Genomic DNA, 57,671 nt, shown 5'->3' with positions numbered 1-57,671 from the left:
TTGGTCCCGGTAGAGCTTTCGTGCGCCACATAGCCTTGCGGACCCGGCGCAGGCGCGCTTTGCCCGGCGAGCCTGCCGGCCACCGCAGGACCGACGCCGGTCGGCGAGGGAGCGCCCACGTTTATCTGCACGGCGTGCTTCGATCCCCTCGTCCGCGATCTTGCCACTCGCGGCGCGGCGCTGCTCGGAACGGCCCTTGGCCGAATCTTCTGTTGCGGCGCGTCCACCTTCACGGGCGGCAAAACCGACGACCCTGCTTCTTGCCCCATGGCCGCGCCTTCGGAGAGCGCGGTGGTGGCCAGCAACGAGGCGAAGCCCCAGAACGCGTGACGAAGTAGAACGGACATGACAGGGCCTCCGGCCAGATTGCGGGTCGCCCGGCCAAAACACGGCCGGTCAAGGGCAGTCATAGTTACGCTCTCGAACCTTACACCGATCTGCCGAGCCGAAGGCTTCGGAAAGTTTCCAGACAGAACGCTCTCGGGTGGCGGAAGAAAAGTCGACGCTCTAGTTTGGTGTTGCTGGCTGCGAGACCGCGCTCGCCGGCGGCCGGATGTCACTCGATGCGAATTCTCATCGTCGAAGACGAAGTGGATATGGCTCGCCTCATCTGTAAACGGCTCGGGAAGGCCGGCTATTCCTGCGACCATGTCGCTAATCTCGCAGATGCGCAGGAGGCGTTGAAACAATTTCCGTATCAATTGATGCTGCTCGACCGGCGATTGCCGGATGGCGATGGCGCGGAGGCGATTCCTGTGATGCGCGCGTTGCGGCCGGGCGTCCGCATCATGATCGTGACTGCGCTCGATGCGCCTCGGGAGCGAGTGGAAGGCCTCGACGCCGGCGCCGACGACTATCTTGTCAAGCCATTCGACGGAGAAGAGTTGATGGCGCGTGTGCGAGCGCGTTTGAGATCGTCGAGCGGCGCAAAGGCGCCGCCGATCACCGCGGGCGCGCTGTCCTTCGATCCCACCGGCCAGCAATTTTGCGTCGCGGACAAGCCCATAAAGCTTCACAAGCGCGAGTTCGCGTTGCTCGAATCGCTCGTGCGCCGCATCGACCGCGTGGTCGTGCGTTGCACTTTGATGGAGGACGTATACGGATTTGACGACATTGTGTCGCCAGGCGCTCTCGACACGCTCGTCTCGCGCTTGCGCAAGCGGCTCGAAAGCGCCGACGCCGGCGTCCAGATCCATCTCGTGCGCGGGCGCGGCTATCTCTTGAGCGAAGTCGAGACATGAGCGCATTTCGCTCGGTCGCCGCCCGGCTGTCCGTCTATGTCGTGATCGCGCAAGTCGCCGGCTATATAGTGACGCATGTCTTCGTTCATATTTTTAGCGCATTCGGAATCATTCCCGGCGGACCGGAACTCTGGAATGATCTCGCTTTTCCCAATATCCACTCTCTGACGGCCGCGTCGGTGACGCGATTTCCCGACGGAATCCTACGTCTCGATCCTACGCGCGAATTGCGCGCCCTTATCGAACGCACCCCGACGTTGCGCCTCGCCGTATTCGACCCGAAGACGATGTCGGAGTTGCCGGGGTCGTCACCCGATCTCGTGTCCCGCATCAAGAATAATGAGGGCATTAGGCCGATCAGCCTATCGTACCGGCTCAAGGCCGATTCGGGGAGCGATCTCAAAGGCGCTATGGTGCTGTCCAACACGCGCCACGGAAGATTGGAGATCGCGACCTATGGCTATGTGTCGTCCTGGAGCGATCTACCCTACTGGATGTATATGGCGGGAGTTGGGGACATTCAATATCATCTCTTCGAGATTCTCGTGGTCGCGATCATTGGATGGGTGACGCTGAAGCGGGGGCTCACGCCATTGGACTCGCTCGTCAGACAAGCGGAACTCATCGATTTGGTGTCGCTCGACCGGCGTTTGTCGGTTCGCGGGACGCCGTCAGAGATTCGGCCTCTCGTAGCATCGATGAACGACGCGCTCGAACGTCTCGATGAGGACTTCAAACGTCAGCGTCGCTTTTTCGCCAACGCCGCGCATGAATTGCGCACGCCCGTCGCGATTCTCACCGAGCGACTCGACCATCCTAAAGAGGTCGGCTTCGTCAGTGATCTGAAGCGCGACGCGCGGCGAGTTCGCGCGATCGTGGAACAGCTTCTCGCCTCGGCGCGGCTGCAGGGCCGCAGGGGCGTTTCCACGGCGATCGATCTTGCCGAAGTCGCGCAGGCGGCTATCGACGATCATGTGCTGCTGGCGCTCAAAAACAAGCGTAATCTCGCCGCGGAAGTGACCCGGAAGCCGGTTGTCATCGCGGGAGACAGGCAGGCGCTGGAAAGCATCATCGGCAACCTTATCGACAATGCGCTGCGCGCGGAACCGGAAGGGGGAACCGTGCTCGTGCGCGTCGGCGCCGACGCCACGGTCGCCGTGATCGATCATGGAGAGGGGGTCGCGGAATCGGATCGCGATCTGATCTTCGAACCATTCTGGCGCAAGACGGACGCGAAGTCCGGCGCCGGACTCGGCCTCGCCATCGTCAAAGAACTCATGGAGGCGCATGACGGCCGCATTTCGCTCGAGGAGACGCCTGGCGGCGGCGCCACATTCAAATTGTTGTTCCAAACAAATCGAGCGCCGCGTTGACGCCGTCCTCGGTCGCAAATCGATGGAGGCGGAGTGACGGGCTTCCGCTATGATCACGGCGCTGAGAGAGTGAGCCAGGGCGTTGCCTGCCAGCGTTCCTCCAATTCGACGCCATCGATCTCCGCGCGGTCCCCGGACGCCTCGAACAAATGCGGACTTCTCTCGCCCATTCCCGTTCAATAGACCTCGTCCGCCGTTGCGGCGTCGTCGCCTTCCGCGTCTTGGGAGGCGAATCGGAGCGCCTCCCGAATCGCCCACCCGATTTCGTCGGTCCGAATGGCGGTTATCGACAGCAGCGTGTCGCTGAGCCCATGCGTCGCTTCGCAACATCCTTGAAGAAAGATCGATGGCCGGAATTTCGGCGACTTGACGATGCAATAATGCCGGTCCACGGCGAAGGGCCCGAGATGAGCGACAAGAGGACGCAAGAGCGCATTGTGCGATTCCCGTAGATAGCCAGTTGCGAGAACGACCGCGTCATAAGTCTGGGTATCAATTTGGTTCGTATCGAGATTTGCGAGAGAGAGCCGAATGCCGTCCGCTTCGGCCGAGGCGCCCACGACGTCGTGTCGTCGCAGGAAGCGATGCTTGTCGCCCGCAGAGACCTTTTGTCGGTAGAAGACGCCGTAGATTTGCTCGATCAGCGCGAGGTCCGGCGCCGCGTAATTTGTGTTCATGAATTCGTCGATGAGCGCCGCGCGCTCGTCGTCCGGCTGATTGAACAGATGATCCGCATATTCTGGATTGAATATCTCGTTCACGAACGGGCTGTCGTCCGATGGCTTGATGGCGCGGGCCCGCATGATCAGGTCGACGCCGACGCCTCGATTGTGGAGATCCATGAAGACCTCGGCGGCGCTTTGGCCGGCGCCGATGACAGCGATCTTTCTCGCAGCCTTTTGGCGAGCGAGTTCGCCGAGGTAGTGGCTCGAATGAAACACACGCGGGTCTGCTCCGAGAGGCAGGAAGCGGTCGGGCACGTTCGGCGCGCCGCCGACGCCGACGACGAGGTTGCGCGTGAGGCGCTCGTGGAGCGCTCGATTCCGACCACGCGAGCGGACGCGGAGCAAAGAAACCGTCCCGTCTCGCAGTTCTGGTAGCACATCGATAACTTCTTCTCCGTATGTGGAAATGTTTTCGAAATGGGAGGCTGCCCAGGCGAGGTAGTCGTTGAACTCGAGCCTGCTGGGATAAAAAGTCTTCAGATTGATGAAGTCCTGCAGGCGCCTTTTTTCATGCAGATAGCGGAGGAAACTGAATGGGCTCGAAGGATTTCGCAGCGTCACGAGGTCTTTTAGGAAAGAAATCTGCATATGGGCATGGTCCAAGAGCATGTTGGAGTGCCAGGCGAATTCCTTTTGTCGCTCGATGAACAGCGTGTCCAGCTCCGCTTGCCCTGCGTTGCTCTGCTCCTGCAAGGCGATCGCGAGCGCCAGATTGGAGGGGCCAAAGCCGATGCCGATGAGATCGTAAATGCGCATGTGCATCCCCATGTGAGACAAAAAAACGAGAGCTCGCGACGCTCAAAGCTGTTCGCGGAAGAACGTGTCGCGCGTCAGAGTGGCGAGTGTCGCGCGCTTGTGCGGAAAATCGAATTCCTTGACGATCGCGTAGCCGCCCTTCACGAGATTTCCGATCATCTTGTGATTGTCGGAGCGCGGTTCGATGACGATGCGCTGCGTTCTGCGATCGTCCAGAAAGAGATAATGGGAGATCGACGGAAGCCAGGCCGTCACAAAGGGCTTGCCGCGGAATGACGGCTCGCCGATCAGCACATGCCAGCCGCGATCGAAATCGTCGGCGTCGCAAAATGGTGCGATGCGGTCTTCTTTCGCCCAATAGATTTCGAAGTAGCCAAAGGGGTCGTCATCGAAGCAGCCGATGACCCCGATGACATGCGGATCAGACGATATGGCGGCAAGATAGGCGCGGTGCTTGCCGATGTCGCCCGCCTCCTGCCAGAAGGCGTCGATGGTCGGGTCGTTCATCCATCGATGGAAGCGAGCGATGTCGCCCTCCGGATCGATGACTCTGAATGACAGCGTCGCTCTCAGCCATGGAATGGAGCGCGTATAGAGCAATCCATTCGGCTTCGGCTCGCGCTGCGGATGGCGCCGACCCTGCGTGAACGCGTAACGTAATGGACGCGTCGGACTGCACGCATTCGCTCGCCAATACTCCGAGCGTTGCCAGAACATGTCGCGGACAACGCAGATGCGCTCGGAATCGTCGCACGCTGCGAGGCCGGATTGGAGCAGGGCGTCGAAACTGCCCGCAGCGGCTTGCAAATCGAGACGACGCGCGTCCGGGAAGTGGACAAACGACGCCTCGAAAGCCACGGTCATATCGTCGGTCCCGAGCGTTTCGACAGCTTTTCCCCGACATTCGAGCGTTGCGCTGTCGCCGCTCCGCCGGAGCGACCAATGCGTCGTGCTTCCCGTCGAAAGATCACGGATCAGGAGATCTTCCGCGTCGCAAATCCAGTCGAAGCGACGGCCGCCGGGCCGCTGCAAGGGGACGGCCGCCCCTCGCTCCAACTCGCGCTCCAGTGTCGCCATGCCGCTCATGGCCATCTACGCTCCCAAGTGATGCCTGTCTTTGACATGACGAACGAGAGCGGGAGTTGTTTAGCCGGCAATTTATTCGGTCGATAAAAAAGGCGACGCCCTCTAAATCGGCGAGCCGCATGTGCGTCTATCATAGCGACCTCTATCGCTTTCCGACCATCGTGTTGGAACGTCAACGGCAAAGGACGACGACCTATGAATTGCTTCGATCGAGAGGACACGATTTTTCGCGTCGTATTAAATCACGAAGAACAATATTCGATTTGGCCCGACTACAAGCCGATTCCAGATGGATGGCGTGATGCAGGCGTGTCGGGCGACAAGAAGACTTGCCTTGCGTATATCGAGAGCGTCTGGACCGACATGCGTCCACTTTCCCTGCGCCGGTTCATGGAAGAACAGGCCGTATCCCGAACGGAGCAATAGGCGCCGTGCCGGAACCTCTGACGCTTCTGTGTCTTCCCTGCGCAGGAGCGAGCGCCACTATGTATCTTCGCTGGCGGCGCAGCTTGCCGCCGTGGATCGTCTTGCACCCGGTCGAACTGCCGGGCCGCGGCTATCGGATCGCGGAGCCGGCCGCAGAACATTTCGAGCGATTGGTCGAGCAGCTCTGCGAAGAGCACTCGGCTTCCATGAGCGGGCGATATGCTTTGTTCGGCCATAGTATGGGCGCGCTCCTCGCCTACGGCATGGCGGTCCGTTTGTCGGCCCTTTCGAGGGCCCTGCCGCTCGCCCTTATCTTGTCGGCGACGGCGGCGCCGTCTCGACGGAACTTCGCGTGCTTCGCCGATGGACAAGACGATGCCTCGCTGATCGCCATTTTGCGCAAGCAGGGCGGGACGCCCGAAGAGGTTTTCGCTAATCCAGAACTTTTGCGGATGGTCTTGGACGTGCTCGGCAGCGACTATCTCCTATGCAGCAGCTTTCAGGACAAGAACTCACCGCCGCTGTCGGCGCCGATCTATGTCTTTGCCGGCCATGAGGACGACATCGCGGCCGATCAGCTGGAGGCTTGGCGGCTGGAGACGAGGGGAGATTTTTCGCTGCAATGGTTCGACGGAGGACACTTCTTCATTCAGCGCCAAGAGGCGCAGGTCCTGTCGCGGATCCCCCAGCTTCTGCTCGAGGCTTCCCGTGCCTCTCCATCGCTCACCTGACTTCTTGCAAAGGGCAATAGGATGAACTCGCGAGAATGCGCGGTCGCTGTCGATTCATCTCCCGCCGTCCTGATCGAGCCTCGGCACGCGGGCGAAACCCTGCTCGCGGCTTGGCCGTGGCTGCGCGGTGAGATCGATTCCCTCCTGCCGACGGCAGGCGGGGTGCTGCTACGCGGATTCCAAGTGGAGTCGATCGACGTTTTTCGGCAATTCGCCGCCGCGTTCGGGCATCCACTCTTGACCTATGAATTCGCCTCGACGCCGCGCGCCGCCGTGTCGTCCGGCATATATACGTCGACCGAATATCCACCGCATCAGCACATCCCGCTCCATAACGAACAGGCCTATACGCGTGAATGGCCCATGAAGATATGGTTCCACTGCGTGACGGCGGCTCTTGCCGGAGGCGAAACGCCCGTCGCCGATAGTCGGGCGATCTATCGACGCGTGCCGGCTTCCATTCGCGAACGCTTCGCCGATGGCGTCGTTTATGTGCGTAATTTCGGCCAATTCGACGTGCCGTGGCAAAAAGTCTTCAATACGAGCGCGCCTTCCGAAGTCGAGCGCTATTGCGCCAGAGCCAGGATTGTCTGCGAGTGGCTCGACGACGGCGGCCTGAGGACGCGGCAACTCTGCCAAGCCTTCGAGCGTCATCCGGTGACCGGCGAATTCGTATGGTTCAATCAAGCACATTTGTTTCACATTTCCAATTTGCAGACGGAGATTCGCGAGTCGCTGGTGGATCTGCTCGGTATCGAAAATGTGCCGCGCAATGCGTATTTCGCCGATGGCGGGGAGATCGAAGACCAGCTGTTGGATGACGTGCGCGCGATTCTCGCGGAACAGACGCATAGTTTTCCCTGGCGCAAAGGCGACGTGATGATGCTCGATAATATGTTGACAGCGCACGGACGAACGCCGTTCGAAGGTCCGCGCAAAGTCGTCGTCGCAATGGCTGAACATCATGACAACTACGCGAGATTCTGAACGTGTCGGCGGATATTCCGCCCGACTCCATGATCGCCGCCAGCTTCTGCCCGGCTCGAAACGGAAGCTTCTGACCAGTCTCCACCCGACATCCGCAGCGCTCGAAAATCCAAAGGGCCCATCATCGTGGCTCCCGTTGAGAATTGTTCCTTTTTGAAAATTAGGAAAGGCTATTTTGTCCGTTCCAACTCGCAGCTATGCTCGTTCGTCGCTTGCGTAGATCGTTCGCCTTTGGATCTTCGAGGTCGAGAAGACGGGCAGCGGAACACCAAGGGCTTCCGTTATCAATGCCTATTTCGGCGATCCTCGCGCGTTTCAAGGAGTCTTTCAGTGCCGGAGAACGTAGCTGCGCAGCGGGCCCTTCTGCTGAAGATCGTCATCAGCAAGCGTAATGGATTGGTGGAGCACGCCGCCAGAATTTTGCGCAATCGGCAGCATGCCGAGGACGTCGTGCAGGATGCGATCGTGAAGATTTGCGAAAATACCTGCAACGATGTCAGGTCGCCATACAGCTATCTTTTTCGGATGGTGCGTAATATGGCGATCGACAACATGCGCCAAACAATGCGGGAACGTCGCGTCATTGGGGAGGAAGATGAGATGTGCGACGTAGCGGCCGCGGGCGTTTGTCCTCTCGAAAGACTGCTCGAAAGCGAGGCGTTGGAAGCGATCATCGAGGCGTTGCACAAAACGCCGCGTAGGACCCGCGAAGTCTTTTTGGAGCATCGCGTCGAAGGCGCGACACAAAAAATGATCGCACAGCGAATTGGCGTTTCGCCGACGCTTGTCAATTTTATGATTCGCGATGCCGAGACGATTTGCCGAGAAGCCATAGAGATCGAGCGGCCGAGGTCGCCTTGTAAGAAGCGGGGACGCCGACGTGGAGAATGCGCGACATGCAAGGGCGATACGGTAGGCGCGTGTTCAACGCTTTCGTCGGCGGCGGCGCCGAGCCTTCCCGGGGCGCGTGGCAGAGCCCCGGCAGCCCTCTGCTGATGAAGGCGGCGACGATGCGCCGAAGTACAGACCGGCGAAGTCAAGGCCCTGGGCTTGGCTCCGAAGCGCACGATTTTGCAAGCGACACCTATTGCCGTTGACGGGGGCTCCTCGCGGACCTGATTACAGTAGATCGAATCCGACGGACCGAAGCTCCGCCGGCTTTGTCGCTCTGCGCGAAACGATCGGCGCGCCTCGAGCTCGGCGTCGCCGGCCTTGTCCGGCGCTGCTTGCAGCAGCTCGGAGCCTGGCTGTGGGCGCAAGGAATTTCGTCGAGGCGTTAAATTGTTGCGGCGCCGGTGCGTCCTATTCGATGTAGAGGAACGTGGAAGCCGCATCATGCTTTGGAGATTGGTCGGAGAGTTCCGCCTGCTTTTGATTGCTTCGGTCATCGCGAGCATTATCGCAGGTCTTGGGAATGTCGTTTTGATTGCATCGATCAACGCCGCGCTGACAAGGAGCGTGACGCATTCGACGATCCTGATCGAATTCGCGCTCGCTGCGATGACGGCGGTCGCGGGACGCACTGCATCCGGCGTTTTATTTCACCGCTTGAGCCAAGGCGTTCTCGCGAAGCTGCGTCTTCATATCGCCACTCATATTCTCGCGGCCGATTATCGCGACATAGAGGAGACGGGAGCGGCGAAGATCAATTCTGCGTTGACGGACGACAGCAACCAGATATCCGTGCTCTTTGTCAGTCTCCCGGCGTTGCTGACCAATATGGTGATCGTCGCCGGATGTCTCGCTTATCTCGCATTTCTGTCGTGGCCCATTTTTCTGTTGGCCTTGATGGCGATCGCCATCGGCGCATTCGGGTATCACGGCCTTCATCTGCGCGCCCTGAAGGAGCTCCGAGCGGCGTCGGAATCGCAAGTTCGACTGTTCGATCATTTCGGCGCGATCGTTGAGGGCGCGAAGGAGCTCAAGCTCAACGCCGCCAAGCGCGGCATTCTCGTGAATGATCTTCTCGGTCGGGCAATCGGCGATGTCCGTCGGAAGCGGGTCGCGGGCCTTTCCTGGTTCTGTTTGTCGGGCGGCTTCGGAAGTTTTCTCATTTTCGCATTCATCGGCGTCGTGCTGTTCGCGGTGACTGGGGACGCGCCCCAGCAGGTCGGCATAGCCACGAGCTTCACGCTGTTGTTTCTCTATATGGTGACGCCGCTCGAAGTGCTGCTCAACAATATTCCGCAGATCAATCTCGCCCGTATCGCCGCTCGGCGCGTCGAGCAGCTCTTGTCGCTCTTGCCCGTCGTCCAAACCGACTCGGAGGCGAGAATGCCGATCGACTATGCGGACGGCGTCCAGACGCTCGTTCTACGCGACGTCGCCTACGCCTATAGTGATCGCGACAGCGGCGAGGGATTTACCGTAGGCCCGTTCGATCTCTCTTTCGCGCGCGGCGAGCTCGTCTTTCTGGTGGGAGGCAATGGCAGCGGAAAGACCACTTTGGCGAAGATTCTCACCGGCCTTTATGTTCCGACCAAAGGCGATATCCTTTTGAACGGCGTGCCGGTCGACCACGGCAATCGCGAAGATTATCGACGCTTCTTTGCGGCGATATTCTTCGATTTCTATCTGTTCGAGTCGCTGATCGGCGTCGAGGGACGGAACGTCGACGAGCGCGGCAACAGGCTGGTCGTGCAGTTCGACCTCCAGCAGAAGGTCTTCGTCTCCGCAGGAGCGTTTTCGACGCGCTGCTTGTCGCAAGGCCAGCGCAAGCGCTTGGCGCTCATCGCGATGCTTCTCGAGGACCGGCCCTTCCTCGTCTTCGACGAATGGGCTGCCGATCAGGACCCGCTTCATCGGGACATTTTCTATCGCGAGATTTTGCCGGATCTAAAACGCCTAGGCAAGATCGTCCTCGTTATCTCACATGACGACCGGTACTTCCATCTTGCCGATCGCGTGCTGACGATGCGCGACGGACGGATCGAGGCGGACGGCGTCGACAGGCGGGGACCAGAGTCGTCGGCGGCGACCGTTTCGAGGGAGCTCGGTCGGCCCGTCGCGGAACCCGTTTTCGATTGAACCAAAAGATCAGCGACGGGTCTGTTCGCGGAACGCCGCACAGACGATCGGTCGGGAGTATGTCGATGCAGGCGCCATGGGATTCGCAGGACACGATCGCCGCGATATTGCACAGACGCGCGGAGCAGTCTCCCGAGCAGATCGCCTTGCGCTTTCTCGCCGACCGGGACGGCTCCGAGGAGGTCTTCACCTATCGGACGCTGCATGAGCGCGCGCTGTCGATTGCTGCGGCCCTGCAGGCGAAGGCCGCGCCCGGCGAGCGGGCGCTGCTGCTGCTGCCGAGCGGGCTCGACTATGTGGCGGCCTTTTTCGGCTGTCTCTACGCGGGCGTCATCGCGACGCCGGCCTATCCGCCGCAGTCTCTGGGCGCGCGCCATCTGAGCCGGCTTCTCGCCATCGCGAAAGACGCGCGGCCTCGCCTACTGCTGACGCAAGAGTTCGCGCGCGAAGCGGCTGCGGCGTTGAGAGCGGCGCTGCCGGAGCCGGGCCGCGTGGAGGTGATGGCGGTGGACAGGCTCGAAGGAGACGTCGGGCGATGGATCGCGCCGCCGCTCGGGCGGGACGACATCGCCTTCCTGCAATATACGTCGGGGTCGACGGCAGCGCCGAAGGGCGTGATGGTCAGCCACGGCAATATATTGGCCAATGAGGCGGCGATCTCGCGTGGCTTCGGACTGCAGCCGACCGACGTCTGCGTCAGCTGGCTGCCGCTGTTTCACGATATGGGATTGATCGGCTGTCTTCTACAGCCGATCTACAGCGGCGCGGGGCTCGTGCTGATGTCGCCGCGCAGCTTCATCGAGCGGCCTCTGCGCTGGCTCGAGGCGATCTCCTCATTCGGCGGAACCGTCAGCGGCGGACCTGATTTCGCGTTCCGGCTCTGCGTCGAAAGAATTGCCGCGCCATTGCCGGCGACGCTCGATTTGAGCCGATGGCGCGTCGCGTTCTGCGGGTCGGAGCCGATACGACCCGGCACCTTCCACGCCTTCGCCGAGACGTTTTCGGCGGCGGGCTTTTCTGCGCATTCGTTTCATCCCTGCTACGGCCTCGCCGAGTCGACTCTGTTCGTGACGGCGAAACGGCCGGGCGCAAAAGTGATATCCGCAACCTTCGACACGGGCGACGCAAGCGGCGAGGAAGCGGCGCCGCCGCCCATCACGCTGATCTCCTGCGGCGACGCTTTCGAGGAAAACGATATTCAGCTCATCGATCCGGCGACCGGAACCGAGGCGGGCCCGGATTCGATGGGTGAGGTCTGGATCGCCGGTACCAGCGTCGCGCAGGGCTATTGGCAAAATCCGCAAGCGACCGAGGAGACCTTTGTCGAGAGAGCCGGCAGGCGATACCTGCGCACCGGAGATCTCGCTTTTCGTAGGGATGGACAATTTTTCATCGCCGGCAGGCTCAAGGATCTCATCATCATCCGCGGTCAAAACCTCCATCCGCAGGACGTCGAGCTGACGATCGAAGAGGAGCTCGAAGCCGCTCGCCGAGGCCGGGTCGCCGCCTTTCCGGTCGAGGTGAATGGGACGGAGGGAATAGGCGTCGCCGTCGAAATCGGCAAACGCACGCAAAAGCTCATCGATCCGGAAAAGGTGGCGCAGGCGATCCACGCGCTCCTGACCGAGGTCTATCAGGAAGGCGCATCGCTGATACTTCTCGTAAATCCGGGCGCGCTTCCTATGACGTCGAGCGGCAAGCTGCAGCGCTCTGCTTGTCTGCCGCTCTTCGAGAATGGATCGTTCGACGTTTTTTTCGTCTGGCGGCGAGGCGAGCCCGAAGGCGCCGAGCGGCTGGGACGTAGCGTCTCTTCTGTCGGGCAAACGACGACGGAGACGGAAACGGCGGAATGGCTGGCTACGGTCTGGAGTGAGTTGTTCGGTCGCGGAATCGATGCACGAGACGCGCATTTCTTCGAGCTCGGCGGCAATTCGCTGCTCGTCGCGCAAATGACGGCGCGCATCGCCGGCCAATGGCGCCTCACCGTCGAGCCGAGTCTTCTCTTCGAAAAGCCGAGCTTTGCGGCATTCGCCTCCGCCATCGCGCGCCTTCGTGATGAAATGGCCGCCCGCGACATCGAAAGCGCGGGGGAGGATGCGGACGCATTTCATATCGTCGCCGTCCACGATCACAGTCCCCCTCTGTCGTTCGCACAGAGCCGCCTCTGGTTCCTCTGGCGGCTGGAGCCGGACAGCGCCGCCTATAATCTTCCCCTGACGATGAGATTGCGGGGCCGTTTACGGATCGGGCCGCTGTCCCAGGCCTTCGGCGCGCTCCGCCAAAGACACGAGATTTTGCGGACGCGCTTCAGGGAATGCGACGGTGCGACGATCCAAGTGATCGACGAGGGCGGTGAGATCGATATCGCGGTGGAAGACATAAGCGATACGGCGTCAAGCGACGGCGAGGCGCGGGCGCTGGCGATCGCGGCGGCGGAGGCCGGTCGGCCGTTCGATTTGGAGAATGGTCCGTCGTTCCGCGTCAAATTGGTTCGGCTGAGGGACGACGATCATCTGCTGTTGTTGACCGCGCACCACATCGTCGCCGACGGCTGGTCGCTGACGATCTGTCTGCGGGAGCTCGCCGCGCTCTATGGAGGCTTCAACCGTGGAGAGGAGGCCGCGCTGCCGCCGCTGCGCATCCAATATGGCGATTACGCGCTATGGCAGAGGCGTTGGCTCGGGGCCGGCGAAGCGGACCGGCAACTGGCCTATTGGCGCGAACGCCTCGGCGACGCGCATCCGCCGCTGATGTCTGCTTTCGATCGGCCGCGGCCCGCCGTGCGGAGCGGGCGCGGCGCGACCGTCGACATCCGCGTGCATGCCGCTCTCGCGACGCGGCTCAGGGAATTGGCGATGGCGCATGACGCTACGCTGTTCATGGTCCTGCTGGCCACGTTTTACATTCTGTTCCGCCGCCGCAGCGGCGAGAGCGATCTGCGCGTCGGCGCGCCCTTCGCAAATCGCCGCCGCATCGAGACCGAGGGGCTGATCGGCTTTTTCGTCAATACGCTGGTGCTGCGCACTCATGTCGATGACCGAAGCCCCTTCGCGGCGCTGCTGGCCGAGGTGAAGGACGCGGTCTTGGGCGCTCATGCCAATCAAGATCTGCCGTTCGAAAGGCTGGTCGAGATTTTGCAGCCCGAGCGCACGCTCGCGCATAATCCGCTGTTCCAGGTGAAGTTCAATTATGGCTTCGCGGCTCCCGCACTCGGCGATTTCGGCGGCTTGCGCATCGAGAGCCTCGCCCTGGCGCCGGCCGGCGCGCATTTCGATCTGGCTCTCGACGTGATGGATGCGGGAGACGAAATCGAGGGCTTCTTCACTTACGCGACGGATGTGTTCGACGCGGACGCCATCCTCGAATGGAAGCATGAATTCCTCGACCTGCTCGAGTCCATCGTCCAGGCGCCGGAAGCGAGGCTGCACGATCTGTCGCCGCGTCCGGCGACCCGCAGATCGGGAGCGACGCAGGCGTTCGAATCGCGCGACGTCCTCGCTTTGCGCCGGCGCAGCCTCCCTGCCGACGTCGACGGCCTCGCTCTGCGCGGCGGCTCGCGCGATTACTCCCATCGCCAGTTGGAAGAAGCGTCGAATCGGCTCGCCCATTGTCTCGCCTCGCATGGCGTCGGCCGCGAGGATCGCGTGGCGCTGGTCGTCGAACGCTCCCCGGAATGGGTCGTCGGCCTGCTCGGAATTCTTAAATCGGGCGCGGCCTATGTTCCGCTCGATCCGGCTGCCCCCGACGCGCGTCTTCGCGCGCTCGTCGCGGAGTGCGGCGCATCGGCCATCGTCAGCCGCGGCGCGGCGCTGCCCCGCCTCGCGGCCGATCCCGGCCGCGAGGCGCAGGTCGAACTCATCGCTTTGGAAGACGATTCTTTGGCGCTCTTCAACGCCGAGCCGCCGCACGTCGACATCCTGCCGGGGCAGGCCGCCTATGTGATCTACACATCCGGCTCCACCGGTCGCCCCAAGGGCGTCGTCGTCAGCCATGGCGCGCTCGCCGATTATGTCCAGGGCCTGTTGCAGCAAGTGCGAATCCCGCCCGATGCGAGCATGGCGATGGTGTCGAGCGTCGCGGCCGATCTCGGCCATACGGCGCTGTTCGGCGCGCTGTGCTCCGGCCGGCCGCTCGATCTGCCGGGGCCGGACGTCGTCGCCGACGCGGATCTTTGCGCGGCGCATCTGGCGGGCCGCCGGATCGGCGTTCTGAAGATCGTGCCCGGCCATCTGCGGGCGCTGCTGCAGGCCGCCGAGCCGCGCGGGGCGCTGCCGGAGCATGTCCTGATCCTCGGCGGCGAGACCGCCGACCGGGAGCTGGCGGAAATCGTGCGCGAATTGAAGCCCGGCTGCCGCATCGTCAATCATTACGGCCCGACCGAGACGACTGTCGGCGTGCTGACGCATGAGCTCGAGGCGCCGCTCGCCGGCAGCGGCGCCATTCCCGTCGGGCGCCCTTTGCCCAACGCCTATGTCGTCATCCTCGACGATGAACTCGCAGATGCGCCCCGCAACGCGCCGGGCGATCTCTATGTCGGCGGCGAGGGATTGGCGCGCGGCTATCTGGGGCGGCCGGGACTGACGGCGGAGCGCTTTATTCCAGATCCCACCGGACGCGGCGAGCGTCTCTATCGCACAGGCGATCGCGTCAAATACGACCGCATGGGGCAAATCGAGTTTCTCGGCCGTGCAGACGAGCAGATCAAGATTCGCGGCTATCGCGTCGAGCCGGCGGAGGTCGCCGAGGCCCTGAGAGCGCTCGACGGCGTCGCGGACGCCGCGGTCGTCGCCGATGGCGATGGCTCAGACAGGCGCCTCGTCGCCTATTACGTGCCGACGGAACGAAGCGCGATCGATGGCGGCGCATTGCGCTCGGCGCTCGAACGCGTCCTGCCGAACCATCTGATTCCCGCCTCTTTCACGCCGCTCGCGAGCTTGCCGCTGACGGCCAATGGCAAGCTCGACCGCCGTGCGCTTCCCGCGCCGCAGGCCGGCGGCCGAAACGTCGTCGCGCCCGCGAACGAAACGGAAGAGTTGCTCGCGCGGATCTGGCAGGAGGTTCTTCGGTCGGAGGCGGTCGGCGTCACGGATAATTTCTTCGAGATCGGCGGCGACTCCATCCGCAGCCTGCAGGTCATCGCGCGCGCGCGCAAACATGGATTGCAGGTGACGCCTAAGGCCATGTTCGAGCGCCAGACGATCAGGGCGTTGGCCTCGGCGCTGCGGCCGGCCGCGCCATCGCATTTGGAGCCTGCGTTGCCGCGCGCCGATCGAACCCGGCCGCTGCCGCTCTCGCATGCGCAAAGGCGCCTGCGCTTCCTCTGGGAGATGGAGCCGGACAATCCGGTTTATAATGTTGTCGGCGCCCTGCGGCTCGACGGCGAACTGGATATCGACGCTCTGAACCGGGCCTTCAGCGCGCTCGTCGCCCGGCACGAGACGCTCCGCACCTCGTTTCCGGCGCTGGGCGGCGACTATGTCCAGAACATCGCGTCCAATCCCTTGCCGCCGATCGCGGCCGCAAAACTGAGCGCATCGTCGTCTCGCGAACGGCGTCTCGAGGCGCAGACGCTGATCGCCCGCGAGGCGCGCCGGCCCTTCGATCTCGAACATGGTCCCGTGCTGCGCGTCGCGTTGCTGCAAATCGACGAGCGCGAACATGCGCTGCTCGTCGCCATGCATCATATCGTTTCTGACGGCTGGTCGCTGAACGTACTGATGAACGAGTTCGCGACGCTCTATACGAGCCATGTGCGCGGATCGGAGCCGCACCTGCCGGTGCTGCCCATTCAATATGCGGACTACGCCATCTGGCAGCGCGAATGGCTCGCCGACGGAGCTGGCGCCCGCCAGCTCGACTATTGGAGAGAGCGGCTCGCCGCGGAGCAGGCGCCGCTTCCGCTCCCCCTCGATCGCCCGCGTCCGCAAAAGCAGAGCTACCGCGGCGCCAATCTCGACTTCCCCATGCCGCATGCGCTGGCCGCCGAGCTCCGGCGCTTCGCGCAGGTGCGCTCGGTGACCTTGTCCACATTGCTGCTGACCGCATTTGCGACGCTGCTCTGTCGCTATAGCGGCGCGAGCGACCTCTGCGTCGGTCTGCCGGTCGCGAACCGCCGCTGGACCGAAACCGAAGGATTGATCGGCTTTTTCGTCAACATGCTGGTGATCCGCGTCGACCTCGAAGGCGCGCCGAGCTTCGATGATCTGCTGCAGCGCGTTTCGGCCCGCGTCGTCGAGGCGCAGACCAATCAGGACGTGCCGTTCGAGCAGGTGGTCGAGGCGCTCAATCCAGAACGCACGCTCGCGCATAATCCGCTGTTTCAGGTGACCTACAATCATCGCCGGCGCGATTACGGCCCGTTGCGCGATCTCGCCGGCCTCGACGCGCATGAGCCGCGCTCTGACGCTCCGATTACGCAATTCGATCTGACGCTCGACGTGGAGGAAAGCGACGACGCGCTGCGCACCTCCTTCACCTATGGCGCCGATTTGTTCGATCCGCCGACGATCGCCCGCATGGCCGAGCATTTCCTCGCACTGCTGCGCGCCGCGCTCGCCGACCCGGCGCAATCGATCGGCGCCATGAGCCTCGGCATAGTGAGTCTCGGCATGAGCGCGGCGGCGGCGTCCGACGCGGCGCATGCGCTCGCCGCAGGCGGACGCCGCCTTCACCAGCTGATCGAGGAGCAGGTCGCGGCGACGCCCACCGCCGTCGCCGTCGAGGGCGACGGCTGCGCGTGGAGCTATGCCGAATTGAACGCGCGGGCCAATCGCCTCGCGCGGCGGCTGCGAGATTTCGGCGTCGGCCCGGATGTGCTGGTCGGCGTCTATCTCGACCGCACGCCCATCATGACGGCCGCTCTGCTCGCCGTGCTCAAGGCCGGCGGCGCCTATCTGCCTCTCGCCCCCGATTACCCGCCAAAACGCATTCGCTTCATGCTCGAGGACGCCAAGCCACGCGTCCTGCTGACCGAAACGCGCCTCCTCGCCGAACTCGGGGCGTGCGACGCGAGGATCTGGTGTTGCGACCGCGACGAGGGCGAGCTCGACGCTTACGCGGACGAAAATCTTTCCGTCGGCGTCAGGCCCGACAATATCGCCTATAGCATCTACACCTCGGGGTCGACGGGCCGCCCGAAGGGCGTCGCTGTCAGTCATGCGGCCATCGTCAACCACATGGAGTGGATGCGCCGGACCTTCGCCATCGACGCCGACGATCGCGTTCTGCAGAAGACGCCGTTCAGTTTCGACGCGTCGGTCTGGGAGTTCTGGCTGCCGCTGATGGTCGGGGCCAGATGCGTATCGGCCTCGGCGGAAGCCGGCCGCGATCCGGCCGAGCTGTGGCGGCAGGTGGCCAAGCATCGCATTACGGTTCTGCAATGCGTGCCGTCGTTCCTGCGGGCTCTGATGGAGCATGCAGACGCGCCGGCGCTGCGCTGTTTGCGCTATCTGTTCTGCGGCGGCGAGGCCTTGCCGCCGGCGCTCGTCGATACGGTGCTGCGGAACTGGGACGGCGAATTCTGGAACCTCTACGGTCCGACCGAAGCCGCCATCGACTCGACCTCGTGGCGATGCCGTGTGGGCGCGGGACCCACGGCGCCGATCGGCGCGCCGATCGCCAACGCCGCCATTCATATTCTCGACGACGAGCTCAATCCGGTTCCGGCCGGAGTGGTCGGCGAAATTCATATCGGCGGAGCGGGCCTGGCGCGCGGCTATCTGCATCGCCCGCAATTGACGGCCGAACGTTTCGTGCCAGACGCCGCGGCGGGCGGCGGCGCCCGTCTCTATCGCACCGGCGATCTCGCCCGGCTGCGGCACGATGGGCTCATCGAATATGTGGGGCGGGCCGACCAGCAGGTGAAGCTGCGCGGGTTCCGGATCGAATTGGAGGAGATCTCCGCCGCTCTTGGCGCGCTGGACGGCGTGCGCGACGCCGTCGTAACGGTGCGCGACGACGCGGCCGGCGACCGGCGGCTCGTCGGCTATGTCGTCGCCGACATGGACAAATTGAAGGAGCTGCATCGCCGCGATCAAGCCGGCGAGGCGATCCGGCAATGGGAGAGTGTGTTCGAGACGGCCTATGAGGCCTCCGGGCGCGGCCCGAATTTCACCGGCTGGAACAGCAGCTATGACGACCAGCCCATTCCAGAGGCGCACATGCAGGAGTGGCTCGACGCGACAGTCGCGCGCATCGCCGCCCTGCGGCCGCGCAGAATGCTCGAGATCGGCTGCGGCGTCGGGCTGTTGACGCAGCATCTCGCTCCATCCTGCGAGGCCTATGTCGGAACGGACCTGTCGGCGCGCGCCATCGCCGAAGTCGCCGCATGGATCGAGCAGCGGCCTGATCTGGCGCATGTGAGGCTCATGCAAGGCGAGGCGCTGCAATTCGACGCTATGGCTCGAGAATCCTTCGACACCGTGGTTCTGAATTCCGTCGTCCAGTATTTTCCCGACGGCGATTATCTGATGAATGTGCTTTACGCCGCATCCGCCGTCATCGGCGAGGGCGCCATTTTCATCGGCGACGTGCGTCATCTCGCGCTCCTGCCGACCTTCCATGCGTCCGTGCAATTCGCGCGAGCGCCGGGCAAGCTCGACGTTCGTCAATTGCGCGGACGGATCGACAAGGCGATCGCCCAGGACAAGGAGCTCATCCTCGATCCGGCGTTCTTCCATGCGGCCGCCGGCCTGCTCGGCCTAAGAGCGAGGATCGACGTCAAGCGGGCGCGAAGCGACAACGAGCTCACTCGTTATCGCTATGACGTCGTCTTGCGCCGCGATCTCGCCGCCGTGCCGGCGGCGCGCATGGAATGGCCCGATGAAGACGGCGCGCTAGCGGCGCTGGACGCGCGGCTCGCTGCCGAGCGTGCGCATGGCCTGACCGTGAGCAACGTCCCCAATCGCCGTCTCGCCCGCGATGTCGCCTTGGTCGATCTGCTGCAGGCGAGCGACGGCGCTGCCACCGTCGCGGATATTCATGCGTCGCTCGACGGGCGGCCCGAGACCGGCGAAGACCCGGAGAGCTTCTGGCGGCTCGCCGCCGCGCATGGGCTGGACGTTTCTATCGGCTGGACGCCTGGCGCGCGGCGCGGCGCCTTCGACGTCGAATTCAGAAATCCCGCCGCCGCGACCTGCGAGTCGGGCGCGCGGCCGGCGCCCGCCGACTGGCGGCCCTATGCGACCGATCCGCTCGGCGCGACGCTGCGCCGGCGCCTCGGCGCGAGGCTGCGCGACGAACTCGGCGCCGTCCTGCCCGACTATATGACGCCGGCCCATATCATCGCGCTCGACGCCATGCCGCTCGCCGCCAATGGCAAGTTGGACCGCAGGGCGCTGCCGGCGCCCGATGTCGCCGACATGCAGAAGCGCTTTGTCGCGCCGCGTAACGATCATGAAGCGAGGCTCGCCGCCATTTGGCAGGACGTGCTGCAGATCGCGCGGATCGGCGTTCACGACAATTTCTTCGAACTCGGCGGCCATTCGCTGCTCGCCACGCAGGTCGTCTCGCGCGTGCGCGCCCATTGCAACATCATCGTGCCGCTGCGCAGCCTGTTCGAAAGCCCGACCGTCGCCGAACTGGCGGAGGCGATCGAGCGACTGTCGACGAATTCGCCCGCGTCCGAAAGCATCGATCGGTTCGAAGCCTTGTTTGACCAGCTGGGGGTATGATGACCACGGAAGACAGAATGCTCGCGCTGGCGCGACGCTTCGCCCAGGCCGAGCCCGACATGCGGCGCGAGCTGCTGCGGAAGATGGCGGCGAGCGGGATCGATTTTTCGCTCCTGCCCATTCCGCCGCTCTCGATCGGCGATCGTCCCGCGCTCGCCTCCTACGCGCAGCGCCGGCTGTTCTTTCTCTGGCGGCTCGAGCCGGAGAGCAGCGCTTATAATCTGCACGCCGCCCTGCATCTCGAGGGCGCGATCGACGACGACGCCTTGCGCGGCGCCTGCGACGGGCTGCTGCGGCGCCACGCCGCCTTGCGTACGACATTCCGCTACGCCGGGGAAGAGGTCTATCAAAACGTCGAGTCCGGCGCGGCTCTTTACGTTGCGACCGAGGATCTGCGCGCGCTCGCGGCCGAAGCGCCTGAGACGCGGGCGCAAAGCATCGCCGAGACCGAAGCGCGCCGGCCTTTCGATCTCGAACAGGGCCCTTTGCTGCGCGTCGTCTTGCTGCGGCTGGGCGACGCCGACCATCGCCTTTTGTTCACGCTTCATCATATCGTCTGCGACGGTTGGTCGATGGACCTCGTCATTCGCGATTTCGCCACGCTCTACGCGGCCGTTCACAGGAAAGAGGAGCCGCGGCTCGTCGCATCGCCCGTTCGATACGCCGATTACGCTCTGTGGCAGCGCAATTGGCTGGAGGCCGGCGGGCTCGAGCCGCAGCTGCATTATTGGACGCAAAAGCTCGGCGGCGATCGTCCGCCGCTCGAGCTTCCCTATGATCGGCGGCGCCCCAAGACACAGAGCTTTCGCGGCGCGCGCCATACGTTCGATCTCGACGCCGCCATCAGCGCGGATATTCGCGAGGCTGCGCAGCGCCATAATGCGACGCCTTTCATGTTTCTTCTAGCCGTCTTCTACGCGCTGCTCTACCGCGTGACCGGCCAGGGCGACGTGGCGGTCGGCGTGCCGATCGCCAATCGCAATAGGGCGGAGGTAGAGAATGTCGTCGGCTTTTTCGTCAACACGCAGGTGCTGCGTCCGACGGCGGACAGCGATCTTACCTTCGCGGAGCTCGTGCGGCGCGTCCGCGCGACGGCGCTCGAGGCGCAGACCAATCAGGACCTGCCGTTCGACAAGCTCGTCGAGAGGATCAATCCGACGCGCAGCCTCGCCGATAATCCGCTGTTCCAGGTCAAATACAACTTCCAGAACTGGACTTACGACGCGCTGCACGAACTGCCCGGTTTGCGGCTGAACGCGGTCGTTCCGGGCGACAGCGGCGCGCATTTCGATCTCAGCCTCGACATTCTCGACAAGGGATCGACATTCGGCGTCAGCGTCGCCTATGCGACCGATCTCTTCGACCTCGCCACGATCGAAAGACTGATGAAGGGATGGCGGAGCCTGCTGCGTAGCGCGATCGCCGATCCGACGCGCGCCGTCGGCCGGTTGCCGTGGATCGATGCAGACGAGCGCGCGGAGCTTCAAAGCTGGAGCGCCAATCCGGACCCGTTTCCGGCGACATCGGTGCTCTCGCTCTTTCGCCTCGCCGCCGCCGCGCAGGCCGATGCGACGGCGCTACGCAGCGAAGATGAAGCGCTGAGCTACGGGGAGCTGGACGCGCGCTCCAATCGGCTCGCGCGGTGGCTCGCGGAGCAGGGCGCGGCGCGCGAGACGCCGATCGCCCTCTGCATGGAGCGTAAGGCAAAGATGGTCGTGGCGCTGCTCGCCATACTGAAAGCGGGAGCGACCTATGTGCCGCTCGATCCGAAAGCCCCGGCGGAGCGCTCGAACAAAATCGTGGCGGACTGCAACCCGTTGATGATCCTGTGCGAGAACAGCTCGGGGGAAACGCTGCAGGGCGCGCGGCGCGCACCGCTCGATGCGCTCGACCTTTCCGCGTACAGCGCCGAGACCCTGCCGATCGACATCGAGCCTGCCCAGGCGGCCTATATCATCTATACGTCGGGCACGACCGGCTCACCGAAGGGCGTCGTCATCGACCACGCCGCGCTGGCGAATTATGTTCAAGGCGTGCTGCGCGAATTGCGGCTGCCGCCGCGCGCCAGCATGGCGATGGTCTCCACCATCGCCGCCGACCTCGGCCATACGGTTCTGTTCGGCGCTCTTTGCTCCGGCGGCGCATTGCATCTTGTCGACGAGGCGCGATGCTTCGACCCCGACGCCTTCGCCGATTATGTCGCGCAACATGAAATCGACGTCCTGAAAATCGTGCCGAGCCATTTCGCCGCGCTTCTCCATGCCTCCGAGCCGATGCGCGCATTGCCGCGACGAGCCTTGATTCTCGGCGGCGAGGCGACGCCCTGGTCTCTCATCGAGACGTTGCGGCGCCTTGATCCTCCCTGCCGCATCGTCAATCATTACGGGCCGAGCGAAACGACCGTCGGCGCCCTCGCCGGGGTGGTCGCGCCGCGCGGCGATTGCCGCACGGCGCCGCTCGGGCGTCCGCTCCCCAACTACCGCGCCTATGTTCTGGACGAATGGATGGCGTCGGCGCCGGCGGGCGTCGCGGGCGAAATATATCTGGGCGGCTCCGGGCTGGCGCGCGGCTATTGGCGGCAGGCCGCGCTGACCGCCGAACGCTTCGTTCCGGACCCGTTCGGCGGCGATGGCGGACGCTTGTACCGGACCGGCGACCGCGCCCGTTATCTTGCGGACGGCGTCGTCGAATTCCTGGGGCGCGCCGATCAACAGATCAAGATACGCGGCTATCGCGTGGAGCCGGGAGAGATCGAGCAGGCGCTGCGCGCGCAGCCGGATGTCGACAGTGCTGTCGTCGTCGTCCATCGCGCCGAGAGCGCAGACGAAGAAGCGCATGCGCAACTGATCGCCTATTGCACGCCGCGCGCCGGCGCGACTCTTGCGATCGACGACATTCGCGCCGATTTGGCGAGGAGCCTGCCGGACTACATGTTGCCGGCGGCGGTGATCGAGCTCGCCTCTCTGCCGCTCACGCCGAATGGCAAGCTTGATCGGCGGGCTCTGCCGACGCCCGTCGCGGCGCCGAGCCGCGTCCACACGGCGCCGCGCACGCCGCTGGAGACGAGCATCGCCGACATTTGGCGGTCCGTTTTGAGGTGCGAGCGCGTGAGCGTCCACGACAATTTCTTCGAGCTCGGCGGCGATTCCATTCTCAGCCTGCAAATCATCGCGCGCGCGAAGAAGCAGGGAATCCGCATCAAGCCGAAAGATATTTTCGAGTATCAGACGATCGCCGAACTCGGCCGCGTCGCCGAGCGGATCGAACCGGCCGGCGCCGCGAACGGTCACTTAGCGTCCGCCCGCGCTCCGCTCGGCGATCTTTCGCCGCTCGAGATCGATCGGCTTCCGGCGCGCCCGGACGAGATCGCCGACGTCTATCCGCTGACGCCCATGCAGCAGGGCATGCTGTTTCATAGTTTGATGGATCCTGCGGGCGGCGTGCATATCAACCAGAGAACCTGCACGATCGAAGGCCCCTTCGATGTCTCCGCGTTCCGCGGGGCCTGGAACCGGGCGATCGCCGCGCACGACATTCTCCGCACGCTGTTCGTGTTCGAAGGGTTCGATACGCCCCTTCAGGTCGTGATGCGCGAAGCGCAAATGCCGTTCGAGCAGCATGACTGGCGATCCGTTCCGCCGAGCGACGCGGAAAACAGGCTCCTCGAATTTCTGCGGCGCGACCGTGCGCGTGGGTTCGATCTGCGACATGCGCCGCTGATGCGCGTCGCGCTGATCGACATTGCGGGCGAGCGCCGATATGTGGTGTGGACGCTGCATCATCTGCTGCTCGACGGCTGGAGTTCGGCGCGCCTGCTCGACGAGGCGTTCGCGGACTATCTCGCGCAAACGCAAGGTTTGCCGGCGCCGGCTGTTCGGTCGCAGAGCTTCGGCCGCTATGTCGAATGGCTCGGCCGCCAGGACCGCCGGGAAGCGGAGAGCTTCTGGCGCGAGGGCCTCAGCGGCGTGGAGGGGCCGACGCTGCTTGCCGAGCAGGTCGCGCCCGCGCAGCGAAGGGACGGCCATGGGAGTCTCATTCGCGAACTGCCGAGCGATTTCGGCGCGCTCTTACGCGGCTTCGCGCAGACGCAGCATGTGACGTTGAATACTGTGCTGCAGGGCGCTCTCGCCTTGGAGCTCGCTCGCTACGCGCGAACCGACGACGTCGTCTTCGGCGCCGTGGTGTCCGGCCGCAACGCGCCTGTCGACGGCGTCGAAACGATGATCGGCATGATGATCAACGCGCTTCCGGTCCGGGTGCGGGTCCAGCCGACGAGCGCGCTCGGCCCCTGGCTGCGCAAAATTCAGGATCACAATCTCGTGCTGCGCAACTATGAATATTCACCGCTGAGCGACGTGCAGGCGTGCAGCGGGTTCCCCCATGGAGCCCCGCTCTTCGACGTCTTGCTCATCACGCAGAACTATCCGGTCGACCCCGGCCTCTGGGACCGGATCGGCGCCGCCGGAATCAGCGCTTTCCAATCCTACGAGCAGACGAACTATCCGTTGACGATCATGGCGGTTCCGCGCGGCGACGGTCTTCGCCTGCGCTTCGACTACGACCAGCGCCATTATGATGCGCCGCTCATCGAGGCGTTCGTCGACGAGCTCCTTGAAATATTGCGCGCATTGGCGCGGCGGCCGGACGGCCGGCTGTGCGAGATCGCGGCGGCGGCGCGGCGCGAGGAGACGGCCGAGCCCGCGAGCGCGGCGGCTCCCGCCGTGCGGGATCGGAGCCTGACGCGAGCGATCGAGGAACAGGTCCGGCGCACGCCCGACGCCGTTGCGCTGATGTTTCGCGATCAGACCTACGTCTATGCGGAAGTGAACGCGCGCGCCAATCGGCTGGCGCGGTGCCTGCGCGCCATGGGCGTCGGGCCGGACGATCGGGTCGCGCTGTGCGTCGAGCGCACGCCAGCGCTGCTCATCGGCCTGCTCGCCATACTGAAGTCCGGCGGCGCCTATGTGCCGCTCGAGCCGACACTCCCGCCTGCGCGCCTCGCCTCCATGCTCGCCCGTTCGGGCGCGCGCGTCCTGCTGACAGAAGCGCGATGGCTCGAGACGCTGAGGAGCGACATGGATCGCGAAGTCTGCGTCTGGTGTTTCGATCGCGACGCCGCGACGCTCGCCGATCTCGAGGATGACGATCCAGGCGACGTCGCACGTCCGGATCATCTCGCTTATTGCATCTATACATCGGGTTCGACCGGCGAGCCCAAGGGCGTCTCGATCAGCCGCGGCAGTCTGTTCGAGTTCCTGTCGAGCGTTCAGCGGGACATTGCCTTGCGCGCCGACGACGGCATGCTGGCGCTGACCGCGCCGAGCTTCGACATTTCGACGCTAGAGCTTTTTCTTCCGCTCATGAGCGGCGCGAGCATTGCGCTGGCGGAGCGAATGGCGACGAGCGATCCGCAGACGCTGCTGAAATGGGTGGTGAATTGCGGCGTCACGGCCATTCAGGCGACGCCTTCGGCTTGGCGCATTCTCCTTCAGGCGCCGGAGATCGACGCGCTGGGCCTGCGCCTCGCGCTGTGCGGCGGCGAGGCTCTTTCCGACGATCTCGCCGCCCGTCTCGTCCGGTCGGCCGGCGAGGCTTGGAATCTCTATGGCCCGACCGAGACCTGCGTGTGGTCGCTGCGGCACCGGCTGCAGGCCGACGATCCGCGGCCGCTGCTCGGATCGCCGTTCGACAATACGCGCGCGCATGTCCTCGACGCCGAACTGAACGCGATGCCGGCCGGCGTCGCGGGCGAGCTCTATATCGGCGGCGGCGGATTGGCGCGCGGTTATCTCGGCCGCGCCGATCTCACCGCCGAACGCTTCGCGCCCGATCCGTTTCGCGCCGACGGCGCGCGTCTCTACCGCACCGGCGATCTCGTCCGCCGGCGCGCGGATGGACGCATCGAATTCATCGGCCGCGTGGACCATCAGATCAAGATTCGCGGATTTCGGATCGAGCCGGCCGAAATCGAAGCCTGTTTGCTTGGCCATGAGGGCGTGCAGGCGGCGGCGGTCGCGCCGAGGCCGGGGCCGGGCGGATCGCTGCTCGTCGGCTATGTGGTCGTCAGGGCGCCGGCGCCGGATTGGCCGGCGCGGCTCGAGGCGCATCTTCGGCGGCTCTTGCCGGACCATATGGTCCCGGCGCAAATCATGGTCCTGGACGAGATGCCGCTGACCGTGAGCGGCAAGCTCGACCGTTCCGCCCTGCCGGATCCCGAGCGACGGAGCAGCGCCTACCTCCCGCCTCGATCGGAGCTCGAACAGAAGCTCGCCGCGATCTGGCAGGAGATTTTGTGCGTCGAACGCGTCGGCTCGACCGACAACTTCTTCGATCTCGGCGGCCATTCGCTGCTGGCGGCGCAGGCGACGGCGAAAATCCGCAACCGGCTGGGCGTCGACATGCCCTTCGACCGTCTGTTCGAGACGGCGACGCTCGGCGCTTTGGCCGACAGTCTGGCGCATGAAGAAACGACGCCGGATGAGATCGCGTTCATGTCGGAATTGTTGAGCGGATTCGAAGAGAGCGGAGCGGGCGAGCGATGAACGAGACGAATGACCCGCGTTCCTCGCAGCTGCGCGCGATCGCGCAACGTTTCGCGGCTCTCGCGCGCGACGATCAGCGCGTCTTCTTGCGCCGTCTGGCGGACAGGGGCGTCGACTTTCATCGACTGCCGATTGTGAGATCGGGGCGCGATCAAGCCCCTTTGTCTTCCGCGCAGAGAGGCTTGTGGTTTGCCCGCCAGGGCGCGGCCTATAATCTCCCGGCGGCGATCCGTCTGAAGGGCGCGTTGCGCGAGGCGGCGCTCGAGAAAAGCTTCGACGAGCTGATCCGCCGGCACGAATCGCTGCGCACGACCTTTCGTCAGGAGGGCGAGCGCATTTTGCAGATCGTTCACGAGCCGGGCCGTTTCGAGCTGCGCCGGGAGCGCCTCGGCGCGCCGCCCGAAGTCATGGAGACGGAGCTGCGGCGACGCATCGAGGAGGAGGCGCGAAGACCGTTCGACCTCGAGACCGGCCCGCCGCTGCGCGTCGCGCTGGTCGAACTGGGGCCGGACGATCATCTGCTTTTGGTCACCATCCATCACATCGTCGCCGATGCGGCTTCGATGCAGATTCTCATCGGCGAATTCGCATCGCTCTACGCCCGCTCATGCCGAGGCGAGACGGCGTCGCTGCGGGACCTGCCGATCCGATATGTAGATTACGCGCATTGGCAGCAGAGCTGGCTCGACGCCGGCGGCGGCGAGCCGCATCTTGCCTATTGGCGCGCGCAGCTCGGCGCCGAGCGTCCGGTCCTCGCGCTGCCGTCGCGGCGCGGACAGCCAGCGCCGGGCGACCGGCGCGGTGAAAGACTCGTCGTTCGTTTCGACGATCTTCTGACGAAGAGGCTGAGGACGCTGGCGCGCGCCTGCGACGCCACTTTGTTCATGACGCTGCTCGCGGCGTTCGACGTGGTCCTCTATCGCAGCACCGGACAGGAGGACATTCGCATCGGCGTGCCCCTCGCCAATCGCAATCGCGAGGAGACAAAAGGGGTCATCGGCCTGTTCGTCGATGTGCAGCTCATCCGCGCGCGGATCGACGGCCGACTCCGTTTTACCGATGTTGTCGCGCGCGTGAAGGCGGCCGCCGCCGGCGCGCAGGCCCATCAGGACCTGCCGTTCGAGCTTGTGGTCGAGGCTTTGCCTGCGGAAGGCGGCGAGCGGCGCCCCCTCTTCCAAATTCTATTCAACCATCTGCGCCACGATCTTGGCGCCTTGCGCGAACTGCCGGAGCTCCAAGCCGAATTTTTGCGCGGCGACGCCTGCTCGGTCAAATTCGATCTCGCGCTGGATACGACGGAAGACGCGTCGGGCGGCCTCGCGGCGACCTTCACCTATGCATCCGACATGTTCGATTCAGCCGACATCGCCGGCCTGCGCGACCATTTCGAGAATGTGCTGCGGCATGTCGTCGAGGACCGCTTCGCCACGGTCGACGCGATCCAACTTCTTGGCCGCGACGAAACGGCCCGGTTGCGCGGTTGGAGCGATCCTCTGGCGGGGACGGGCTCTTCGCCGTCGCTGTCGCTTGCGGAGCTTTTGTCGTCGGCGGCGTTGGCGCAAGCGGAGCGCGAGGCGGTGTGGTGCGCGGGCGAGGCGCTGACCTATGGCGCGCTGGAGCGGCGCGCCGTTCGTCTTTGCGCGCTGCTGCGTCGGCGCGGCGTCGGCCGCGAGACGCGCGTCGGCTTGGCGCTGGAGCGCTCCGCCGACTTCGTCGTCGCGCTGCTCGCCGTCATCAAGGCCGGCGGCGCCTATGTCCCGCTCGACATCGACTATCCGCCGGAGCGTCTCGCCTTTCTCATGCGCGACGCCGGCCTCGCGCTGCTGCTCACCCAGAGCCATGTCGCGCCGCGCCTGCCCATTCCCGACGGCGTTCCTTACATCGCCCTCGACGCGCTCGACGACGCGGACCTCGCCGACAACGCGGCGCCCTCGATCGCCACGCATGAAGATCAGCTCGCCTATGTGATCTACACATCCGGCTCGACGGGGACGCCCAAAGGCGTCGCCGTGCCGCAGGGCGCGCTGTCGCGCCATTGCCGCGCCATCGCCGCCGCCTATGGCATGGACAAAGGCGGCGCGCTCGATCGCGATGGACGCCAGCTGAACGAGCTGCTGTTCATGTCCTTCGCCTTCGACGGCGCGCAGGAGCGTCTGTTGACCGGTCTGTTGTGCGGCGCGCGGCTGGTTCTGCGCGACGCGACGCTGTGGACGCCGGCCGAGACCTATGCTGCGCTGCGCCGCCACGACATCGACATCGCCTGCTTCCCGCCCGCCTATCTGCAGCATTTGTCGGATCACGCGCGAACGCGCGCGGCGGCCGGCGAGGAGCCGCCGAATGTGTCGATCTACACCTTCGGCGGCGATGCGGTGACGAGGGCCAATTACGATCTGGCGCGGCAGGCGCTGCGGCCGCGCTGGCTGATCAACGGCTATGGCCCGACCGAGACGGTGGTGACGCCTTTGCTGTGGAAAGCCGATACGCAGGAGCCCTGCGACAGCGCGAGTGCGCCGATCGGCCGGCCGGTCGGTGCGCGCCGCGCCTTCATCCTCGACGGCGACATGAATCTCGCGCCGATCGGCGCGGTGGGCGAGCTCTATATCGGAGGCGACGGGGCGGGACGCTCCTATCTGGCGCGCGGCTATCTCGGCCGCCCCGGGCTGACGGCGGAGCGCTTCACGCCGGACCCGTTCGGCGCGGCGGGCGCGCGGCTCTATCGCAGCGGCGATCTCGCGCGCTATCGCGAGGACGGCGTCGTGGAATGCCTCGGGCGATCGGACGAACAGGTGAAGCTGCGCGGGTTCCGCATCGAGCTCGGCGAGATCGAGGCGTTGCTGACGGGCGAGGACGGGGTCGCGGCGGCGACGGCGGCGGTGTTCGAGGGCGCTTCCGGCAAGCGGCTCATCGGCTATGTGACGTCCCGCGACGGCGCGGCGCTCGATGTCGAGGCGCTGCGCGCGAACATCAAGCGCAAGGCTCCGGACTATCTGATTCCGGCGCAGATCGTGCAGCTCGACGAGTTGCCGCTGACGCCCAATGGCAAGATCGACCGCCGCCGCCTGCCGGAGCCGCAATGGACCGCGGCCGGCTACATCGCCCCTCGCGACGACCTCGAACGACGCATCGCCGAAATCTGGCGGAATGTCCTCGGCGTCGAAAAAATCGGCCTGACAGACGAATTCTTTCAATTGGGCGGGCATTCGCTGCTGGCGATGCAGATTGTTCTGCGCGTGCGCAACGCATTCGACGTCGACGTTCCTCTGCCGGCTCTGTTCGAGGCGCGCGATTTCGGCGATTTCGCCCAACGCGTGCGGGATTTGCGCGATCAGGCGAAAGGCGTCGCGCGCATAGCTCTGCGGCGGGCGGATCGCAACGTTCCGCCGCCCTTGTCGCCGGCGCAGAGCCGCTTGTGGTTTTTGTGGCGGCTCGAGCCGTCGAGCGCCGCTTATAATATTCCCGCCGCCGCGCGGCTGAAAGGACGGCTCGACCGATCGGCGCTGACGAGGACATTTCAATCGCTGATCGAACGCCATGAGACGCTGCGCACCACATTCCGGAGTGATGGCGGCGAACCGGTCCAGATCATCCATGATTCGCTTCCCCTCGATTTGACGCTCGAGGATATGAGCGGCCTGCCGATCGACGACCGCGAGAAGAGCGCCCACGACCTCGCCGTTCGCATCGCGCATCTGCCCTTCGATCTCGAAACAGGTCCGCTGCTGCGCGTCTGCCTGGTCCGCTTGGCGGAGGAGGAGCATGTGCTGCTTCTCGCCATGCACCATATCGTTTCCGACGGCTGGTCGCTGAATGTCTTCATCGACGAATTCGCGGCGCTCTATGCGGGCCATCGCGATGGGCGCGCGCCGCATTTGCCGCCGCTGCCGATACAATATGCCGACTTCGCCGTATGGAGCCGCGACTGGCTGGCGGCCGGCGCGGGCGCCCGGCAGCTGGCCTATTGGCGCGAGCGGCTCGGCGGCGAGGACGTCGTGCTGCAATTGCCGACCGACCGGCCGCGCCCTGCGGAGCAGAGTTATCGCGGCGCCAATCTGCGTTTCGACATCGACCCGGCCTTGACGGAGCGTCTGCGCGCGCTGGCGGCGGAACGCAGCGTCACCCTTCCTATGCTGCTGCTGGCGGTCTTCGACGTCCTCGTCCATCGTTATACGCAACAGACGGATGTGCGCGTCGGCATCACCATCGCCAACCGCAATCATGTCGAGACCGAGGGCCTGATCGGCTTTTTCGTGAATATGCTCGTGCTGCGCGCCGATCTCAGCGGCGATCCGACCTTCGACGACGTGCTGAACCGCGTGAAGGAAGCGGCGCTGGGCGCGCAGGCGCATCAGGATCTGCCGTTCGAGCAATTGGTGGAGGAGCTGCGCCCCAAACGCAGCCTCGGATATAATCCGCTGTTTCAGATCGCCTACGATCATCAGTGGAAGCGCTTCGACCGGCTCGACGATCTGTCCGGCTTGGCGATCGAGCCGTTCGAACATGAAATGTGCGCGACGCAGTTCGATCTTCTGCTGCACACATTCGAGACCGCCGGGCGCCTTTCCGCCACCTTCACCTATAGCGTCGATTTGTTCGAGCGCGCCGCCATCGAACGAATGGCGGATCATTGGCGTAATCTGCTCCAGGGCGTCGTCGAGCATCCGGGCCGGCGTATCGCCGACCTGCCGCTGCTCGGCGTAGCGGAACGCACCATCCTCGTCGAGCAGTGGAACGACACCGACGCCGCCTATTCGAGCGAGCGCTGCCTGCACCAATTGATCGAGGCGCAGGCCGCAAGGAGCCCGGATGCGATCGCTGTCGTGTTCGAAGAAAGCTCGATCGCCTATGGCGCGCTCGACGCGCGGGCCAATCGCCTGGCGCGCAAGCTGCGCGAAAGGGGCGTGGGTCCCGACGTCTTGGTCGGCGTCGCGGCCGAACGCTCGCTCGAATTGGTGGTCGCGCTGCTCGCCGTGCTGAAGGCTGGCGGCGCCTATGTGCCGTTCGATCCAGATTATCCGGCCGCACGCCTTTCCTATATGATCGAGGACAGCGGCGTCTCGCTGCTGCTCACGCAGGAACGGTTGCTCGATTCGCTGCCGCTCGACGCGACCGGAGCGCCTCTCGAGGTCTGGCGCCTCGACGCCATGGACGCGGAGCTCGAAGTCTATAGCGACGCCGGTCTCGACACGCTCACGCAGTCGCAAAACCTCGCCTATTGCATTTACACCTCCGGCTCGACGGGACGGCCGAAGGGCGCCGGCAACACGCATCGCGGCTTGGTCAATCGCCTGCAATGGATGCAGTCGGCCTATGGCCTGACCGTGAACGACAGGGTGCTCCAGAAGACGCCGTTCAGTTTCGACGTCTCGGTGTGGGAGTTTTTCTGGCCGCTGACGACGGGCGCGACGCTGGTCGTCGCGCCGCCGGGCGCGCACAAAGACCCGTTCAAACTCGGCGAACTCATTCGGCGCCACGATATCACGACGCTGCATTTCGTCCCGTCGATGCTGCAGGCATTCGTCGATTCCGATCAGCTTGCGTCGTGCCGCTCGCTGCGGCGCGTGATCTGCAGCGGCGAGGCTTTGCCGTATGAACTCCAGCGGCAGTTCCTCCGCTCGAGTTCGGCGGCGTTGCACAATCTCTACGGACCGACCGAAGCCGCCATCGACGTGAGCTATTGGGAGTGCCGGGAGGAGTCGGGAGCATCGGTCGTGCCGATCGGCAGGCCGATTTGGAACACGCAGCTTTACATCCTCTCCGGATTCGATCCGGTTCCGGCCGGCGTCGTCGGCGAGCTCTATATCGGCGGAACGGGCCTCGCGCGCGCCTATCACCAGCGGCCGGCCCTGACGGCGGAGCGTTTCGTTCCCGATCCCTTCGCGCGGCGGCCCGGCGAGAGGCTGTATCGCACCGGCGATCTGGCGCGACGCCGTGCGGACGGCGTCATCGAATATGTCGGACGCATCGACCATCAAGTGAAAATTCGCGGGTTCCGCATCGAGCTCGGCGAGATCGAGGCGCGGCTCTGCGAGCATGAAGCCGTGCGCGAGGCCGTCGTGCTGGCGCGAGACGCCGCGAACGGCAAGCAACTGGTCGGCTATGTCGTTGCCGACGAAGTGGGCCTGAAGGCGATGCAGCGACGCGACGCCGATGCGTCCGGCGCGCGCGTCGAAGAGTGGGAGACGGTGTTCGACGGCGCCTACAGCCTGGCGGACGTCGGACGAGGGCCGAGTTTCGCCGGCTGGAACAGCAGCTATGACGACAGCCCCATTCCCCTGGCGGAAATGCAGGAGTGGCTCGACGTCACGCTCGCGCGTATCGTTGCACTGAAGCCGGACAGGACATTGGAGATCGGCTGCGGCGTCGGCCTTCTGTTGCAGCATCTCGCGCCGCGCTGCTCGGTCTATGAGGGCGCCGATGTTTCCGGTCGGGCGATCGCCGATCTTCGCGCCTGGCTGGGCAAGCGCGACGAATTCGCCCATGTGCGCCTGAGTCGGCGCGCCGCCACGCAGTTCGAGGGATTGGCGCCGCACGGCTTCGACGTGGTGCTGCTGAATTCCGTGGCGCAATATTTTCCCGACGTCGCCTATCTCGTCGCCGTGCTGCGAGGGGCGCTCGACGTTCTGGCGCCGGGCGGCGCGATCTTCGTCGGCGATCTGCGGACTCTGGCGCTGCAGCGGCTGTTCCACGCCTCGGTGCAGACCGCCCGCGCGCCCGAGGGGCTCGGCCTGCGGCAATTGAAGGGCCGCATCGCCCGGGCGATCGCGCATGACGGCGAGCTCCTCGTCGCTCCCGAAATATTCTCCGAACTCGCTTCTGTCCTGCCGCGCATCGGCGCGGTGGAGATCGAGCTGCGGCGGGGCCGCAGCGACAATGAGCTGACCCGCTATCGTTACGACGCGATTTTGCGTTCGGACGTCGAGACCGCGCGCGAGCCCTGCGAGCGCGTCTCGTGGAATAGCGGGCCGGACATGATGGCGGCGCTCGACGCCCGTCTCGCTGCCGGCGGCGAGCGGCCGATCCGGATCGAGAGTATTCCCAACCGCCGCCTCGCCGTCGATCTGGCGCTGTGGCGGGCGATCGAGGCGAGCCCGGACGAGACGAGCGTCGAGACGCTGCGCGGCCGGATGATCGGCATCGAGCCGGAAGGGGCCGATCCGGAAAGCTTCTGGACGCTGGCCGAGGCGCATGGCTATCGCGCCAAGATCGCCTGGACGCCGGATCGCGACGACGGCTGTTTCGATGTCGAATTCGCCAAGCCGCAGGCCGATGCGCAGCCGCGCGGAATGAGCGAACGGAAGCAGCCACCAGAGTTTTCGCCTCGCTGGGACCGCTACGCCAATGATCCGATGCTCGCCAGATCCGTTCAGTCGCTCGGCGCGACATTGCGCGAGAGTCTGTCGGCGTCCTTGCCCGACTATATGACGCCGGCGCAGATTCTGGTGCTCGACAAATTTCCGCTGACGGCCAACGGCAAGCTCGACAGGCGAGCCTTGGCGGCTCCGGAGCCGGAGATCGGGCGAGCGGCCCATGCCGCGCCGGCGACCGAGCGGGAGCGCCAACTGGCGGAGATCTGGCAGGACATCTTGCAGATTCCCCGCGTCGGGCTGCACGACAATTTCTTCGACCTCGGCGGCGACTCGATCATTTCGATCCAGGTCGTCAATCGCGCCCGGCGGATCGGCATTCGCATCACGCCGCGCGATTTGTTCCAGCATCAGACGATCCAGGCTCTGGCGCGCGTCGCCACGATCGAGAACGAGGCGAAGGAGCCGGAGCCGCCGGCGGCCGGCCTCGTGCATCTGACCCCTGTGCAGCATTGGTTCTTCGAGCAGGACGTCCCCGAGCGCCATCATTGGAACCAGTCGGTCCTCTTGCGGGCGAGGGCGCCGCTCGACGGCGCTGTCCTCGCGGCGGCGCTGCGCGTCGTCGTCGAGCGTCACGACGCTCTGCGCCTGCGCTATCGACGCGACGATCTCGGCCGCTGGGCGCAGGAGCACGCCGAGACGGAGGATGCGTTCCGTCTGCTCACCTTTCATAGGCTCGCCGGCGCCGAAGAGATCGAGACCGTTGCAAACGAGGTCCAGGCGAGCCTCGATCTGCGGGACGGCCCGTTGATGCGCGTCGCCTCGATGGAGCTGCAGGACGGGAGCGCGCGTCTGCTGCTGGTCATCCATCATCTCGTCGCCGACGGCGTGTCCTGGCGCGTGCTGCTCGAAGACCTTCAGGCCGCATACCGGTCTCTCGAAAAGGGAGAATCCGTCCGTTTGCCGCCGAAGTCGAGCTCCTTCCAGCGCTGGTCGGGGCATCTCGCCCAAGCCGCCCGCGATGAGGCGCTGACGGCGGAGCTCGACTATTGGAAAGCGCAGCTCGGCAGAGCGGAAGGCGATTTGCCGCGCGATTTTCCCGCCGGCGACAATCGCGTCGCGCAGGCGCGCCAGATCGGCCTGCGGTTCGATCGCGAGCGCACGCGCCGGCTGCTGAAGGAGGCGCCGGCCGTCTATCGCACGCAGATCAACGATCTTCTGCTCACGGCGCTGGCGCGCGCGCTCTGCGCCTGGACGGAGAGGGATGCGGCGCTCGTGCTGCTGGAGGGACATGGCCGCGAGGAGGTTTTCGGCGGCGTCGACGTGAGCCGCACGCTCGGCTGGTTCACGACGATGTATCCTGTCTGTCTCGCCCCCGGCGGGGAGGGCGATCTCGGCGCCGCGATCAAGTCGGTGAAGGAGCAATTGCGGGCCGTGCCGAACAAGGGGCTCGGCTATGGACTGCTGCGCTATCTCGCCGCTCCGGAAATCGGAGATGAACTGAAGAAACTGCCGCAGGCGCGCGTCACCTTCAATTATCTCGGCCAGTTCGATCAGAGCTTCGAGGGCGAGGCGCTGTTCGAGCCGGCCTCCGAAAGCGGCGGCGGCACGCGCGGCGCCGGGGCGCCGCTCGACAATTGGCTCTTGGTCAATTGCCAGATTTATGACGGCGAGCTCGGCGTCGCCTGGCACTTCAGTGAGGGACAATATCGTCCGCGCACGATCGAGCGCCTCGCGAGCGCCTATTGCGCCGAACTCGAGGCGATCATCGATCATTGCGTCGCCGATGCGCAAGGCGGGGTCACGCCTTCCGATTTTCCGCTCGTGCGGCTGACGCAGGAGCAGCTCGATCGCCTGCCGGCGACGGCGCGGCAGATCGAGGACGTCTATCCGCTCTCGCCCGTGCAGAAAGGCATATTGTTCCATGCGCTACGCGATCCGCGGTCGCAGGCCTATGCAAACCGGGTGAGCGTCGCCGTCGACGGCCTCGACGTTCCGCGCTTCGAGCGCGCCTGGGCGGACGTGCTCGCGCGCCACGCCATTCTACGCACCGCTTTTGCGTGGCAAGGCCTGCCGGAGCCGGTGCAGATCGTCCATCGCAGCGCGCGCCTGCCGTTTCGGATCATCGACTGGCGCAATCGCGATGCTGGGCCTAGCGACCTCGCGGCTCTGGAACGCGAGCTCGGCGCCGAGGAGATCGACTTCCTGCGACCGCCGCTTCAGAGCCTCGTGCTGGCGCGGCTCGGCGAGAGCCGCTGTCAACTGATCTGGAGCCATCATCACATTCTGATGGACGGCTGGAGCACCGCGCAGCTGATCGGCGAAGTGCTGCAATCCTATCACGGCGGGACTACGCCGCCGCAGATCGGACGCTATCGCGACTACATCGCCTGGTTGCAAGGCCGCGACGCAGCGGCGAGCGAAGCCTTCTGGAAGGAGCAATTGCGGCTCCTCGACGAGCCCTGCCTGCTCGCCGACGTCATGAGCCGGACCGGCGCGGACGAGGAGGCGGGATATGGCGTCCTCCATGCACGGCTCGACCCGGCGCGAACGCGCGCGCTCAAGGCCTTCGCGCAACGCGAGCGCGTGACGCTCAATACTCTGGTCCAGGGCGCGTGGCTGCTGCTGCTGCTGCGCTACACGGGGAAGTCCGCGGTCTCCTTCGGCGCGACCGTCGCCGGGCGCCCGGCCGAGCTGGCCGGCGTCGAGAGTCTGCTCGGCCTGTTCATCAACACCTTGCCGATCATGCGCGACATGCGTTCCGAACAACGTGTCGGCGATTTTTTGCGCGAGCTGCAGGCGCATAATCTCGCCGTGCGCGACCACGAATCGACGCCGCTCTATGAGATCCAGCGCTGGGCGGGCCGCAGCGGCGAGGCGCTGTTCGACAGCATCATCGTCTTCGAGAACTATCCCGTCGACCGGGTGCTGCGCGAACGCGCCGACGACGACCTCGTCTTCGGCAAGGTCGACAGCTGCGAGACGACGCATTATCCGCTGACGCTGACCGTCACTGTCGCCGACCGGCTCAAGATCGCCTTCGGATATCGCACGGCATGTTTTGCGCCGCAGCAGATCGACGCTCTGCGATCCAGCTTCGCGCGGCTCCTCGAGCGCCTGGGGGAGGACGCCGATCGCGCGCTCGGCGCCTTTTCTCTTACCGACGCATCGACGCTCACTTCGCTCCAGCCGGAGCGGGCAGGGGAACGCGTCTATCCCGCGACCTGCGTTCACCGGCTCATCGAGCGGCAGGCGGGCAGGACGCCGCAGGCGACCGCGGTTATTTGCGGCAATGAGCAGATGAGCTATGCGGAGCTCGACGCCCGGGCGAACCGATTGGCGCATAGGCTATGCGACCTCGGGATAGGGCCCGACGCGCTCGTCGCCATCGCCGTCGAACGGTCTTTCGACATGATCATCGGCCTGCTCGCCATATGGAAGGCGGGGGGCGCCTATGCGCCGCTCGATCCCGACTATCCGCGAGAGCGGCTCGCCTTCATGCTGCAAGACAGCGGCGCGGCGCTGCTGCTCACGCAAAAGAGCCTCGCGCCGCTCCTGCCGCCGACCGTGGCGACGCTCCTGTTTCTGGACGAAACGCGCAGCGAACCGGACGGCGAGCCGCAAGGCGCGCCCGCTGTCGAGACGCATCCCGAAAACATCGCCTATTGCATCTATACGTCCGGCTCGACCGGAAGGCCGAAAGGCGCCGCCAATTCGCACGCGGCTCTGTGCAACCGGCTTTTGTGGATGCAGGACGTCTACGGGCTGACCGCCGATGATCGCGTCTTGCAGAAGACGCCCTTCAGCTTCGACGTCTCAGTGTGGGAGCTATTCTGGCCACTGATCGCCGGGGCGGCGCTCGTCATGGCGCCGCCGGGCGCGCATCGTCGGCCGGCGGAATTGCGCGAGACGATCGATCGTCACGCCGTCACGACGCTGCATTTCGTCCCCTCCATGCTGCAAGCCTTCCTGGAGACGGAAAACATCGGGCGGCGCGCCAGTCTGCGGCGGGTTCTCTGCAGCGGCGAGGCGCTGTCGAAGGATTTGCAGGATCGCTTCCTGCGGCAAGCCGGCGCATCGCCCGGCGCGCCCGAACTGCACAACCTCTACGGCCCGACCGAAGCGGCGATCGATGTGACCTACTGGCGGTGCCGCGCCGAAGACGGCTCGGCGGCCGTGCCGATCGGCCACGCCATCGCCAATGTGACGATCCATGTTCTCGATGGCGAGCTACATCCGCTGCCGGAAGGAGTCGCCGGCGAGCTCTATATCGGCGGCGCGGCTCCGGCGCGCGGCTATCATGCGCGCGCCGCGCTGACGGCGGAGCGCTTCCTGCCAGATCCCTTCGCTCCCGGCGGGCGGCTCTATCGCACCGGCGATCTGGCGCGCCGGCGCGCGGACGGCGCGATCGACTATGTCGGCCGCGTCGATCAGCAGGTGAAGATCCGCGGTCTGCGCATCGAACTCGGCGAAATCGAAAGCCGTCTGCGAGAGCATGGCGCCGTGGGCGATGCGGCGGTCGTCGCGCAGGAGGCGCCGGCCGGAATGAGGCTGGTCGGCTATGTCACGGCGCAGGCGGAGGCGCCCCCGGAGCTCGAGGAGACGCTGCGCGCGCATCTTTCGGCCTCGCTGCCCGATTACATGGTTCCGGCCCGCATCGTCCTTCTGGAGCGCATGCCGTCGACGCCGAGCGGCAAGCTCGACCGCAAGGCGCTGCCCAATCCCGATTGGACCGGCGACGTCTATGTAGCCCCGCGAACCGAGCTCGAGGAGACGCTGGCCGGCGTCTGGCGTTCCGTTCTCCGCCTCGAGCGGGTCGGCGTCGAAGATAATTTCTTCCGGCTCGGCGGCGATTCTATCATTTCGATCCAGGTCGTGAGCCGCGCGCTGGCGGCGGGGCTGCGGATGACGCCGAAGGACGTCTTCGAGCATCAGACCATCGCCGCGCTGGCGCGCGCCGTGCGACGGGACGAGAGCGAAGACGCGCCAGCCCCTCCGACAGACCTGCCGCTGGTCCTATTGACGCCCGAGCAATCGCGCCTGCTGCCGCTGCCGGCGGCGGAGATCGAAGATATCTACCCGCTCTCGCCGATGCAGCAGGGCATGCTGTTCCACTCCGTCGAAACGCCCGGCGCCGGCCTCTATGTCAGTCAGATGAGCGTTTCGGTCGAGGGCCTCGACGTCGCGCGTTTCGAGCGCGCCTGGGCGAGCGCGCTCGAACGTCACGCAATCCTTCGGACGGGCTTCGCTTGGCAGGGGCTGCCCGAGCCGGTGCAGATCGTCCACCGCAGCGCACAGGCGGCGTTTCGTCGGCTCGACTGGCGCGACCGCGTCGTCGGCGAAACGGAGCTCGCCGCCCTCGCGGCGGACGAGCGCCGCGCTGGCTTCGATTTCACGCGGCCGCCGCTGCAGCGCATCGTGCTGGCGCGCCTCGACGACGACCGGCATCGACTGATCTGGAGCAGCCATCACATTCTGCTCGACGGATGGAGTATTTCGCAGCTGGTCGGCGAAGTCTTCACCCTCTACCGAGACGGCGTCGCTTTGCCGGCGGCGGGGCGCTACCGCGATTATATCGCCTGGCTGCAGGGACGGGACGCGGCGGCGAGCGAAGCCTTCTGGAAGGAGCAGATGCGGCTCCTCGGCGAGCCCTGCCTGCTCGCCGAGGCTGCGGGCCGCGTCGCCGGCGATGCGGGCGGCGGCCATGGCGCGGTCTATACGCGGCTCGATGCGGAGCGAACGCGCGCGCTGAAGACTTTCGCGCAGCGTCAGCGCGTCACGCTCAACACTCTGGTGCAAGGCGCCTGGCTGGTGCTGCTGCAGCGCTATATGGGACGCTCGACGGTCGCCTTCGGCGCGACGGTGGCCGGCCGCCCCGCCGAGCTGCCCGGCGTAGAGCGTCTGCTCGGGCTGTTCATCAACACTTTGCCGATCGTCCGGCAGTTGCGCGCCGAGCAGCGAGTCGGCGATTTCCTGCGTGAGTTGCAGGCGCATAATCTCGCCGCGCGCGACCATGAATATACGCCGCTCAACGATATCCAGCGCTGGGCGGGGCGCAGCGGCCAGGCGCTGTTCGACAGCATCATCGTCTTCGAAAATTATCCGGTCGACCGCGCGCTACAGGAGCGCGGCGACCGTGACTTGCGCTTCGGGCCCGTCGCCAGCACCAGCGTCACCAGCCTGCCCATGGATCTGATGGTGACCGTCGGAGATACGCTCGCAGTGGAATATCTCTATCTGCGCGACTGCTTCGAGGCGGCGGCAGTCGAGCGGCTGAAAGCGCATTTCGAGCGCCTGCTGTCGACTATCGCCGAAGACGGCGATGCGCGGCTCGGCGAGCTCGACGCCATGCCGGCGGACGAAACGGCCCGGTTGCGCGGTTGGAGCGATCCTCTGGCGGGGACGGGCTCTTCGCCGTCGCTGTCGCTTGCGGAGCTTTTGTCGTCGGCGGCGTTGGCGCAAGCGGAGCGCGAGGCGGTGTGGTGCGCGGGCGAGGCGCTGACCTATGGCGCGCTGGAGCGGCGCGCCGTTCGTCTTTGCGCGCTGCTGCGTCGGCGCGGCGTCGGCCGCGAGACGCGCGTCGGCTTGGCGCTGGAGCGCTCCGCCGACTTCGTCGTCGCGCTGCTCGCCGTCATCAAGGCCGGCGGCGCCTATGTCCCGCTCGACATCGACTATCCGCCGGAGCGTCTCGCCTTTCTCATGCGCGACGCCGGCCTCGCGCTGCTGCTCACCCAGAGCCATGTCGCGCCGCGCCTGCCCATTCCCGACGGCGTTCCTTACATCGCCCTCGACGCGCTCGACGACGCGGACCTCGCCGACAACGCGGCGCCCTCGATCGCCGCGCATGAAGATCAGCTCGCCTATGTGATCTACACATCCGGCTCGACGGGGACGCCCAAAGGCGTCGCCGTGCCGCAGGGCGCGCTGTCGCGCCATTGCCGCGCCATCGCCGCCGCCTATGGCATGGACAAAGGCGGCGCGCTCGATCGCGATGGACGCCAGCTGAACGAGCTGCTGTTCATGTCCTTCGCCTTCGACGGCGCGCAGGAGCGTCTGTTGACCGGTCTGTTGTGCGGCGCGCGGCTGGTTCTGCGCGACGCGACGCTGTGGACGCCGGCCGAGACCTATGCTGCGCTGCGCCGCCACGACATCGACATCGCCTGCTTCCCGCCCGCCTATCTGCAGCATTTGTCGGATCACGCGCGAACGCGCGCGGCGGCCGGCGAGGAGCCGCCGAATGTGTCGATCTACACCTTCGGCGGCGATGCGGTGACGAGGGCCAATTACGATCTGGCGCGGCAGGCGCTGCGGCCGCGCTGGCTGATCAACGGCTATGGCCCGACCGAGACGGTGGTGACGCCTTTGCTGTGGAAAGCCGATACGCAGGAGCCCTGCGACAGCGCGAGTGCGCCGATCGGCCGGCCGGTCGGTGCGCGCCGCGCCTTCATCCTCGACGGCGACATGAATCTCGCGCCGATCGGCGCGGTGGGCGAGCTCTATATCGGAGGCGACGGGGCGGGACGCTCCTATCTGGCGCGCGGCTATCTCGGCCGCCCCGGGCTGACGGCGGAGCGCTTCACGCCGGACCCGTTCGGCGCGGCGGGCGCGCGGCTCTATCGCAGCGGCGATCTCGCGCGCTATCGCGAGGACGGCGTCGTGGAATGCCTCGGGCGATCGGACGAACAGGTGAAGCTGCGCGGGTTCCGCATCGAGCTCGGCGAGATCGAGGCGTTGCTGACGGGCGAGGACGGGGTCGCGGCGGCGACGGCGGCGGTGTTCGAGGGCGCTTCCGGCAAGCGGCTCATCGGCTATGTGACGTCCCGCGACGGCGCGGCGCTCGATGTCGAGGCGCTGCGCGCGAACATCAAGCGCAAGGCTCCGGACTATCTGATTCCGGCGCAGATCGTGCAGCTCGACGAGTTGCCGCTGACGCCCAATGGCAAGATCGACCGCCGCCGCCTGCCGGAGCCGCAATGGACCGCGGCCGGCTACATCGCCCCTCGCGACGACCTCGAACGACGCATCGCCGAAATCTGGCGGAATGTCCTCGGCGTCGAAAAAATCGGCGTCACCACCAATTTCTTCGAAGCGGGCGGCGACTCGATCCTCAGCCTTCGCGTGATCGCGGAAATTCGTAACTCTCCTGACATAGATCTGGACATCAAGCTGCGCGATCTGATGCAGTTTCAGACGATCGCCGAACTCGTCGTGAGACGCGCGCAATTTGCACCGGTCGTCGCAAAGCCGGCGCCGCGCGGCGCGCGCGCCGAAGACGGGGAATTCGACCTGATCCCGATCCAGAGATGGTTCTTCGAAGAGGAGATGGCCGAGCCGCATCACTACAACCAGTCGCTGATGGTGAGGACGCGAGAGACGCTACGGCCCGAATTGCTGGAAGAAGCGCTGCAATCGATGATCGCTTATCACGATTCCTTTCGCCTGCGCTTCCGCCGCGGCGAGGACGGGGTTTGGCGGCAGAGCTACGCCGACGTCGATGCGGCGCGGGCGGCGCCAACTGAAAATCCCGTGCTCTGGGTCCGGGACGCCGAGGATGCGCGCGCGGTCGAAACAATCTCCAATGAAGCGCAACGCAGTCTCGATCTCGAACGAGGGCCTCTGCTGCGCGCCGTTTCGATGCGCCTGCCGGATGGAGGCGAACGGCTGCTCATCGTCGTTCACCACCTCGTCGTCGACGGCGTGTCCTGGCGCATTCTGCTCGAGGATCTGCAGGCCGCCTATCGACGATTGCTGCAAGGCGCGACATGGGACGCGCCGCACAAGACGGACGCCTATCGTCTCTGGGCCGAACGCCTGACGGATCGTGCGCGCGGCTTCGATCTGCAAGCCGAACGGCCCTATTGGCGCACGGCGCTCGATCCGCGCGGGATCGCCGATTTGCCGCGCGACAATCCGCGCGGAAAGTCTCTCGTGAAGCACGGTAAGAGCGTCAACATCCGGCTCGATCGCGAAACGACGCAGAACCTTCTGAAGATCGCGCCGGAGGCCTATCGCACGCAGATCAACGATCTGCTGCTCGCGGCTCTCGCCATCGTTCTCTGCCGGTGGAGCGGGCAGCCTTCGGCGCTCGTCCAACTGGAAGGGCATGGCCGCGAAGATCTGTTCGATGACATCGACGTGACGCGCACGGTCGGCTGGTTCACCAGCGCCTTTCCGGTGCGCCTCACGCCAGATTTGCAGACTGGCCCCGGCGCCGTCATCGGCTCCGTCAAAAAGCAGCTCGCCGCGCTTCCCGACCGCGGCGTCGGCTACGGCTTGCTGCGCCATCTCGCCGACGAGCCGACGCGTCTCGAACTCGCCGGGTCGCCGCAGGCCCGCATCACCTTCAACTATCTCGGCCAGTTCGACCAGACGTTCAACGAGGCGCTGTTCGAGCCGGCGGCGGAGAGCGCGGGCGATCCCTATAGCCCGCAGGCGCCGCTCGCCAATTGGCTGGAGATCGTCGGCCGCGTCTATGACGGCGAATTATCGTTGCGGTGCATTTTCAGCAAGCAGGTCTATCGTATTGCGACAATCGAGCGATTGATGACCTCCTATCGCTTCGAGCTGGAAAAGCTGATCGGCCATTGCGTGGACATGCGCGCCGGAAAGACGCGTCCGGACCTGGACGCGGCGGTGGAGAGTTGAAGGAAAATCGAGATGGGATTGAATCCGGAACTCGCGGCGTTTCTCGATCTCGTCGACGTCGGACGACGCAGTGGGGAAACGCGGCCGCTGCACGTCCTCACGCCGGACCAAGCGCGGCGCGAGTTCGCGATGGCGTCGAGGGCGCTCGATACATCCGGGGAAGATGGCGTGCAGCGCAAGGCGGTCACGGTTCCGACGCGCGACGGCGGCGCGATCGCGGCGCGGCTCTACGTTCCGGGCGCGCTCGTTTCGACGGGCGAGCGCCCGTTGCTGCTCTATTTCCACGGCGGCGGCTATGTCGTCGGCGGCCTCGACACGCATGACGCCTTGTGCGGCTCGCTGGCCCAGCGCACGCCCTGCGCGGTCCTTTCCGTCGATTATCGCCTCGCCCCCGAGCACAAATTTCCGACCGCCGTCGAGGACGCCGTCGACGTCTTCAAACATGTCGTGGCGGCAGGCCCGGAACTCGCGGTCGACATCCGTAGGATCGCGGTCGGCGGCGACAGCGCGGGAGCCGGGCTCGCCGCCGTATTGGCGATCATGGCCGCCCGCGACCGAGCGGTCTTCGGCGTCGCGCCAATCCTGCAGGCTTTGCTCTATCCGGTGACGGACGCGTCTTGCGCCTCGGCTTCGATCGATTTGTTCGAGGAAGGCTATCTGCTCGAGGCGCAGACGCTGCGCTGGTTCCACGCGCTCTACGCGCGCGCCGCGGATGATTTTGTGGATTGGCGCTTTTCGCCGTTGCTCGCGCCGGAGGTGAGCCGCGTCGCGCCGGCCTTCGTCGCGCTCGCCGAATTCGATCCGCTGCTCGACGAAGGATTGGCGTATGCGCAAAAGCTCGAAGCCGCCGGCGCGCCAGTCACATTACGAATCTATGAGGGGATGACGCATGACTTCCTGCGCATGGCCGCGCTGCTTCCCGAAGCGCAGGCTGCGCACGCTGACATAGCCGTCGCATTGGCTGCGGCCTTCGCATAAAGGAGAGGCTTCCGGTGGCGGCCGCGAAGTTTGGAATCCGTCCAGAACATGCACGTTGCGAGGCGGATCGGCGTACATTAGATTTCCTCGGTGCGGCGATCTTGTGCGTCGCGTGCGACGCCGAGGCGGCGCGAGCGGAAATGAGACGATGATCGACAGCGCTATGGCGCCGGGCAAAGGCGCGATCGCCTTGCGTATCTTGGGCGCCATATTCGGTGGCTATGCGTTCACGTCGGGCGCTGTCGCCTGCTCGACGCTGTTGCTGATCGCAGCCGGCGTCGCGCGCAGCGAGAGCGTGATGATCGCCACGCTGCTCGGCTTTCCGCTCTATCTTTTCGTTCTTCTCTGGTCTTTTTGCACGCCGGCCTTGCATCGCGTCTGGCTGGCGCTGGTCGGCGGCGGCGGCGCGCTCGTCTGGGCCTCTCGTCTGGCGAGAGATCTTCTTTGATGTTCCCGACCCTGCGCCGTTCGATGAACTGGCTGCATACATGGTCCGGCGTGACGCTCGGTCCGCTTTTCCTGGCTATCTTCTTCATGGGGAGCCTTTCGGTGTTCGATCATGAGATCGATCGCTGGATGATGCCCGCGACACGGCTTTCCGCTCCGAGCGGGCCGATCTCGCTCGATTCGCTTCGTCCGCGAATCGATGCGCTCGTCGCCGGAGCCGACGAATGGCGTCTCGTTCTGCCGGACGAAAGGACGCCGTTTGCGCAGCTCGGCTTTCGCGGCAAACAGGGCGCCCGCAATATCGCCATCAATCCAGTCAATGGAGACATTCTGCCGGATAGCGGAACGCTCGGCGCGACCCGCTTTTTCTATCCATTTCATTACAGCCTGCTCATCCGCATCTGGAACGTCGGCATCTGGGTCGTCGGCGCGGCGGCGATGGCGATGCTCGTGCTGTCGATATCCGGCGTTATCATTCGTACGCGCATCTTCGAAAATTTCTTCACCTATCGGCCGAATGGAACGCTGCTGCGCGGCAGCTTCGATCTTCACGCCGTGATCGGCGTCGTGATCCTGCCGTTCCTTCTCGCCATTCCATTTTCGGGCCTCGTCATTTTTTCCGCCGTCTATCTTCCGGCCGGCATCGAGGCCGCCTATCCGGGCAAGGCCGACGTTTTCTTCGACGAGGCGAGCGGCGCTCTTCGCCTTCGCAAGGCCGGGGCGCCGGGCGAACTCGGTTCGCTCGACGCCATGCGCGCGGAGGCCGAACGGCGCTGGGGCGATGGCGAGGCCACGCTGCTGCGTGTCGTCAACGCCGGCGACGCCAACGCGGTCGTCGAATGGCGACGGATGACGAAGGATCGCGTCCGCGACGACGGCCAGTCGATATTCTTCGATCGCGCAGGCCGGCTGCTCAGGCAGAGCGTCGCCGGACCGGCCAAGTCGACCGTCGACTTCATCTGGGGCATGCATCTGCTGCGCTTCGACCATTGGCCGTTGCGCTGGCTCTACTTCTTGGCCGGCCTCGGCGGCTGCGTCGTCATCGCCTCCGGCTTCGTCATCTGGATGGAAAAGCGGAAGGCGAAGCCGCATCCGACCGGCGTTCGCATCGTGGAAACGGCGGCCATCTCGGCGATTCCTGGACTATTGTCGGCGACCTTCGGCTTCTTCGTCGTCAACCGGCTTCTCCCGATCGCGACGCCTGGCCGCGCGCAATGGGAGGTTGCCGCTTTTTTCGCGATTTGGGCGGCGTCGGCGCTCTACGCGGGCTGGCGCGTGTCGAGAGGCCGAGCGCGGTCCGCTTGGCGAGATGAGAGTTGGGCGGTGTGCGCGCTGGCGGGCGCGGCGCCGATCTTGAATTGGATTACCACCGGCGACCATCTCGCTGAAAGCCTCGCTCATGGCCGATGGGCGATCGGCGGCACGGATTTGGGGCTGTTGTCGGGCTCGCTGATAGCGGCCGTGGCGGCAAAGCGCATCGCCTCGGAATCGACGCGTGCGGGACGAGATTTTCGGATCCGGCAGGTGAACGAAACCCATGTCTGAAATCCCATTGCTCGCATCATTCGGGGCTGCTGCGCTCGGCTTTCTGGCGATCGCCCTGTCTCTCCCGCGCCATTGGCGGGAAGTGTCGGGTCGAGCCGAATTGCCGCGCTTAATGCGGCTCGGCTCCCGGGCGGCGGGCTTCGGCCTTTTGACGACGAGCCTCGCTTTTTGCCTGCTTCGCGAGGGCGTCGAACTAGGTGCTTTGCTATGGCCGTTGAGCTCGGGCGTCGGCGCGCTGTCTGTTACGTCCCTGCTCGCTCTTCGCAATGGATGGGGCGAGAATGGTTTCGCGCGGTCCGTGACGCCGCCGCGCCTATAACGGGCGCGACGAGGATATTCGTTCTCCGACGTTTCAGCGCTTTTTTATGCGGCGAGCTTCGGAATCACGCCTTCGACCAGTCGCAAGAATCCGGTGTTACGGGTCCCCGCAACCACAGGGCTGTTCAACGCTCTTTACAAGCCGCGATATGAGAGTGTGACGGCGGGATCGATGGCGCCGCTCCACAAGGCTTGGGCGATGTTTTCGACGCCGTTGGCTCTGGCGATGTTGAGGGCATGCGAGCGCAGGCGGGCCATGACGTCGGGATTGACGCGGATGCGGCTCGCGTCCTCGGCGAGGGTCACGTCGCGAACCCAATGGTTTTCGTTCTCCACCGCCCAATGGCCGCGGATGGCGCTGGCGAAGGTTTCTGCGGGCAACATGACGGAGGATGCATAGAAGGCGGCTTCCTCGCGTCGTTTCCACATCCCCGTGGCGGCGGAACGGATCAACGTCGAGCGTGTGACGCGCACGATCGCGGCGATGAACATCCCCCATTCGTCGTCGGAGAGGGCGCCGCCGGGAGCGTAGACCTCGACGCGCCGGTCCTCCTGACGATTCCGCGGCAGATCGCGGCTGTCGGCCATGGCGATTGGAGCCGCCGTCGCGGCGACGTGTTCGCAGTGTTGCAGCAGGCTCGGCTGATTGCCTTTGACTTGCACGATGAGATCATTGCCGGTCGCTTTGGCGATCTCGAAGGTTTTTTTGGCAGTGCATGGCGTCGAGCGTGAAGACGCGCTCTTTCAAGCCCATGGCGGCGATCAGCGCCTGCGCGGCGGGGATCTCGTTCGATTTCTCGTCGATGACTTCATGCGCGAGAATGATCTGATGATCGACGGTGAAGGCACTGAGCACATGCGCCGCTTTGCGATCGGCGAAAGCGTCGAAGCTCTGCCGCAGGGTCTTTCCGTCGATGGCGATGAAGCGGGACGGCGCGCCCGCGCAGGAGCTGTCGAGGCTTTCCGCATGTGGAAACGACGCGAGGAAGCCGCCTTCTATGCATCCTCCGTCATGTTGCCCGCAGAAACCTTCGCCAGCGCCATCCGCGGCCATTGGGCGGTGGAGAACGAAAACCATTGGGTTCGCGACGTGACCCTCGCCGAGGACGCGAGCCGCATCCGCGTCAATCCCGGCGTCATGGCCCGCCTGCGCTCGCATGCCCTCAACATCGCCAGAGCCAACGGCGTGACCTGCCCCCGAAGTTTCATCCAGCGGCGAGTTGAGTCCCGGCGGTAGATACGCCCGCGGGCGTAGGGTGAGCAACAGGCGATCGGCGGAGCTGGTCCGGGTTGCGCAGCCGATCGCCTGTCGCGGTGAGCGCGGCCGCATAGTCCGCCGGCGTCGCATAGCCGAAGGAAGAGTGCGGGCGCCGGTGGTTATAATCGTGAATCCAAGAGCGGATCTTCTCTCTCGCGTGGTCGAGCCCGAAGAACAGCGTCTCGTTGAGCAGCTCGCCCCGCATGCGGCCATTGAAGCTCTCACAGAAGCCGTTCTGCATCGGCTTGCCCGGCATGATGAAATGCCACTCCACCTTGTTCTCCTCCGACCAGGACAGGACGGCGTTCGAGGTGAACTCCGTCCCATTGTCGGAAACGATCATGCCGGGTTTGCCGCGCCTTTCGATCAGCGCGGACAGCTCACGCGCCACCCGCTTGCCGGAGATCGACGTGTCCGGGATCGCCGCCAGGCATTCGCGCGTCACATCGTCGACGATGTTGAGGATGCGGAATCGTCGGCCGCTGGCGAACTGGTCGTGCACGAAGTCGAGAGACCATCGGGCATTCGGCTTCGCCTCGACGAGAATCGGCGCCCGTGTTCCCACGGCGCGGCGGCGCGCGCGGCGCTTCCTCACCGTCAGCCCTTCCTCGCGGTAGAGCCGATAGATGCGGTTCTTGCCCGAACGCTCGCCCTGCCGCCGGAGCAAGACGAACAGTCGCCGGTAGCCGAAGCGCCGACGCGCGTTGGCGAGATCGCGCAGCTCGGCGCGAAGCTCGGCGTCGGCCGGGCGCGTCGACGTGTAGCGCGCCGTCTTGCGATCGATGGCGACAATCCGGCAGGCCCGACGTTCCGACAGGCCCATGACGGCCTGAAGGTGCGCGACGGCGTCGCGCTTGACGGCGGGCCCTACCATTTTTTTGCCAGGAGCTCGCGAAGCGCCGCCGCATCGAGCATCTGATCGGCCAAGAGTTTCTTCAGACGGGCATTTTCCTCCTCCAGCGCCTTCAGCCGCTTGGCCTCGGAAACGTCCATCCCGCCGAATTTGGCCTTCCAATTGTAGAGCGTCGTCTCCGAAACCGCGTATTTGCGCGCGAGGTCCGCCGCCTTCGCGCCGGCTTCCTGCTCCCGCAAAATCCCGATGATCTGCTCTTCCGTGAACCGTTTCTTCTTCATCGTGTCCGTCCTGCAATCGGTCGGACTCTAATCGATGCTGGTGGGATTTTTCAGGGGCACGTCACGCGAAGCTGATCGAGCGTCCGGAAATTGTCCCGCGGGCTGCGGCCGTAGCTCTTGGCGACGGCGCCGAAGAGGTCGTCGAGATCGCCCAGGTGCTTCTGGTGGATGTCTTCGAACTCGACGACGCCCTGCTCGAGGAGAAGCCTCGCGAAAAGTCGTGAAATCTGACGCACCTGACGCTGCGTTTTCGTGTCCCAAGCCTTGGCGTCCGTATTCTTCTTGATGACCCCCTCGGCGAGCACGACGAATGGATGCTCGTCGCGCGTCAACGGCTTCGTTCTCGCCACCGTGGCGGGAGTCGGCGTGGGCACGGGCGCGGGGTCGGCAGGTGGCGGCGGCGCAGAGGCGGCCGAGGGCGCCGCATGTTCGGTTCGGGCGCCTTCGGCCGTCTCCGCGGCCGCTTCTCGATGGACGACAATCGGGGATGAGGCGAGGGGCGCAACGACGAGCCTCGACTCGGCGTGATCGACCGAGTCGCGGGGCGCTTCGGCGTGATCCTTCAGAATGTCGGCGATGGTCTTCTCGATCTCGACTCGCACGCCGTCATGGCGGCGCTCCGACTGAAAATTCGCCTCGGCGAAGGCCCGGTAGACCGTCTCCTGGGCGAGCGCGAGGTTCATCGGATTGGGCTCACCGCCGACCTCCTCGACGAGCGTCGCGAGTCGCTCCTTCTTTTCGGCGGCGACGTTTTGGCGCTGCATGAGATCGAGCATGAAGGCGGTCTCGGCGATCTCGTCCTGCGCCATCCCCTGCGCCGCCATTTGCGCGGCGGCGCGTTCGTCGACGGCGGCGGCGCGGCCGCGCGTCTCGAGCAGGCGATAGACGTGGCCCATCACGCGCTCGCTGCGGCGGCTCTTCTCAGGATCGAAATCGTCCTCCGCGCGTTCGCGCGCCGCCACGGCCTCGAGCTTATCGAGGTGCTGCGTGAAGACAATGCGGAACACCTTCTGGATTTGCTGCTGGGAGAGGCGACTGGTCATGGCGGCCGGAAAGAAACAACGATCGGCGAGCGCGGAAATCTGGCCCGCGAGGTAGCGCGCTCTCCCGGGGTTGCTGGTGCGCAGGCCGAGAATCAGGGTCGCAGAATTTCTCGATTCGGCAAGGGCCGACGGTAGTCGACGCCGCCAATAATAGTATGCGCCGCGACGCACGACATGGGGGATGGCGGGCACGAAAATCTCCGTGGTGTACCAGCCATGTGTCACACGGATGTGGAAACTCGCCCCAGCTAAGGCGATTTTCTAGCGATTCCAATGATTTGCGGAATTCTGGCTGGGGCGGGAGGATTCGAACCTCCGTATGGCGGAATCAAAATCCGCTGCCTTACCACTTGGCGACGCCCCATCGCGCCGCCCGGCTCAGCACCGTGGCGGCGGCTATCCCATAATGCCCCGGCGTCGCCTCCGCAACCGTTTCGCGCGCCCTTAGTCCCAGGCGCGCAGCGGCGTGAAACGCGCAAATTTCTTCGATTGGTGGCGATCCATCCGGGCGAGCACGTCCCGCAGGAAGGTCACGGCCTCGGCCAGATAGGGGCCCTTGTTCAACATCACGCATTCGGCGCGCTGCGCCATGGCCGCGTCGGTCGTCTCGGCCCGGCTCGGCGCGCCGTCCTTGATGAACTGGTCGAGCACCTGCGTCGCCCAGATCACCGGCACATGCGCCGCCTCGCACAACCACAAAATCTCCTCCTGCATCTCCGACAGCCGCGCGAAGCCGAGCTCGACCGCGAGATCGCCGCGCGCGATCATCACCGCCGTCGGATGATGCAGCGCCGAGCGCACGATGAGCTGCGGCAGATTGCGCACGGCGAGCGGAGTCTCGATCTTCAGCACGATCGTCTGTTTCGGCAGCTCGCCGCGCCGCGCTGTGAGATGATCCTGCAGCAGATCGACGTCGGAGACCTCCTGCACGAAGGAGAAGCCGACGAGGTCGGCCTTGGCGGCGACGAAGTCGAGGTCGCGGAAATCCTTGGGCGTCAGCGGCGGCAGCCGCAGATCGGTGGTCGGGAAATTCAGCCCCTTTTCGACCTTCAGCCGCTCTCCCTTGCCGCGCGCGCTGAACACCTCCAGCTCGACGCCGCCGTCGATCACGCCGACGACGCGCGCGCCGATCTTCCCGTCATTGATCCACACCTCGGCGCCGAGCGTAAGCTGGTCGATCGCCTCCGGAAAGCTGGGCTGGATCGCGACAGGCCCAGAGCTGCGCGAATCGAGCGTGGAGACCATGACGAAGCGGTCGCCGCGATAGAGGCGCAGCTTCTCGGGCGCGCGCAATTGCTCGATCCGGCATTTCGGTCCGGCGATATCCATCAGCACGCGGCAGTTGCGCCCGAGCGCGCTCTCGGCGGCGCGAATATTGGCGATCATCGCCTCCCAGGCGGCGGCGTCGTCATGCGCGCAATTTATGCGCGCGCAGCCCATGCCGGCCTCCATCAGGCGGCGGATGAGCGCAGGCTCGCTCGCGGCCTCGCTCGGCAGCGTGACCATGACCACGGCGTGGGGCGTCGTGGGGACGGCGCCGAAAATGCCGTCGCGCGCGGCCTCGAGGGCGTCCTCGCCGGCGCGCATGGCGGTGGGCGTAGGGTAGGGGGCGTCGGCTTCGCCGGTCAGCCGCCGCAGCGTCGCCGACAGGGCGTCGAGCGCCTCCATCACTTTCGCTTCGCTGCGGCCGAGCGAGGACAGGCCATAGCTCGACAGGCGAGATTGCAGATCGCTGAGGTCGCGGCGGCGCAGAGCGAGATAATGCGCCAGATTTTCGGTCCCCGGGACGGCGTCCCCGGAAAAAGGCCCACCCCAGCGCTCGATGAGCGCGCGGCCGTCGGCGACGACCTCCTCGCGCAATCGCGACAGGGCGTTCAAAAGGTCCAGGAAATCGGCGCGAGCCTCGCTCGCCGGCCTGTGCATGACGTCGTTCATCGGATGAGGTCCGCTGGAGACTGGGGCTTGATGCTCTCTTCCTCCTTCGTGACGGTTTCGTAACGGCGGTCTGCGACGCATTGTCAAACGGCGAGCGAGCCGGCGGCGGCCGCCGCTCCGCGCAGCGCCGCGATATTCTCGCGATAGGCGGCGACGCCCGAACCGGCGAACACCGCCGAGCCGGCGACGAGAACATCGGCGCCCGCTTCGACGATCGCGCTCGCCGTCTGCGGCGTGACGCCGCCATCGACCTCGAGGAATATGTCGCGCCGCCCGATCGTCTCGCGGATGCGGCGAATCTTGTCGAGCTGCGAGGCGATGAAGCTCTGGCCGCCGAAGCCCGGATCGACGCTCATCACCAGAATGAGATCGACGTCGTCGAGCACATAGTCGAGCGCTCGCTCGCTGGTTCCCGGATTGAGCGAGACGCCGGCCTTCTTGCCGAGCGAGCGAATGAGTCGCAGCGAGCGATGCAGATGGGCGCCCGCCTCGGCGTGCACGGTGATGATGTCGGCGCCGGCCTTGGCGAAGGCCTCGACATAGAGGTCGACCGGCTCGATCATCAGATGCGCGTCGAAGACGCATGAGGCGTGCGGGCGCAGCGCCTTCACCACGGCGGGGCCGAAGGTGATGTTGGGCACGAAATGCCCGTCCATCACATCGAGATGAATCCAATCGGCGCCGGCGGCGACGACATCGCGCACCTCCTCGCCGAGCCGCGCGAAATCGGCGGAGAGAATGGAAGGGGCGACAATGATGTCATACGTCATGTGAGAGGCTCCGTCGCAGCCGGCAGTCGAGATCATGTCGGGGCCCGCCAAAGGCGAATGCGATCCAGCCGGCCGCGTCGGCTCGCGTCACGCAGATTTCGCAATGGCCGTGCACCAATGAGATGGCGGCGCGCGCTCTGAACCGCCCGTCCGCCGCACACAACATAGAGGGGGGGACCCATGAAAAAAGCCATTGCTCTCGCGGCGTTGCTGACGCTGTCGCTTACGAACGCTCTCGCCGCCGATTGCGTCGTTCGCATCAAGCGCACCGCCTGCGCCGGTCAGGAGGCGGAATCCTACAAGAAGTGCGACGGCAAGCAGGAATGCGATACGCAGGAAACGGCTGCGAGCGAAGCCGAATGCTCCAAGGCGGCGTTGAAGCACTGTGACAACTCCCGCCTGGATATCACGAAATACAAAGTCGTGACGGCGACCTTCAAGGGCGCGGCGCTGACGGGCGGTTTCGCCGCCAACGGCAAGGCCGACGCGAAAGGCGCGAATTTCTGCGCCGCGGATCGTCCCGATCTCAACAAGTGCAAATAAGCACGCAGCGAGCATTGGCGCGCCCGACATTTTAGGGCGCGCCGTTCGAAACGTCACTCCGCCGCTTTCTTCTCCGCAAATTGCGGATCGAGCGCGCCTGCGGCATAGCGCTTCGCCATTTCGCTGAGTGGGATCGGCTTGATCTTGCTCGCTTGGCCCGCGGCGCCGAATTCCTCGTAGCGCTGCTTGCACACTTTGCGCATCGCCTCCTGCGCCGGCTTCAGATATTTGCGCGGGTCGAACTCGCCCTTGTTCTTCAGCAGCGTCGCGCGGATGGAGGCGGTGACGGCGATGCGGCAGTCGGTGTCGATGTTGATCTTGCGCACGCCGAATTTGATGCCGCGTTGAATCTCTTCCACTGGCACGCCCCAGGTCTGCGGCATCTCGCCGCCGGCCGCATTGAACGCGTCCTGCAGATCCTGCGGCACGGAGGAGGAGCCGTGCATCACGAGATGCGTGTTCGGCAGGCGATTGTGAATCTCCTCGATCACATGCATCGCGAGAATGGCGCCGTCGGGCTTGCGCGAGAATTTGTAGGCGCCGTGCGAGGTGCCCATGGCGATGGCGAGAGCGTCGACCTTGGTGCGGGCGACGAAATCCACCGCCTGATCGGGGTCGGTTAGCAGCTGGTCGTGGCTGAGCTTGCCCTCGGCGCCATGGCCGTCCTCTTTCTCGCCCTCGCCGGTCTCCAGCGAGCCGAGCACGCCGAGCTCGCCCTCGACCGAAGCGCCGACCCAATGGGCGAGATCGACGACGCGGCGCGTCACCGCGACATTGTAGTCATAGCTCGCCGGCGTCTTGCCGTCGGCCTCGAGCGAGCCGTCCATCATCACCGAGGTGAAGCCGAAGCGAATGGCGCTGGCGCAGGTCGCTTCGCTATTGCCATGGTCCTGGTGCATGACCAGCGGAATGTCGGGATACATGATCGCCAGCGCCTCGATCATCTTGGCGAGCATCACGTCATTGGCGTAGGAGCGCGCGCCGCGGCTCGCCTGGATGATCACCGGCGCATCGACCGAGGCGGCCGCCTCCATCACTGCGAGGCCCTGTTCCATGTTGTTGATATTGAAGGCCGGCACGCCATAGTCGTGCTCGGCGGCGTGGTCGAGCAATTGCCTCAGGGTGATCAGCGCCATGTGCGGTATCCTCCGAGCGTCGGGATTCGCCTCTTCGGCGGCGCCGCCCGAGCAATGCGGCGTCGCTTATTCGATTCTTGCGATAGCGATATAGCGGAGCGCGGACGATGTCATCTACCTCCCGCGCCGGGATCGTCTGCCGAGCCGGTCGCAGACGCCGGCCGGTCTCGCGTCTCCGGCTCGGCCGCGCTCTCGATCCGACTGCAGCGCGCCGTCGAGGATTGCATTGATATTGCAGGGTCAAAAGCAAAGCAAGCGCAATTGACAAGTGGTAAATAGTCGAGTACCGGCTTCGCCGTACATCTTTCGAGGGGCGATTATGAATTTGGTGCAGGCGCGTTTCGTGTCGACGCAGACCGCCGCGGAAGCCCAAGGCGCTCCGCTGTTTCGATTTCCTCTCTCTCGCCCGCCGGTGCTGTTGTTCCCCTCGGACCGCGGCCGCCGATTCGTCGACTATAGTATCGGCCTCTTCAAGGATGTCGCGATATTGATGCCGGAGTTCATTCCGATCCTCGTCAGGGAGGAGTTGGTTCTGATCGACGAAGCGCCGGATTCTAGTTATGCCGAGCGCGTGTCTTCTCTGAGCATCGATTTGAACGCATTCGACAGGCAGATCGACGAGCCCTGCATCCTACTCGGCGGTTGGACCGTCTGGTATCACTGGCTTCTGAATTTTCTCCCTCGCCTATATGTCGTCGAACTCGCGCGACAGCAAATGCCCGGTCTCGGCGACCGAAAGGTCGCGCTTCCCTCCGATGTTCTGCAAAGACCGGCCTATGTCTCGACTCTCGCGGCGCTGGGAGTTCCCCGGGAAAAGATTATCGATATGGGATCTGGCCCGATCGTTCGCTTCTCGGATCTCGCAATTCCGAACATTTTTCCGACTTGCTTGCTGTGTCCGTCGGCGATCGCCTTCATGAGCGAAGCTTTCGGAGCCTTCGCCGGGGCGTCGGGCGGCCTCCTGTCGCAAACGGCGCCGAGGCGGCGAGTCTACATATCGAGAGATCGCGGCGCCCCCATGACGAGACGGATCAGAAATCATTCGGCTGTCGACAGCGTATTCAGATATTTCGGCTTCGACGTCTGTTACATGGAGGCCTATTCGTTCGAAGAGCAAGTGAGATTGATCTCGCAGGCCGAATGCGTCGCCGGCACGCATGGATCGGGACTGACGAACCTCATATTCGCGCCCCCGGGGGGCGCGTTTCTCGAAGTCGGCGGCTTTGCTCGGTCGATGTTTTCGGACGTCGCCGACGTCGTTGGGCTGCGCGATCATGTTTTGGTCGTGTCGAACGAGGACGAGATTTTTCAGCGTCCCGTGCATATAGATGACGAGCATGCGCATTGGGGCGACTATGTCGTCGACACCGACGCTCTGGTGGCGATGCTGGAAAAAATGGGCTTGGAGCCTAGAGAACCGCTCGGTGTGGTCGCGGGGGCCGTCTAGCGAATTCCCGTCGCTCTCACGCGAGGACGGCGCAGAATGGCTGCGTCGACGCCGTCGGGTCGACACAAAGAACAGTTTCCGTGAATATGGCTGGACAATAGCGAATGACGTCTCGAGAACTCGCCTGGCAAAATCTTTCCGCGCTGCCGAACGAACCGAACCGCTTTTCGATTGCGGCTCTCGAGCAGATCGCCGACGAGCTCGAGGGTGGCGCGCTCCTCGACGATGAAGAATGGGTCGTGGCCGCGACCGACGCGCTTTGGCGCTGCGGTCTCGGGCATAGGGCGGAACGCCTGCTGCAACTTTCGAGACGTTCTTTTTCGACCGAGCAGGCGATCAGAGTCTCGATGCGCGCCACGCGCAATAGAGATGTGTTTCGAGAGTCGACGACTTTATCGATTTACGAATATCATTCCGAGCTCGTGGCGCGCCTCGAGATTCAATCCGAAATGGATATTGCATTTCACGTTCGGTACAATCTGCTGTGTTTGTATGCCCGAACCGACACGCAGAAGCTTTACGAGCAAGTGAATGAACTTCACGAATTATACCCGAGACGGTTCGATTTTCTGAACGGTAGTTTGAGCCAGCGCTTTGCCGCGAACGACTATGATTGGATCATAGAAAACAAGCGACGGATCGAGGAAGTCGAATATGGCGTCGCCTTTTTCATGCTGGCGGTCGCCTATTTGCGTTCCGGGCATATCGATGCGAGCGAAGCCGTCCTGCGGACCATGTCGGCGCGCGGCCTCATGCACGAAGTCGACGTCGGCTCTTTTCAGGCGCTGGTCGAAGAAATTCGACGCATTCGACTGGCGATCGAAAGATTGACGAATTGCGCCTCTTCAGATCAAAGCCTAGATTGCGTCGAGGGCTGTGTGATCGTGGAAGGCGGGCTGCTCAAAAAAAAGAAGCTCTATTCGCATTTGAATGCGCTTTTGCCGCCGATCCTCGAGAATTTCGGGCAAGCGCCCCTGATCCTCGGCTTCGCCGCCGAGATTCGCGAGCAGTTCGACGATCGTTCCGGTGCGATGCGACTATACGAGCGCGCCTTTTTTGCCGGTGAGGGCCGGGTTTCGACACGCGAACTGGCCGGATGGTGCGAGCGCATCGCTGCGCTCTTTATTCGCGAATTCAATGTCGACGGAGCGGAGGTCTGGTCCCGGCGGGCGGTTGCGCTCGAAGAGACCGAAGCGCGTTTGACGCAACTCGCCAAGATACTCGAGGGCAAAAACCAATTCGGCGAGAGCCTCTCGATTTACGAACGGCTCGACGGGACGCGGGCGCGGCAGGGACGAGCCGCGAATGAGGCGGTTTTGCAGGGGTTGCTGCGTTCCGCTCATGCGCTGGCGGGCAGGGAGATCACGAGCGCGCCCGCCCGGCTGCGGGTCGAGGAGACTGTTTCGCCCCGGCGCGTGGTGCGGGTGATCTTCGGCTTCGGGCCAGTCGGTGGCGTCGCCTTTCATGCGGATCCGACGATCTACGACGAAATATGGGTCGCCGATTTTCTCACAGGCCGGCTGTCTGGGTCCAAAGCGTCGACCGCCGCCGACGATCCGCTCGGCTGGGAGACGCAGGAGGAACTGCCTTCCGCGGCCGCCGT

Annotated in this window: 25 protein-coding genes, 1 tRNA gene and 2 pseudogenes (2 of these 28 running past the window's edge); 17 read left to right on the top strand and 11 right to left on the bottom strand. The window is 64.8% G+C overall.

The annotated features are described in order from the left end of the window. Positions 1–131 carry the beginning of a TonB-dependent siderophore receptor gene (locus tag AC6IY7_RS02340; RefSeq protein WP_497781410.1) on the bottom strand. It extends 1,972 nt beyond the left edge of the window, so the window shows 131 of its 2,103 coding nt (coding positions 1–131); the start codon lies at positions 129–131; the stop codon falls past the left edge of the window. Positions 132–563: 432 nt separating this feature from the next. Here AC6IY7_RS02340 and AC6IY7_RS02335 point away from each other — a divergent pair, with 432 nt between their 5' ends. Continuing rightward, positions 564–1,241 carry a response regulator transcription factor gene (locus tag AC6IY7_RS02335; RefSeq protein ID WP_497781409.1) on the top strand — a complete coding sequence of 226 codons (678 nt, stop codon included), beginning with the start codon at positions 564–566 and terminating at the stop codon, positions 1,239–1,241. After that, complete coding sequence (locus AC6IY7_RS02330) at positions 1,238–2,614, top strand: sensor histidine kinase (protein WP_497781408.1); 1,377 nt, start codon at positions 1,238–1,240, stop codon at positions 2,612–2,614. Before AC6IY7_RS02335 ends, AC6IY7_RS02330 begins: the two co-directional genes overlap by 4 nt. 176 nt (positions 2,615–2,790) lie before the next feature. Here the strand turns inward: AC6IY7_RS02330 and AC6IY7_RS02325 are convergent, their stop codons facing one another. Together AC6IY7_RS02325 and AC6IY7_RS02320 are read right to left on the bottom strand one after the other, a co-directional pair. Further along, positions 2,791–4,095, bottom strand: coding sequence for a lysine N(6)-hydroxylase/L-ornithine N(5)-oxygenase family protein (locus AC6IY7_RS02325; RefSeq protein WP_497781407.1), 1,305 nt, complete (start codon positions 4,093–4,095; stop codon positions 2,791–2,793). 42 nt (positions 4,096–4,137) lie between these two features. After that, positions 4,138–5,187 (bottom strand): GNAT family N-acetyltransferase, encoded by a 1,050-nt coding sequence (locus AC6IY7_RS02320; protein WP_497781406.1) that lies wholly within the window; start codon positions 5,185–5,187, stop codon positions 4,138–4,140. Positions 5,188–5,376: 189 nt separating this feature from the next. Here AC6IY7_RS02320 and AC6IY7_RS02315 point away from each other — a divergent pair, with 189 nt between their 5' ends. The 12 genes from AC6IY7_RS02315 to AC6IY7_RS02260 all read left to right on the top strand — a co-directional run bounded on the left by AC6IY7_RS02315 (position 5,377) and on the right by AC6IY7_RS02260 (position 46,803). Next, complete coding sequence (locus AC6IY7_RS02315) at positions 5,377–5,607, top strand: MbtH family protein (RefSeq protein WP_497781405.1); 231 nt, start codon at positions 5,377–5,379, stop codon at positions 5,605–5,607. Between the two features lie 59 nt (positions 5,608–5,666). Next, positions 5,667–6,338 (top strand): thioesterase II family protein, encoded by a 672-nt coding sequence (locus tag AC6IY7_RS02310; protein WP_497781404.1) that lies wholly within the window; start codon positions 5,667–5,669, stop codon positions 6,336–6,338. Between the two features lie 21 nt (positions 6,339–6,359). After that, positions 6,360–7,325, top strand: a complete 966-nt coding sequence (locus AC6IY7_RS02305; RefSeq protein WP_497781402.1) for a TauD/TfdA family dioxygenase — start codon at positions 6,360–6,362, stop codon at positions 7,323–7,325. A 330-nt stretch (positions 7,326–7,655) separates the two neighbouring features. Next, positions 7,656–8,321: a sigma-70 family RNA polymerase sigma factor gene (locus AC6IY7_RS02300; protein WP_497781401.1), complete on the top strand. Its 666-nt coding sequence runs from the start codon at positions 7,656–7,658 to the stop codon at positions 8,319–8,321. A 339-nt stretch (positions 8,322–8,660) separates the two neighbouring features. Then, positions 8,661–10,352, top strand: a complete 1,692-nt coding sequence (locus AC6IY7_RS02295) for a cyclic peptide export ABC transporter (protein WP_497781400.1) — start codon at positions 8,661–8,663, stop codon at positions 10,350–10,352. A gap of 65 nt (positions 10,353–10,417) precedes the next feature. Further along, positions 10,418–20,023 (top strand): amino acid adenylation domain-containing protein, encoded by a 9,606-nt coding sequence (locus tag AC6IY7_RS02290; RefSeq protein WP_497781398.1) that lies wholly within the window; start codon positions 10,418–10,420, stop codon positions 20,021–20,023. Continuing rightward, on the top strand, positions 20,020–26,565 hold the full coding sequence (locus AC6IY7_RS02285; protein WP_497781397.1) for an amino acid adenylation domain-containing protein: 6,546 nt from the start codon (positions 20,020–20,022) through the stop codon (positions 26,563–26,565). The genes AC6IY7_RS02290 and AC6IY7_RS02285 overlap by 4 nt, the downstream gene beginning before the upstream one ends. Continuing rightward, the gene (locus AC6IY7_RS02280; RefSeq protein ID WP_497781396.1) at positions 26,562–43,514 is read left to right on the top strand and encodes a non-ribosomal peptide synthase/polyketide synthase; all 16,953 of its coding nucleotides are present in this window, start codon (positions 26,562–26,564) and stop codon (positions 43,512–43,514) included. Before AC6IY7_RS02285 ends, AC6IY7_RS02280 begins: the two co-directional genes overlap by 4 nt. A 12-nt stretch (positions 43,515–43,526) precedes the next feature. Beyond that, positions 43,527–44,492, top strand: coding sequence for an alpha/beta hydrolase (locus AC6IY7_RS02275; protein ID WP_497781395.1), 966 nt, complete (start codon positions 43,527–43,529; stop codon positions 44,490–44,492). Between the two features lie 148 nt (positions 44,493–44,640). After that, positions 44,641–44,940 (top strand): hypothetical protein, encoded by a 300-nt coding sequence (locus tag AC6IY7_RS02270; protein WP_497781394.1) that lies wholly within the window; start codon positions 44,641–44,643, stop codon positions 44,938–44,940. Then, the gene (locus tag AC6IY7_RS02265) at positions 44,940–46,484 is read left to right on the top strand and encodes a PepSY-associated TM helix domain-containing protein (RefSeq protein WP_497781393.1); all 1,545 of its coding nucleotides are present in this window, start codon (positions 44,940–44,942) and stop codon (positions 46,482–46,484) included. The genes AC6IY7_RS02270 and AC6IY7_RS02265 overlap by 1 nt, the downstream gene beginning before the upstream one ends. Further along, positions 46,477–46,803 carry a DUF3325 domain-containing protein gene (locus AC6IY7_RS02260; protein ID WP_497781391.1) on the top strand — a complete coding sequence of 109 codons (327 nt, stop codon included), beginning with the start codon at positions 46,477–46,479 and terminating at the stop codon, positions 46,801–46,803. Before AC6IY7_RS02265 ends, AC6IY7_RS02260 begins: the two co-directional genes overlap by 8 nt. Before the next feature lie 134 nt (positions 46,804–46,937). On the opposite strand, the pseudogene AC6IY7_RS02255 reads toward AC6IY7_RS02260, so the two are convergent. The 7 genes and pseudogenes from AC6IY7_RS02255 to rpe form a co-directional block, all read right to left on the bottom strand. Further along, positions 46,938–47,856 (bottom strand): annotated as a pseudogene (locus tag AC6IY7_RS02255) (ISAs1 family transposase). Between the two features lie 151 nt (positions 47,857–48,007). Beyond that, positions 48,008–49,194 (bottom strand): IS3 family transposase gene (locus AC6IY7_RS02250; RefSeq protein ID WP_497781390.1). Its coding sequence is split into 2 segments (ribosomal slippage): positions 48,008–48,942 and positions 48,942–49,194, totalling 1,188 coding nucleotides; the frame shifts between segments, so codons are not numbered across the junction. Positions 49,195–49,244: 50 nt separating this feature from the next. Then, the gene (locus AC6IY7_RS02245; protein WP_497782889.1) at positions 49,245–50,237 is read right to left on the bottom strand and encodes a hypothetical protein; all 993 of its coding nucleotides are present in this window, start codon (positions 50,235–50,237) and stop codon (positions 49,245–49,247) included. A 72-nt stretch (positions 50,238–50,309) separates the two neighbouring features. Next, positions 50,310–50,408 (bottom strand): annotated as a pseudogene (locus tag AC6IY7_RS02240) (DUF6538 domain-containing protein); the annotation flags it as partial. A gap of 118 nt (positions 50,409–50,526) precedes the next feature. Further along, positions 50,527–50,601, bottom strand: a tRNA-Gln gene (locus AC6IY7_RS02235). 80 nt (positions 50,602–50,681) lie between these two features. Next, the gene (locus AC6IY7_RS02230; RefSeq protein WP_497781389.1) at positions 50,682–52,172 is read right to left on the bottom strand and encodes a pyruvate kinase; all 1,491 of its coding nucleotides are present in this window, start codon (positions 52,170–52,172) and stop codon (positions 50,682–50,684) included. Positions 52,173–52,255: 83 nt separating this feature from the next. After that, positions 52,256–52,942, bottom strand: a complete 687-nt coding sequence (rpe, locus tag AC6IY7_RS02225) for a ribulose-phosphate 3-epimerase (protein WP_497781388.1) — start codon at positions 52,940–52,942, stop codon at positions 52,256–52,258. Positions 52,943–53,122: 180 nt separating this feature from the next. On the opposite strand from rpe, the gene AC6IY7_RS02220 reads away from it, so the two are divergent. Then, the gene (locus AC6IY7_RS02220; RefSeq protein WP_497781387.1) at positions 53,123–53,485 is read left to right on the top strand and encodes a hypothetical protein; all 363 of its coding nucleotides are present in this window, start codon (positions 53,123–53,125) and stop codon (positions 53,483–53,485) included. 53 nt (positions 53,486–53,538) lie between these two features. On the opposite strand, the gene fba is transcribed toward AC6IY7_RS02220, so the two are convergent. Next, the gene (gene fba / locus AC6IY7_RS02215) at positions 53,539–54,621 is read right to left on the bottom strand and encodes a class II fructose-bisphosphate aldolase (RefSeq protein ID WP_497781386.1); all 1,083 of its coding nucleotides are present in this window, start codon (positions 54,619–54,621) and stop codon (positions 53,539–53,541) included. Positions 54,622–54,940: 319 nt separating this feature from the next. On the opposite strand from fba, the gene AC6IY7_RS02210 reads away from it, so the two are divergent. Together AC6IY7_RS02210 and AC6IY7_RS02205 are read left to right on the top strand one after the other, a co-directional pair. Next, positions 54,941–56,068: a glycosyltransferase family 61 protein gene (locus AC6IY7_RS02210; protein ID WP_497781385.1), complete on the top strand. Its 1,128-nt coding sequence runs from the start codon at positions 54,941–54,943 to the stop codon at positions 56,066–56,068. Between the two features lie 104 nt (positions 56,069–56,172). Further along, positions 56,173–57,671 carry the 5' portion of a hypothetical protein gene (locus tag AC6IY7_RS02205; RefSeq protein ID WP_497781384.1) on the top strand. It continues 661 nt past the right edge of the window, so 1,499 of the gene's 2,160 nt are visible here — the first part of the coding sequence; its start codon is at positions 56,173–56,175; its stop codon lies beyond the right edge, outside the window.

This window comes from Methylosinus sp. is20ea (genome assembly GCF_059718135.1).
This window is presented reverse-complemented; position numbering and strand designations above follow the sequence as displayed.

Excerpts from the sequence above, each read along its gene's own strand:
- AC6IY7_RS02320 (WP_497781406.1), bottom strand. The coding sequence starts at position 5,187 with ATGGCCATGAGCGGCATGGCGACACTGGAGCGCGAGTTGGAGCGAGGG.
- AC6IY7_RS02310 (WP_497781404.1), top strand. The coding sequence starts at position 5,667 with ATGTATCTTCGCTGGCGGCGCAGCTTGCCGCCGTGGATCGTCTTGCAC.
- AC6IY7_RS02230 (WP_497781389.1), bottom strand. The coding sequence starts at position 52,172 with ATGAACGACGTCATGCACAGGCCGGCGAGCGAGGCTCGCGCCGATTTC.
- AC6IY7_RS02325 (WP_497781407.1), bottom strand. The coding sequence starts at position 4,095 with ATGCGCATTTACGATCTCATCGGCATCGGCTTTGGCCCCTCCAATCTG.
- AC6IY7_RS02285 (WP_497781397.1), top strand. The coding sequence starts at position 20,020 with ATGATGACCACGGAAGACAGAATGCTCGCGCTGGCGCGACGCTTCGCC.
- AC6IY7_RS02270 (WP_497781394.1), top strand. The coding sequence starts at position 44,641 with ATGATCGACAGCGCTATGGCGCCGGGCAAAGGCGCGATCGCCTTGCGT.
- AC6IY7_RS02210 (WP_497781385.1), top strand. The coding sequence starts at position 54,941 with ATGAATTTGGTGCAGGCGCGTTTCGTGTCGACGCAGACCGCCGCGGAA.
- AC6IY7_RS02260 (WP_497781391.1), top strand. The coding sequence starts at position 46,477 with ATGTCTGAAATCCCATTGCTCGCATCATTCGGGGCTGCTGCGCTCGGC.
- AC6IY7_RS02275 (WP_497781395.1), top strand. The coding sequence starts at position 43,527 with ATGGGATTGAATCCGGAACTCGCGGCGTTTCTCGATCTCGTCGACGTC.
- AC6IY7_RS02290 (WP_497781398.1), top strand. The coding sequence starts at position 10,418 with ATGCAGGCGCCATGGGATTCGCAGGACACGATCGCCGCGATATTGCAC.
- AC6IY7_RS02295 (WP_497781400.1), top strand. The coding sequence starts at position 8,661 with ATGCTTTGGAGATTGGTCGGAGAGTTCCGCCTGCTTTTGATTGCTTCG.
- AC6IY7_RS02305 (WP_497781402.1), top strand. The coding sequence starts at position 6,360 with ATGAACTCGCGAGAATGCGCGGTCGCTGTCGATTCATCTCCCGCCGTC.
- rpe (WP_497781388.1), bottom strand. The coding sequence starts at position 52,942 with ATGACGTATGACATCATTGTCGCCCCTTCCATTCTCTCCGCCGATTTC.
- AC6IY7_RS02220 (WP_497781387.1), top strand. The coding sequence starts at position 53,123 with ATGAAAAAAGCCATTGCTCTCGCGGCGTTGCTGACGCTGTCGCTTACG.
- AC6IY7_RS02245 (WP_497782889.1), bottom strand. The coding sequence starts at position 50,237 with ATGACCAGTCGCCTCTCCCAGCAGCAAATCCAGAAGGTGTTCCGCATT.
- AC6IY7_RS02280 (WP_497781396.1), top strand. The coding sequence starts at position 26,562 with ATGAACGAGACGAATGACCCGCGTTCCTCGCAGCTGCGCGCGATCGCG.
- AC6IY7_RS02335 (WP_497781409.1), top strand. The coding sequence starts at position 564 with ATGCGAATTCTCATCGTCGAAGACGAAGTGGATATGGCTCGCCTCATC.
- AC6IY7_RS02315 (WP_497781405.1), top strand. The coding sequence starts at position 5,377 with ATGAATTGCTTCGATCGAGAGGACACGATTTTTCGCGTCGTATTAAAT.
- AC6IY7_RS02265 (WP_497781393.1), top strand. The coding sequence starts at position 44,940 with ATGTTCCCGACCCTGCGCCGTTCGATGAACTGGCTGCATACATGGTCC.
- fba (WP_497781386.1), bottom strand. The coding sequence starts at position 54,621 with ATGGCGCTGATCACCCTGAGGCAATTGCTCGACCACGCCGCCGAGCAC.
- AC6IY7_RS02330 (WP_497781408.1), top strand. The coding sequence starts at position 1,238 with ATGAGCGCATTTCGCTCGGTCGCCGCCCGGCTGTCCGTCTATGTCGTG.